At 63.6% G+C, this 53017-nt stretch carries 64 protein-coding genes and 1 pseudogene (1 of these 65 cut by a window edge); 29 read left to right on the plus strand and 36 right to left on the minus strand.

The window, feature by feature from the left end:
- Positions 1-82: 82 nt before the first annotated feature.
- Positions 83-934, minus strand: a complete 852-nt coding sequence (locus RFM52_RS29285; protein WP_320298296.1) for a hypothetical protein — start codon at positions 932-934, stop codon at positions 83-85.
- Here RFM52_RS29285 and RFM52_RS29290 point away from each other — a divergent pair.
- The 3 genes from RFM52_RS29290 (at position 924) to groL (ending at position 4053) form a co-directional block, all read left to right on the plus strand.
- Positions 924-1808 carry a class I SAM-dependent methyltransferase gene (locus RFM52_RS29290; RefSeq protein WP_320327892.1) on the plus strand — a complete coding sequence of 295 codons (885 nt, stop codon included), beginning with the start codon at positions 924-926 and terminating at the stop codon, positions 1806-1808. The two genes, RFM52_RS29285 and RFM52_RS29290, sit on opposite strands and share 11 nt — an antisense overlap.
- Positions 1809-2037: 229 nt before the next feature.
- Positions 2038-2334 (plus strand): co-chaperone GroES, encoded by a 297-nt coding sequence (groES, locus tag RFM52_RS29295; RefSeq protein WP_073987612.1) that lies wholly within the window; start codon positions 2038-2040, stop codon positions 2332-2334.
- 63 nt (positions 2335-2397) lie between these two features.
- Positions 2398-4053, plus strand: a complete 1656-nt coding sequence (gene groL, locus RFM52_RS29300; protein WP_320298298.1) for a chaperonin GroEL — start codon at positions 2398-2400, stop codon at positions 4051-4053.
- 73 nt (positions 4054-4126) lie between these two features.
- Here groL and RFM52_RS29305 read toward each other — a convergent pair whose 3' ends face one another.
- Positions 4127-4735 (minus strand): TetR/AcrR family transcriptional regulator, encoded by a 609-nt coding sequence (locus tag RFM52_RS29305; RefSeq protein ID WP_320298299.1) that lies wholly within the window; start codon positions 4733-4735, stop codon positions 4127-4129.
- A gap of 113 nt (positions 4736-4848) precedes the next feature.
- Between RFM52_RS29305 and RFM52_RS29310 the strand changes: the two genes are divergently transcribed.
- The 3 genes from RFM52_RS29310 to RFM52_RS29320 are packed head-to-tail and all read left to right on the plus strand — an operon-like array spanning position 4849 to position 6738.
- Positions 4849-5859 (plus strand): zinc-dependent alcohol dehydrogenase family protein, encoded by a 1011-nt coding sequence (locus tag RFM52_RS29310; protein WP_320298300.1) that lies wholly within the window; start codon positions 4849-4851, stop codon positions 5857-5859.
- Positions 5860-5897: 38 nt separating this feature from the next.
- Positions 5898-6332: an OsmC family protein gene (locus tag RFM52_RS29315; RefSeq protein WP_320298301.1), complete on the plus strand. Its 435-nt coding sequence runs from the start codon at positions 5898-5900 to the stop codon at positions 6330-6332.
- A gap of 19 nt (positions 6333-6351) precedes the next feature.
- On the plus strand, positions 6352-6738 hold the full coding sequence (locus RFM52_RS29320) for a nuclear transport factor 2 family protein (protein ID WP_320298302.1): 387 nt from the start codon (positions 6352-6354) through the stop codon (positions 6736-6738).
- Between the two features lie 66 nt (positions 6739-6804).
- Here RFM52_RS29320 and RFM52_RS29325 read toward each other — a convergent pair.
- The 6 genes and pseudogenes from RFM52_RS29325 to RFM52_RS29350 form a co-directional block, all read right to left on the minus strand.
- Positions 6805-7026, minus strand: a pseudogene (locus RFM52_RS29325) (LysE family transporter); the annotation flags it as partial.
- Positions 7027-7284: 258 nt separating this feature from the next.
- The gene (locus RFM52_RS29330) at positions 7285-7638 is read right to left on the minus strand and encodes a YkgJ family cysteine cluster protein (RefSeq protein ID WP_320298446.1); all 354 of its coding nucleotides are present in this window, start codon (positions 7636-7638) and stop codon (positions 7285-7287) included.
- A gap of 53 nt (positions 7639-7691) precedes the next feature.
- Complete coding sequence (locus tag RFM52_RS29335) at positions 7692-7844, minus strand: hypothetical protein (RefSeq protein ID WP_320298303.1); 153 nt, start codon at positions 7842-7844, stop codon at positions 7692-7694.
- Between the two features lie 3 nt (positions 7845-7847).
- Positions 7848-8255: a hypothetical protein gene (locus RFM52_RS29340; protein WP_320298304.1), complete on the minus strand. Its 408-nt coding sequence runs from the start codon at positions 8253-8255 to the stop codon at positions 7848-7850.
- 234 nt (positions 8256-8489) lie between these two features.
- Positions 8490-8819 carry a YciI family protein gene (locus tag RFM52_RS29345; RefSeq protein WP_320298305.1) on the minus strand — a complete coding sequence of 110 codons (330 nt, stop codon included), beginning with the start codon at positions 8817-8819 and terminating at the stop codon, positions 8490-8492.
- A gap of 53 nt (positions 8820-8872) precedes the next feature.
- Positions 8873-9526: a glutathione S-transferase family protein gene (locus RFM52_RS29350; RefSeq protein ID WP_320298306.1), complete on the minus strand. Its 654-nt coding sequence runs from the start codon at positions 9524-9526 to the stop codon at positions 8873-8875.
- Positions 9527-9693: 167 nt separating this feature from the next.
- Here RFM52_RS29350 and RFM52_RS29355 point away from each other — a divergent pair, with 167 nt between their 5' ends.
- Complete coding sequence (locus RFM52_RS29355) at positions 9694-9873, plus strand: CsbD family protein (protein WP_320298307.1); 180 nt, start codon at positions 9694-9696, stop codon at positions 9871-9873.
- A gap of 48 nt (positions 9874-9921) precedes the next feature.
- Here RFM52_RS29355 and RFM52_RS29360 read toward each other — a convergent pair whose 3' ends face one another.
- Positions 9922-11052 (minus strand): metallophosphoesterase, encoded by a 1131-nt coding sequence (locus tag RFM52_RS29360; protein ID WP_430699302.1) that lies wholly within the window; start codon positions 11050-11052, stop codon positions 9922-9924.
- Between the two features lie 158 nt (positions 11053-11210).
- Here RFM52_RS29360 and RFM52_RS29365 point away from each other — a divergent pair, with 158 nt between their 5' ends.
- Positions 11211-11798, plus strand: a complete 588-nt coding sequence (locus RFM52_RS29365) for a hypothetical protein (RefSeq protein WP_320298309.1) — start codon at positions 11211-11213, stop codon at positions 11796-11798.
- A gap of 46 nt (positions 11799-11844) precedes the next feature.
- On the opposite strand, the gene RFM52_RS29370 is transcribed toward RFM52_RS29365, so the two are convergent.
- Positions 11845-12480, minus strand: a complete 636-nt coding sequence (locus RFM52_RS29370) for a TetR/AcrR family transcriptional regulator (RefSeq protein WP_320298310.1) — start codon at positions 12478-12480, stop codon at positions 11845-11847.
- Between the two features lie 235 nt (positions 12481-12715).
- Here RFM52_RS29370 and RFM52_RS29375 point away from each other — a divergent pair, with 235 nt between their 5' ends.
- Positions 12716-13474, plus strand: coding sequence for an NIPSNAP family protein (locus RFM52_RS29375; protein ID WP_320298311.1), 759 nt, complete (start codon positions 12716-12718; stop codon positions 13472-13474).
- Here RFM52_RS29375 and RFM52_RS29380 read toward each other — a convergent pair whose 3' ends face one another.
- A complete protein-coding gene (locus RFM52_RS29380) occupies positions 13475-14305 on the minus strand; it encodes an alpha/beta fold hydrolase (RefSeq protein WP_320298312.1) in 831 nt (276 codons plus the stop codon). It lies immediately after the preceding gene.
- 2 nt (positions 14306-14307) lie between these two features.
- Positions 14308-15246 carry a choline ABC transporter substrate-binding protein gene (gene choX / locus RFM52_RS29385; RefSeq protein ID WP_320298313.1) on the minus strand — a complete coding sequence of 313 codons (939 nt, stop codon included), beginning with the start codon at positions 15244-15246 and terminating at the stop codon, positions 14308-14310.
- A gap of 81 nt (positions 15247-15327) precedes the next feature.
- Between choX and betI the strand changes: the two genes are divergently transcribed.
- The 4 genes from betI (at position 15328) to RFM52_RS29405 (ending at position 18771) form a co-directional block, all read left to right on the plus strand.
- The gene (gene betI / locus RFM52_RS29390) at positions 15328-15978 is read left to right on the plus strand and encodes a choline-binding transcriptional repressor BetI (protein WP_320298314.1); all 651 of its coding nucleotides are present in this window, start codon (positions 15328-15330) and stop codon (positions 15976-15978) included.
- Between the two features lie 211 nt (positions 15979-16189).
- Positions 16190-17587: a class II fumarate hydratase gene (fumC, locus tag RFM52_RS29395; RefSeq protein WP_320298315.1), complete on the plus strand. Its 1398-nt coding sequence runs from the start codon at positions 16190-16192 to the stop codon at positions 17585-17587.
- A gap of 211 nt (positions 17588-17798) precedes the next feature.
- Entirely contained in the window at positions 17799-18221 is a 423-nt protein-coding gene (locus tag RFM52_RS29400) for a DoxX family protein (protein ID WP_320298316.1), read from the plus strand.
- Positions 18222-18354: 133 nt separating this feature from the next.
- Positions 18355-18771: a DoxX family protein gene (locus RFM52_RS29405; protein ID WP_320298317.1), complete on the plus strand. Its 417-nt coding sequence runs from the start codon at positions 18355-18357 to the stop codon at positions 18769-18771.
- 12 nt (positions 18772-18783) lie between these two features.
- Here RFM52_RS29405 and ppx read toward each other — a convergent pair whose 3' ends face one another.
- Both ppx and RFM52_RS29415 read right to left on the minus strand, forming a co-directional pair.
- Positions 18784-20319: an exopolyphosphatase gene (ppx, locus tag RFM52_RS29410; protein WP_320298318.1), complete on the minus strand. Its 1536-nt coding sequence runs from the start codon at positions 20317-20319 to the stop codon at positions 18784-18786.
- On the minus strand, positions 20316-22511 hold the full coding sequence (locus RFM52_RS29415) for an RNA degradosome polyphosphate kinase (RefSeq protein ID WP_320298319.1): 2196 nt from the start codon (positions 22509-22511) through the stop codon (positions 20316-20318). Before RFM52_RS29415 ends, ppx begins: the two co-directional genes overlap by 4 nt.
- A gap of 252 nt (positions 22512-22763) precedes the next feature.
- On the opposite strand from RFM52_RS29415, the gene RFM52_RS29420 reads away from it, so the two are divergent.
- Positions 22764-23009 (plus strand): zinc-finger domain-containing protein, encoded by a 246-nt coding sequence (locus tag RFM52_RS29420; protein WP_320298320.1) that lies wholly within the window; start codon positions 22764-22766, stop codon positions 23007-23009.
- A 16-nt stretch (positions 23010-23025) separates the two neighbouring features.
- Positions 23026-24261, plus strand: a complete 1236-nt coding sequence (locus RFM52_RS29425) for an FAD-dependent monooxygenase (protein ID WP_320298321.1) — start codon at positions 23026-23028, stop codon at positions 24259-24261.
- Positions 24262-24492: 231 nt separating this feature from the next.
- Here RFM52_RS29425 and RFM52_RS29430 read toward each other — a convergent pair whose 3' ends face one another.
- The 5 genes from RFM52_RS29430 to RFM52_RS29450 form a co-directional block, all read right to left on the minus strand.
- A complete protein-coding gene (locus RFM52_RS29430) occupies positions 24493-25158 on the minus strand; it encodes a TIGR02117 family protein (RefSeq protein ID WP_320298322.1) in 666 nt (221 codons plus the stop codon).
- 197 nt (positions 25159-25355) lie between these two features.
- A complete protein-coding gene (locus RFM52_RS29435) occupies positions 25356-26159 on the minus strand; it encodes an amino acid ABC transporter ATP-binding protein (RefSeq protein ID WP_052457670.1) in 804 nt (267 codons plus the stop codon).
- Between the two features lie 15 nt (positions 26160-26174).
- Positions 26175-27332: an amino acid ABC transporter permease gene (locus RFM52_RS29440; RefSeq protein WP_320298323.1), complete on the minus strand. Its 1158-nt coding sequence runs from the start codon at positions 27330-27332 to the stop codon at positions 26175-26177.
- A gap of 4 nt (positions 27333-27336) precedes the next feature.
- Entirely contained in the window at positions 27337-28524 is a 1188-nt protein-coding gene (locus RFM52_RS29445; RefSeq protein ID WP_320298324.1) for an amino acid ABC transporter permease, read from the minus strand.
- Between the two features lie 62 nt (positions 28525-28586).
- Positions 28587-29615, minus strand: coding sequence for an amino acid ABC transporter substrate-binding protein (locus RFM52_RS29450; RefSeq protein ID WP_320298325.1), 1029 nt, complete (start codon positions 29613-29615; stop codon positions 28587-28589).
- A 467-nt stretch (positions 29616-30082) separates the two neighbouring features.
- Between RFM52_RS29450 and RFM52_RS29455 the strand changes: the two genes are divergently transcribed.
- From RFM52_RS29455 to RFM52_RS29475, 5 genes are all read left to right on the plus strand, one after another.
- On the plus strand, positions 30083-31252 hold the full coding sequence (locus RFM52_RS29455) for a cystathionine beta-lyase (protein ID WP_320298326.1): 1170 nt from the start codon (positions 30083-30085) through the stop codon (positions 31250-31252).
- A gap of 142 nt (positions 31253-31394) precedes the next feature.
- The gene (locus RFM52_RS29460; protein ID WP_320298327.1) at positions 31395-32087 is read left to right on the plus strand and encodes an RNA polymerase sigma factor; all 693 of its coding nucleotides are present in this window, start codon (positions 31395-31397) and stop codon (positions 32085-32087) included.
- A gap of 92 nt (positions 32088-32179) precedes the next feature.
- Positions 32180-32704 carry a DUF4142 domain-containing protein gene (locus RFM52_RS29465; RefSeq protein ID WP_320298328.1) on the plus strand — a complete coding sequence of 175 codons (525 nt, stop codon included), beginning with the start codon at positions 32180-32182 and terminating at the stop codon, positions 32702-32704.
- A complete protein-coding gene (locus RFM52_RS29470; RefSeq protein WP_320298329.1) occupies positions 32701-33009 on the plus strand; it encodes a cupredoxin domain-containing protein in 309 nt (102 codons plus the stop codon). The genes RFM52_RS29465 and RFM52_RS29470 overlap by 4 nt, the downstream gene beginning before the upstream one ends.
- Before the next feature lie 336 nt (positions 33010-33345).
- Positions 33346-34425, plus strand: a complete 1080-nt coding sequence (locus tag RFM52_RS29475; RefSeq protein WP_320298330.1) for an HPP family protein — start codon at positions 33346-33348, stop codon at positions 34423-34425.
- On the opposite strand, the gene RFM52_RS29480 is transcribed toward RFM52_RS29475, so the two are convergent.
- Positions 34409-35308 (minus strand): crotonase/enoyl-CoA hydratase family protein, encoded by a 900-nt coding sequence (locus RFM52_RS29480; RefSeq protein ID WP_320298331.1) that lies wholly within the window; start codon positions 35306-35308, stop codon positions 34409-34411. The two genes, RFM52_RS29475 and RFM52_RS29480, sit on opposite strands and share 17 nt — an antisense overlap.
- Positions 35309-35390: 82 nt before the next feature.
- Between RFM52_RS29480 and RFM52_RS29485 the strand changes: the two genes are divergently transcribed.
- Positions 35391-35975: a TetR/AcrR family transcriptional regulator gene (locus RFM52_RS29485; protein WP_320298447.1), complete on the plus strand. Its 585-nt coding sequence runs from the start codon at positions 35391-35393 to the stop codon at positions 35973-35975.
- Between the two features lie 55 nt (positions 35976-36030).
- On the opposite strand, the gene RFM52_RS29490 is transcribed toward RFM52_RS29485, so the two are convergent.
- Complete coding sequence (locus RFM52_RS29490; RefSeq protein WP_320298332.1) at positions 36031-37254, minus strand: anion transporter; 1224 nt, start codon at positions 37252-37254, stop codon at positions 36031-36033.
- Between the two features lie 645 nt (positions 37255-37899).
- Between RFM52_RS29490 and RFM52_RS29495 the strand changes: the two genes are divergently transcribed.
- Entirely contained in the window at positions 37900-39753 is a 1854-nt protein-coding gene (locus RFM52_RS29495; RefSeq protein ID WP_320298333.1) for a CHASE3 domain-containing protein, read from the plus strand.
- Positions 39754-39775: 22 nt separating this feature from the next.
- Here the strand turns inward: RFM52_RS29495 and RFM52_RS29500 are convergent, their stop codons facing one another.
- Positions 39776-39940, minus strand: coding sequence for a DUF3309 family protein (locus tag RFM52_RS29500; RefSeq protein ID WP_320298334.1), 165 nt, complete (start codon positions 39938-39940; stop codon positions 39776-39778).
- Between the two features lie 460 nt (positions 39941-40400).
- On the opposite strand from RFM52_RS29500, the gene RFM52_RS29505 reads away from it, so the two are divergent.
- The gene (locus RFM52_RS29505; RefSeq protein ID WP_320298335.1) at positions 40401-40841 is read left to right on the plus strand and encodes a GFA family protein; all 441 of its coding nucleotides are present in this window, start codon (positions 40401-40403) and stop codon (positions 40839-40841) included.
- A 523-nt stretch (positions 40842-41364) separates the two neighbouring features.
- On the plus strand, positions 41365-41934 hold the full coding sequence (locus tag RFM52_RS29510) for a hypothetical protein (RefSeq protein ID WP_320327893.1): 570 nt from the start codon (positions 41365-41367) through the stop codon (positions 41932-41934).
- 26 nt (positions 41935-41960) lie between these two features.
- On the opposite strand, the gene RFM52_RS29515 is transcribed toward RFM52_RS29510, so the two are convergent.
- A complete protein-coding gene (locus RFM52_RS29515; protein WP_320298337.1) occupies positions 41961-42227 on the minus strand; it encodes a hypothetical protein in 267 nt (88 codons plus the stop codon).
- 186 nt (positions 42228-42413) lie between these two features.
- Here RFM52_RS29515 and RFM52_RS29520 point away from each other — a divergent pair, with 186 nt between their 5' ends.
- Positions 42414-42590 (plus strand): hypothetical protein, encoded by a 177-nt coding sequence (locus tag RFM52_RS29520; RefSeq protein ID WP_167498612.1) that lies wholly within the window; start codon positions 42414-42416, stop codon positions 42588-42590.
- 111 nt (positions 42591-42701) lie between these two features.
- Here RFM52_RS29520 and msrA read toward each other — a convergent pair whose 3' ends face one another.
- The 13 genes from msrA to RFM52_RS29585 form a co-directional block, all read right to left on the minus strand.
- Positions 42702-43223 carry a peptide-methionine (S)-S-oxide reductase MsrA gene (gene msrA / locus RFM52_RS29525; protein ID WP_320298338.1) on the minus strand — a complete coding sequence of 174 codons (522 nt, stop codon included), beginning with the start codon at positions 43221-43223 and terminating at the stop codon, positions 42702-42704.
- A gap of 161 nt (positions 43224-43384) precedes the next feature.
- Positions 43385-43708 (minus strand): hypothetical protein, encoded by a 324-nt coding sequence (locus tag RFM52_RS29530; protein ID WP_320298339.1) that lies wholly within the window; start codon positions 43706-43708, stop codon positions 43385-43387.
- Positions 43708-43902 (minus strand): hypothetical protein, encoded by a 195-nt coding sequence (locus tag RFM52_RS29535; RefSeq protein WP_320298340.1) that lies wholly within the window; start codon positions 43900-43902, stop codon positions 43708-43710. The genes RFM52_RS29530 and RFM52_RS29535 overlap by 1 nt, the downstream gene beginning before the upstream one ends.
- Positions 43887-44126 carry an ABC transporter permease gene (locus tag RFM52_RS29540; protein WP_320298341.1) on the minus strand — a complete coding sequence of 80 codons (240 nt, stop codon included), beginning with the start codon at positions 44124-44126 and terminating at the stop codon, positions 43887-43889. The genes RFM52_RS29535 and RFM52_RS29540 overlap by 16 nt, the downstream gene beginning before the upstream one ends.
- Positions 44127-44234: 108 nt before the next feature.
- On the minus strand, positions 44235-44438 hold the full coding sequence (locus RFM52_RS29545) for a Pam3-gp28 family putative phage holin (RefSeq protein WP_320298342.1): 204 nt from the start codon (positions 44436-44438) through the stop codon (positions 44235-44237).
- The gene (locus RFM52_RS29550; RefSeq protein WP_320298343.1) at positions 44435-45187 is read right to left on the minus strand and encodes a glycoside hydrolase family 108 protein; all 753 of its coding nucleotides are present in this window, start codon (positions 45185-45187) and stop codon (positions 44435-44437) included. The genes RFM52_RS29545 and RFM52_RS29550 overlap by 4 nt, the downstream gene beginning before the upstream one ends.
- Positions 45188-45650: 463 nt before the next feature.
- Positions 45651-46214 carry a GNAT family N-acetyltransferase gene (locus RFM52_RS29555; RefSeq protein ID WP_320298344.1) on the minus strand — a complete coding sequence of 188 codons (564 nt, stop codon included), beginning with the start codon at positions 46212-46214 and terminating at the stop codon, positions 45651-45653.
- Positions 46215-46331: 117 nt separating this feature from the next.
- Positions 46332-47159, minus strand: a complete 828-nt coding sequence (locus RFM52_RS29560) for a hypothetical protein (RefSeq protein ID WP_320298345.1) — start codon at positions 47157-47159, stop codon at positions 46332-46334.
- The gene (locus tag RFM52_RS29565) at positions 47156-48754 is read right to left on the minus strand and encodes a phage terminase large subunit family protein (protein ID WP_320298346.1); all 1599 of its coding nucleotides are present in this window, start codon (positions 48752-48754) and stop codon (positions 47156-47158) included. Before RFM52_RS29565 ends, RFM52_RS29560 begins: the two co-directional genes overlap by 4 nt.
- 191 nt (positions 48755-48945) lie before the next feature.
- Positions 48946-49299: a hypothetical protein gene (locus tag RFM52_RS29570; protein ID WP_320298347.1), complete on the minus strand. Its 354-nt coding sequence runs from the start codon at positions 49297-49299 to the stop codon at positions 48946-48948.
- A 207-nt stretch (positions 49300-49506) separates the two neighbouring features.
- Positions 49507-50136 carry a terminase large subunit domain-containing protein gene (locus RFM52_RS29575; protein WP_320298348.1) on the minus strand — a complete coding sequence of 210 codons (630 nt, stop codon included), beginning with the start codon at positions 50134-50136 and terminating at the stop codon, positions 49507-49509.
- Positions 50137-50194: 58 nt separating this feature from the next.
- On the minus strand, positions 50195-50599 hold the full coding sequence (locus RFM52_RS29580; RefSeq protein WP_320298349.1) for a hypothetical protein: 405 nt from the start codon (positions 50597-50599) through the stop codon (positions 50195-50197).
- Positions 50592-50957, minus strand: coding sequence for a hypothetical protein (locus RFM52_RS29585; protein ID WP_320298350.1), 366 nt, complete (start codon positions 50955-50957; stop codon positions 50592-50594). Before RFM52_RS29585 ends, RFM52_RS29580 begins: the two co-directional genes overlap by 8 nt.
- Before the next feature lie 356 nt (positions 50958-51313).
- On the opposite strand from RFM52_RS29585, the gene RFM52_RS29590 reads away from it, so the two are divergent.
- The 4 genes from RFM52_RS29590 to RFM52_RS29605 all read left to right on the plus strand — a co-directional run.
- Entirely contained in the window at positions 51314-51634 is a 321-nt protein-coding gene (locus RFM52_RS29590) for a hypothetical protein (protein ID WP_320298351.1), read from the plus strand.
- A gap of 145 nt (positions 51635-51779) precedes the next feature.
- Positions 51780-52310, plus strand: a complete 531-nt coding sequence (locus tag RFM52_RS29595) for a hypothetical protein (RefSeq protein WP_320298352.1) — start codon at positions 51780-51782, stop codon at positions 52308-52310.
- Between the two features lie 235 nt (positions 52311-52545).
- Positions 52546-52815: a hypothetical protein gene (locus RFM52_RS29600; RefSeq protein WP_140640957.1), complete on the plus strand. Its 270-nt coding sequence runs from the start codon at positions 52546-52548 to the stop codon at positions 52813-52815.
- A gap of 77 nt (positions 52816-52892) precedes the next feature.
- Positions 52893-53017: the start of a hypothetical protein gene (locus tag RFM52_RS29605; RefSeq protein WP_140651970.1), read on the plus strand. 181 nt of this gene lie beyond the right edge of the window; only the first 125 of its 306 coding nucleotides appear in the window; the start codon lies at positions 52893-52895; the stop codon falls past the right edge of the window.

Below are 53017 nucleotides of genomic sequence, written 5' to 3' on the forward strand. Positions count from 1 at the left end.
AGAATTCACGCGACCTGCTTTAAGTTTTTGATTTTAAGCATGTCTTTGTCCCGAAACCGGGCCCACTTTCGAGAGACATGCTTTAGGCGTGTTGGCGGATCAGCCCCTCGAACCCGTCGGCAAGATTGGCATTGCCGGCGGCGAGGAAGGCGGACAGGTTGCGGACGCGGCCGGGCGTCTTGTTGGCGTCAAGCAGAAAGGCCTTGCCTTCATGCATGACGAAATCGAATTTGCCGTAGTCGAAGCCGAGCTCGCGCCGCAGCGCACGAAGCTCGTCGGGAACCGGAACCGGCTCTCGTCGGATCGTATCTTCGCCTTTGACCAGGTTTTGCGGCGACACATGCCGGGTACAACGCTCGCGTTCTCCGCAGAACAGCCAGAAGCGGGCGCCGAAGCCGTCCGGCTCGAGCTCGGGAACGAACTTTTCCACCACGAGGTCCTTGCGATCGAACACCGCCGGCGGAACATCCGCAAGCGAGCTGTGGATGCTGTAGCGATCAAGCAGCTTGGCATCGGGAAATGGCTCCGGCCTGCCGGCGCGCCGCGATCTCCGGTTGAGCGTCTGTTCTCGCGTACCCAGATTGTTGAGGCTGCTCTTGACGATGACAGGGCCTCGCCAGCCGTGGTCCCTATCGATCACCGCGCCGCTGACGCGTCGCTTCGAGATGTCGGCGGCGGCGATGTTGAGGCAGAAGGGAAAGGTGCGCGCGTATTCGACATATTCAGGTGGCGTAACAGTCGCGTCGACATGCAGTACCGCGATATCGGCCTCCGGCTTGGCCGAAGTGCCCGTAAGAACGCGCACGGAATGCCCCCGGCGCTTCAACTCCTCCAGCAGATCGAAGAGCATGTACGGGCTGTCGCGGCGCAGCAACGGCCCGCGACGTCGTTCAAACCCGTCAAACTCATGCGTGATCACCGCGATGCGCGCCATGCCCGCCCCCTTGGCTTATCAAGCGTCGTCGATTATTCGGTCGAATACAACGCGTTGCCGGGGTGGGATTTGCATGACGGAGCATTGGAATGCAATTCGCAAACATTGGCAGCTGCTCGGCTCACCTCTGCGGCCGCCGGCGGAGGTGGTCGAAACCTACGACCGTGAGCTCGAGCTCGCCCGGTCGCATGTCGTGATGTTCGGCGTGACGCCCGAGCTCGCCGGGCTTGGCGCCAGGATGACGGCGGTCGACGAGTCCGCCGACATGATCGCCGGCATCTGGCCAGGCGATACCGATACGCGCAAGGCGGTGCAAGGCGATTGGTTCGACCTGCCATTTCCCGGCGCAAGCGTCGATGCGCTGATCGGCGATGGATGTCTCTCGGTCATCGGCGCCGCCGAGTTCAGGCGTGCACTGTTTGCGTCGATCGCGCGTGCGCTGAAAGACGACGGGCGCGCCGGCATCAGGCTTTATGTTTCCCCCGAAACCCCTGACGACCCGAAGGATGTCCGCGCCCTGGCGCTGAGCGGCGGCGTCGCGACCTTCCACGAGCTCAAATGGCGCGTGGCGATGACCGCAATCGGCGCCGCGCCCGACTACATCATGCCGGTGAGGAGAATCCTCGAACAATTCGACAGGATGTTTCCTGACCGTGAGGAGCTCTCGGCTCGAACCGGCTGGGAACTGCCCGTCATCGGAACCATCGACGTCTACCGGAACTCGCCGGCCATCTACAGTTTCGCGCCGGTGGCGGCTCTTGTCCAAGAGGCCGAGGCGTATTTCAGCGATGTCGGCATTGCCTCGACCGGCACATACGGGCTCGCCGAACGCTGCCCGTTGCTGGCGCTGCGGTCGCCGAAGCGCCGGGACTAACGGATGAGATTGCTCGTCGGCGCCTCGCGACACCCGTCGCTTTTCGGGCTGGCGTTCCACGCGAGAAAAATTTCGCGCCGCTTGCCTCTTGCGCGCGCCTTGACTCCGGCAAGACGCCAGCCTATCTCAGCGCCACGTTAGCACTCGCCTTTAGTGAGTGCTAACCGATGTCCGGCGGCCTCGCCGGATGGAGGAACAGTTCTCACCGTTCTCATTCGAGGAAGAAAACATGGCAAAGTCCAAGTTCCGCCCGCTTCATGACCGCGTGGTCGTTCGCCGGGTTGAATCCGAATCCAAGACCGCCGGCGGGATCATCATCCCGGATACGGCGAAGGAGAAGCCGCAGGAAGGCGAGATCATCGCCGTCGGCTCCGGCGCTCGCGACGAAAACGGCAAGCTCGTGCCGCTGGACGTCAAGGCCGGCGACCGCATCCTGTTCGGCAAGTGGTCGGGCACTGAAGTCAAGCTCAATGGCGAAGACCTTCTGATCATGAAGGAATCCGACATCATGGGCATCATCGGCTGATCATCGGCCTCTCCATCAACTGAATTTTCGGGCTCTTCCCGAGTCCCTGTCAGGAGCTAAACAATGGCTGCAAAAGACGTAAAATTCTCCCGCGATGCTCGTGAGCGCATGCTGCGCGGCGTCAACATCCTCGCCGACGCGGTGAAGGTCACGCTCGGCCCCAAGGGCCGCAACGTCGTCATCGACAAGTCGTTCGGCGCCCCGCGCATCACCAAGGACGGCGTCACCGTCGCCAAGGAAATCGAGCTTGAGGACAAGTTCGAGAACATGGGCGCGCAGATGGTCCGCGAAGTCGCTTCGAAGACCAACGACATCGCCGGCGACGGCACGACCACCGCGACCGTACTCGCCCAGGCGATCGTGCAGGAAGGCAACAAGGCCGTTGCCGCCGGCATGAACCCGATGGACCTCAAGCGCGGCATCGATCTCGCCGTCGCCGAAGTCGTCGTCGCTCTCGGCAAGGCTGCCAAGAAGATCAAGACCTCCGAGGAAGTCGCCCAGGTCGGCACGATCTCGGCCAATGGCGACGAGTCGGTCGGCAAGATGATCGCGGAAGCGATGCAGAAGGTCGGCAACGAGGGCGTCATCACCGTCGAGGAAGCCAAGACCGCCGAGACCGAGCTGGAAGTCGTCGAAGGCATGCAGTTCGACCGCGGCTACCTCTCGCCCTACTTCGTCACCAACGCCGACAAGATGGTCGCCGATCTGGAAGACGCCTACATCCTGCTGCACGAGAAGAAGCTCTCCAACCTGCAGGCCATGCTGCCGGTCCTGGAAGCCGTCGTTCAGACCTCGAAGCCGCTCCTCATCATCTCGGAAGACGTCGAAGGCGAGGCTCTGGCCACGCTGGTCGTCAACAAGCTGCGCGGTGGCCTGAAGATCGCCGCCGTCAAGGCTCCGGGCTTCGGTGACCGCCGCAAGGCCATGCTGGAAGACATCGCCATCCTCACCGGTGGCCAGGTCATCTCGGAAGACCTCGGCATCAAGCTCGAGAATGTCGGCCTCAACATGCTCGGCCGCGCCAAGAAGGTGTCGATCTCCAAGGAGAACACCACCATCGTCGACGGCGCCGGCAAGAAGGCCGAGATCCAGGGCCGCGTCGCCCAGATCAAGCAGCAGATCGAGGAGACCACCTCGGACTACGACAAGGAGAAGCTGCAGGAACGTCTGGCGAAGCTCGCCGGCGGCGTTGCCGTGATCCGCGTCGGCGGTGCGACCGAAGTGGAAGTCAAGGAAAAGAAGGACCGCGTTGACGACGCCCTGAACGCGACCCGCGCGGCCGTGGAAGAAGGCATCGTCGCCGGCGGTGGCGTTGCCCTGCTGCGCGCTTCGGCCAACGTCAAGGCCACCGGCGCCAACTCCGACCAGGCTGCCGGCATCAACATCGTGCGTCGTGCGCTGCAGTCCCCGGCCCGCCAGATCGCGGCGAACGCCGGTGCGGAAGCCTCGATCGTTGCCGGCAAGATCCTCGAGAACAAGGGCGCGACCTTCGGCTTCAACGCCCAGACCGGCGAGTATGGCGACATGATCGCCATGGGCATCGTCGACCCGGTCAAGGTCGTGCGCACGGCTCTCCAGGACGCGGCCTCTGTCGCCGGCCTGCTGGTCACCACCGAAGCCATGATCGCCGAAGCTCCGAAGAAGGAGTCGGCTGGCGGCGGCATGCCTGGCGGCATGGGCGGCGGCGGCATGGGCGGCATGGGCGGCATGGATTTCTAATCCAAGCTACCAAGCTGATACGGAAAGGGCGCCGAGAGGCGCCCTTTTTGTTTGCGTCTGGAGATCCGAGTCCTCAGGCGACGCTCTCCGCCTGCTGCGCCACTTTGCCAGCAAGCACCGCCTGCTCGACCAGCGCCGCGACCTCGTCGGCCACCGCCTGCAGCGGCGCGCGGTCGCGGGTGGCGCGGGCGATCACCATCAGGCCTTCCAGCGAAGATTCGACCAGCAGCGCCAGCGCCTGCGCGCGCCGCTCCGGCACCCCTGCCCTGACGAATGCCTGGCGCAGCAGGCCGATCCATTGCTCGAAAGCCGAGCGGCAGATTTCAACCAAGTCCGGAACATCATTCGGTGCGTCGAGCACGACCGGCGCAACCGGACAGCCGAGCGAGAATTCGTTGTCCTCCAGCATGCGGGCCACCGACTGGTAGATGTGGTGCACGGCAACGGCGGGATCGCTTTCCTCCAAAAGCGCCGCGCCCAGCCGCTCCGTCACGTCGGCGACGCTGGCGCGCGTCACCTCGACGACCAGCTGGTCCTTGCCACCCGGAAAATGGAAATAGAGCGAGCCACGGGGTGCTGCGCTGGCGCTCAAGATGTCGTTCAGCGACGTGCCGTGATAGCCACGCTGCCGGATGAGCCGCGCCGTCGCCTCGATCATGCGGGTGCGTGTGTCCGTCGCCACGTCGACCTCTCGAATGTCAACCTCTGTCAGGAATGCACATTATAGGGCTTGCCCCCAATATGACAATCGGTCTACATAATATGTAAATCGGTCTACATATTTCGGAGGCAACAATGCAAACCTATCGGCTCGTGGAGCGAGGCGGCACCGACAAACTGGTGCTGCGCGAGGAGGCGGTGCCGCGGCCAGGTCCGCGTCAGATCGTTATGCGGGTGCACGCCACGTCGCTGAACCGGCGCGACACGATGATCCTCAACGGCAGCTATCCGCTGACGCCACGCGACGGCGTCGTGCCGCTGAGCGACGGCGCCGGTGAGGTGGTGGCGGTTGGCGATGCCGTAACGCGCTTTGCCGTCGGCGACCGTGTGACCGGCAGCTATTTCGCGCGCTGGATCGACGGCCGCATGCATCCGGGCATCGTCGACCAGCTCGGCTGCACGCTGGACGGCATGCTTTGCGAATATGCGCTGCTTGACGAGCAATGGGCCGTGCGGTTGCCCGACCATCTCTCCTGGCGAGAGGCGGCGACCTTCACCTGCGCCGGGCTGACCGCCTGGAGCGCACTGACGGGCGCCGAAATTCCAAAGCCGGGACAATGGGTTCTCGTCATCGGCTCAGGCGGTGTCGCGCTGTTTGCGCTGCAGTTCGCCAAGCTCATGGGTTGTCGCGTCGCCGCCGTCACCTCGCGCGCCGAGAAGGCCGACAGGCTGCGCGCGGTCGGCGCAGATCTGGTCTTCGCGGCAGCCGAAACGCCAGAATGGGGCGTGAAGCTGCGCGAGGCGACCGGCGGCATCGACCTGGTCGTCGAGACCGGCGGACCGGCGACCTTTCAGCAATCGCTGATCGCCAGCGCGCTTTACGGGCGCATCGTGCTGCTCACCGTACAGGATCAGGAGGGCAAATCGGTCGAAATCCCGGGTGCCGTCTACCAGCGCAGCCTCGTCACAATCGGCCGACTGTTCGTCGGCAGCCGCAACGGGCTGGAAGCAATGCTTGCGGCCGTCGCCACGCACCGGCTGAAGCCGGTCATCGACAAGGTCTTCCCGTTCACGGAGGCGCGCGAGGCCTACCGTCATTTCCAGCAGGGCGACGTCTTCGGCAAGGTCGTCATCGACGGTGCGTAACCGCCACACCTTCCCGCAAAACAGAGAGGAGATCAGCCATGACAGTTCGTGAAGCCTCGGCCGAATGGCAGGGGACGCTCAAGCAAGGATCCGGCCGGCTGCGGCTGGGCAGCGGCGTGTTCGAAGGCGCCTACTCGTTCCCGTCCCGCTTCGAGAACGGCCCGGGCACCAATCCGGAAGAACTGATCGCGGCCGCCCATGCCGGCTGCTTCTCGATGGCGCTGACCGCCATACTCGGCGGCGAGGGCCACACGGCGAATAGCATCCACACCGTCGCGAAGGTGCATCTCGGCGTCACCACGGCCGGACCGACGATCACCCGCATCGAGCTCGAAACCGAGGCGAGCGTCCCCGGCATCTTGGCCGAGGACTTCGAACGGCTGGCGCAAAAGGCCAAGGCGGCCTGTCTCGTCTCAAGGGCACTGGCGGGCGTCGCCTCAATCACGCTCAAGGCGAGCCTCACAGCCCAGTGAAACGACAGGAGAATATCCAATGACCCAGGAATCGATCATCGACATCGCCATGGCCAAGCGCTCCGCCGAAACGGCGGAAATCATGCGGCGCTACAACGACGTCTTCCAGCATCACGACCCGTCCGCACTGGACGACCTCGTGGCGGAAGGCTGCGTGATCGAAAACACCACGCCGGCGCCGGACGGCGCCCGCCGCAAAGGCAAAGCGGCCTGCGTTGAATTGTGGTCGGCGATCGCCACCGGACCCGGCACACGCTTCGACATCGAAGAAACATATGTGGCCGGCGACCGCGCCACGATCCGCTGGCGCTTCTGGATGGCCGACGGCAGGTCGCTGCGCGGCGTCAACCTGATGCGCGTCGCCGATGGGCGGATCGTCGAGGCGATGGGTTATGTAAAGGGATAGGGGCTATGCGAAAGGATAGGGCCTGACGCGGAAGCCGCGCTCAGGCCCAGCCCGGAATCCCCCCGCCAGATATTTCAGCGTCTCGAAGGCGGCGGCGCTGGTGTGCAGCACGCCGGCGAGGCCGGTGACGGCGGCCGCCATATGCGGGATGATGCCCAGCGTGCAGGCGAAAGCGGCGACAATCGAGGCGCGCGCGCCACGCGAGAGGCCGGCGCTCAGCGTGTAGAGGACGCCGGTGCCGGGCGAAGCGACGATGATCAGCGACGTCAACAGGAATTCAATGCTCATGGATTTCCTCCGCAGCCCTGCCCGGCGGGAAGGTACCGGGGCGGCGGCAAGCGGGGGAGTGCGTGATTTCCCCTTGTGGGGGAGATGGCCGGCAGGCCAGAGGGGAGCGCGAAGGAACGCCAACCTCTCAGGTGTTCAAATCGAAAGCTATTCCTGAGTGCGAGAGAAATTCGGCTGAGACGTCGGCGGGACAGCACCCCCCCTCTGCCCTGCCGGGCTTTCGTCGTTCGCAAAGCCAAGCAATTGGCTTCGCGTCCGCTACGCGGACCACTCCTCAACCCCCACAAGGGGGGAGATTGGCAGTTCCAGCTCGTGCGCTGCCCTTGCCGTCAGGCACTCGGGGTCGCCCGGCATGCAGGCGCGGCAGACATGTGGGCGTGCGTCGTAGATGCCGCAAGCAGTCGCTTTGCCGACTTCGCCGCGAAGCGCGGCGCAGCGGCCATTTTCGAAGCGAATGCCGGACAGGTCGGCGGCGACCAGCGCTTCGGGGATACGCTCGAGCTCGTCGTCGTCCTCGGTCGAAAAGCGCGGCCAATCCGCCGCATAAGCACAACAAGCGCCGCAGCTCTGGCAATCGAAGACGGCAACCGAGTCGACATCTTGAGCGGCCAGGTCAAGCAGCGCGGGGCCGGAGGCGGTGCGACCGAGGTCTTGCGGCAAGGCTGCTACTTCTTCCTGGTCTTGCGCGCCGGTGCCTCGGCCGGCGTCTTGAACAGATCGGTCGCAACCTCGGCAGGCGCCTTCTGCGGAGGCTTGGGCGGTTTCGCGGCAGCGGGCGACCCTGCGGGCTGGTCCTTGGGGGCGAATTTTATGGCCATGTATCAGTCCTCGTTGGAAAAGCGCGATGATGGCGCTTTCGGGTTACGCAGGCGGCCGATCAGCGCCGAGACCGCCGTGATGTTCATTTCTTCCGGCGACCACATCCCGGCCGCCTCTATGTGATGCGTTCCAAGCTCACGATGCGTGCTGCCGCTATAGGCCGCGTCCTGACGGGTGGTCCGTTGAAGCGTCTTGGGATCCTCGCGGACATATTCGATCAGATAGTTCGGACATTCGGCGCGACTGAGCACGGCGATCCGCACCTGCGCATTGCCAAAGGCGCGCTTGCATCGCTCAAGCCTTTCAAGCACGCGCCTGACATATTCGACCGGCTTGTCCAAGCCATCGACAAGATCGGCGATGGTGGCATTGCTGGCTATCTGGATTGGAGGCACACGTTTGGTGGCCATCGGCATTCTCCCTGCTTGCGCCGGTCTTCAGCCATGATCGAGCACAAAGCAATACGGCAATTCATCGAACTGCCGATCCTACCAACATAATTGACGTCGGATTTTTTTCATCTTGCAAGGAACCCTTTCGCCGGCTGCCGGTTTACCCCTGTCGTCAGCAATTCATGAGCAATCGAGAAAGGTTGACGGCAAAAGACGCCTCCCGCGCCATAAAAAGCGCGAGAGGCGTTTTTCTTACATGATCACGCTGATCATCGGCAGCACCTCATAGCGGAAGCCGCGGCCCCAGCTCGACACGGGATCGCCATCGGTCACGACCCTCGCCTCGGCTTCGCTGCCGGCACGCAGGATCAACAACCCCCAGGGACCGGCAGGATCGGCGACTGGGCCTGCCATGATCATGATGCCTTCGCGAAGCTTCTCGCGCAAATAGTCGGCATGCCGGCCCATCAGCGCCCTTTCCTCCTCGGTCATGGTGAAGGCGAAATCGGGCCGGGGTGGGATCAGCCGGCAATGGAAGATCTTTAACGCCCTGGCTTCACGCGGTGCTTCACTGCTAGCCATCAGTTCCTCCCTTAGGGCGGATATCCACGGCGCCGTCGCGCTATTTCGATGGCTTATTCGTCCGGCCCAGGTTCCGGCCAGGGCTCCTTGGCGGCTTCCGCATACCACTGCTGCATCGCGTTCATCGCCAACACCGCGTCGACATAGGCGCGCGTGACGGGCGCCAGCTCGCCGCCATAGGTGTCGAAGCGCGTGACCACAGGCGCATACATGGCATCGGCCGCGGTGAAATGACCGAACAGGAACGGGCCGCCTTCACCATATTGCTCGCGGCACTGACGCCAGATCGCTTCGATCCGAGCCCGCTGCGCCTCGCCCTCGGCGTCGAGCGGCTTGTGGGATTTCGGCCGGCGCAGGTTCATCGGCCAGCCATAGCGCACTTCGCGGAAGCCGGAATGCATCTCGGTCGCCACCGAGCGCGCCAGCGCGCGGGCGCCGAGGTCGTCCGGCCACAGCTTCTTTTCCGGATAGAGGTCGGCCAGATATTCAAGGATCGCCAAGGTTTCCCAGACGATCCTACCATTATGGTTCAACACCGGCACCAAGCCGGTCGGCGACACCTTGGCGAGATCGGCGGCGGTCTCAGGCGTGCGCAGGCGAACGAAGCCTTCCTCGAAGGGGATTTCCAGGTGGCGCATCGCCACCCAGGGCCGCAACGACCAGGAGGAAAAGCACTTGTTGCCGATGTAGAGCGTGAATTCTGCCAAGACGGACTCCCCCATGCGCGGTTGCTGGCCAACCTAGCCGCTTCACCTTCGAGCCGATAGTCCTTGTCGCGTCGCCGGTTTGCGCGGAACCAAAAGTCTCTCCGTCCGTTTGGCTGCCGGATGCGGCTCCCGTATCCAGCTTCCATACAGACCCAGGAGATGCGCGCATGGTGAACAGGGATCAGGTTGCCGGTCTTGCCAAGCAAATGAAGGGTTCGGTCAAGCAGGCGGCCGGCAAGGCCACCGGCAACCGGCGGACAGAGGTCGAAGGCGTTGCCGACAAGATCGCCGGCAAGGTGCAGAAGGCCTATGGCGACGCGAAGGACAAGGTCAAGAAGGCGTTCTGACCCTCACGCCGTTGCCTTGATGATCGACGCCGCCGCGAGGCGGCCTTTTCATGTCTGGAATTGCTTGGCGAAGGCGTTGGTGAAGACGATGTCGCCATGGTCGCCGGCCGCTTCGCCCAGCACCACATCCATGTTGTCGGCAGTCACCCGCGCCAGCGCGAAGCCGCCCATATAGGCCGCCTTCGGCTTGACGATATCGAGCCCGTCGCGCTGGTAGATCATCGGCACTTCGTGCTGGTGGCCGTGGAAGATGGCGATGACATTGTAGCCCTCGATCGCTGCCAGCAGCGCCTGGCGATCGGCCTCGCCCCACCAGTGCGGGCGGCCGGCGCCATCCTCATCATAGGTGCGTTTCACCGGGTCCCAGCGCTCGGTCGAGAAAGTGTCCCAGCCATAGTGCTGGAACAGGACGACCGGACGACCGTCGCCGGCATAGGTGGCGAGGTCCTGCTTCAACCAGGGCAGGCTGCTCGGCGCGCCATGGCCGGTGTCGCCGGCGAAGCGATGCGTCTGGATAAGATGCAGCCCGCCCCAATCCCAGGAATAGCAATCGGTATCGACGTCATATTCGGTCGCCGGCACCGGCGGCTTGAAGAACACGCCGGGGCGATGGTTGACCTCGACATAGTCGCGCAATTCGCGGCGATACCAGTCGACATGCGGTGGCGAGCCGTTCTGGTCGAGATCGTGATTGCCGAGCCCGACATAGACCGGGATGTGGACGCGGTCCGGCCCGACGCCTTCCTGATAACGCTGGGAGAACTGCAGAAGCTGTGTCCCTTCGCTTGGTTCGGTGACCTGGCCGCCGCCATCGTCGGTGATGTCGCCGCCGGTGACGAGTCCGAGCGGCGTGCCGATGCGGGTGCCAGCCGAATGCAGGCCGGTGGCAAGACCGTCGATCTCGGCCGGCCACCGCTTGTCCGCAATCGCGTTCAAGGCCGCGACATTGCGCAGAAGCGCTGCATCGGTCTTGCCCTCCTGCAGGCAGTTGGGACTGAGCCCGCTCGCCATGCGGCAGGCATGGATATCGGCGATGAAGAGGAAGGTGGCGTCAATCGGCTGGATGCGACGGCCTGTCTGACCGAAGGCGACGCGCGGAAGGGCGCAGGCGGCAGCGAGGCCTCCCATCCGAGCGATGAAGGTGCGGCGCGAAACGGTTGCGGGCGAAGAGCGATTCATCGTCATCCGATTAAGCATCCTCGAACCGCCTCGTCCAGTTCAATGCCCGGCCGGCCGGCGCCCTGGAGAGTTTCATTCCAAGGCATGAATAGCTCATGGGTCGACAGCGCGGCGGGGCTCTGTCATTGCTTCGGAACATGCATCCAGGGGAGGAAGGCATGAAAACCGTTACAACCGGCATGGCGTTCGCCATGCTCGCCGGCGCCGCGCAGGCTGCGGACTGCGTAGACGCCAAATCCGCCAAAGCCGGCTTCGTGCTGGAAAAGGCGGGCATAAGCAGCGAGTTCCGGCCGGCGCCCGGCGGCATGGTCGCGGTCGCCAACAAGTACGAGTCGGACTCGCCGCAGACGCAGTATTTCTATGCCGGGCTGATCGAGGTGTTTCGCGACAGCGAGACCGGGCGGCTGTCGATGATCCCGCTTGGCGACTTGAAGAAGCTGTTCCCGCTGAAGGCGGGCGCCAAGAGCAAGACCGAATTCGTGCGGTTGTCTTCGAAAAAGGCGCCGAAGGGCACCGAAACGCTGGCTTTGACCGTCAAGGGCAAGGACAGCTACAAGCTCGGCGACTGCAAATACAACGTGCTGGTGGTCGGCGAAACGATCACCGGCGATACGGGCAACGTGATCGATACCTTCACCGCGCTCTATTCGCCGGACCTGCAGGCGGTGCTGGCGCGGCGATACGACGAGGGGACCAGCGCGCAGAGCGAAGTGGGGTTCGAGACGATCAAGCCGCTGAAGGAGTGAATCTGGTCAGTTGGACACGTCGGCGGGACAGCAAACTTTTCTGTGCTTATCGCAGCAACACCCTGCGGCGTCGCCTTGCTGCCGGTCCACCCGAAGATAGCTCTTCCAACCCCCTCAAGCACTCCCGCAATACCCCAGCATCCTGCGAAGTCTTGGCCATAGACATGGCGCCGGAATAAGCAGCCACGGCGAGCGCGGCGAAGCGGTCGGGATCGGTGCCGCCCTCCCCCCCGTCCAACTGGTCGGCCCGGATCTTATCGGCGATAGCCTGCCGCCAGCCGGCGAAGATTCTTGCGAGCGCCGAGCGGAAGTCATCGTCGGCCAGCGACAATTCATGCGCGAGGTTGTTGAGCGGGCAGCCGCGCACATAGCCTTGCTGTTCAAGCTCCGCAGCCACCGCCTCGAACACGGCCCGCACGCCTTGGCGGGCCGTGGGCGCCGCCAGCACCGGGTCGATCCAGGTTTCCTGGACCGCGGCCGCCACCCGTTCCTCGATCACCGCGAGCGCCAGCGCCTTCTTGGTCGGGAAATGGTGGTGCAGCGCACCGCCGGTGACACCGGCAGCCGCCATTAGGTCGCCGAGGCTCGAGGCGTGGTAACCGCGCGCCTGGAAGGAACCTTCCGCCACGTCGAGCACGCGGCGGCGCATGCCATCCGGGTCGTTGGTGCGTTTTTTACGCATCGCCGCCTCCACCTTCTCCCCTTGTGGGAGAAGGTGTCGCCGAAGGCGACGGATGAGGGGTGCTCCAGCTTGGCAATGACGGCATTCCGTCCAACACCCCTCATCCGTCCCGGCGCTGCGCGCCGATCCACCTTCTCCCGCAAGGGGAGAAGGGGAAGAAAATAGCAGATTGACAAAACCGGGCAACCGGTCTGTTTATCAAACAGGATGACCACCCTGTTTTGAGATTCTGGCCATGAACCGACCTTCCCGCCTTGCCTCACCCATCGTCGAGCTTCGGCAATACACGCTGAAGCCCGGGCGGCGCGAAACGCTGATCGCGCTGTTCGATCGCGAGTTCGTCGAAACGCAGGAAGCGACCGGCACGACCGTCATCGGCCAGTTTCGGGATATCGACCGCCCCGACATGTTCGTCTGGCTGCGCGGCTTCGAGGACATGGAGGCGAGAAAGGACGCGCTGAGCGCCTTCTACGGCGGACCGGTCTGGGCCACGCACCGGGATGCCGCCAATGCGACGATGATCGATTCCGACGACGTGCTGTTGCTCAAGCCGGCCTGGCGGGGTGCGGAATTCGACCTGTCGGGATTATTCCGGCCGACAACCGCCGAGGCCGGAACTATGAACGATCGGAGCCGCTTGCCCGGCTTTGTTGAGATTTCGATTCACCATTTAAGACCAAGCGCCGAGGCCGGCTTCGCCCAGCGCTTCGAGGCGGAGGCGGTCCCGCTGCTCGCGGCAAACGGCGCCCGACTGCTCGGCGCCTTCGTCAGCGAGCACGCTGAAAATACGTTTCCGCGATTGCCGGTACGTGCCGGCGAAAATGTCCTCATCATCGTCACCGGCTTCGACGATGTCGATGCCCATGCCGGCCATCAAGCCGCCCTCGCCGCTTCGCCGGCATGGCGGGCGATCCGCGAAACCATGCAGGCCTTTTCCTCAAAGCCGGACGAGACGTTGCGGCTGACGCCTACCGCCCGATCGCTATTGCGATAGTCATGCGGCTGGCAACATGCCCGCTATTGCCTCGGCGACAAAGGCCGGGTCTTCCCAATGCGGGTTGTGACCGCAATCCTGCGCCCACACCGTACGCGATCCGGCGATCGTCTCTGCCATTGACTGCTGGTGCGCAGCGCCGAAAAGCGGATCGCACCCGCCGGCGATGATCAGCGTCGGGACCTGCACGGCCCGCGCCGCGGCGGTCAGATCGGTGCGGCGGACTTCCTCGAGAATGGCGCGCCAGTGCGCCGCCGGGATCGCCGAGGCGTCCTTCGCCAGACCGGCGAGAAAAGCCCGCGGCACACCCGGCTGGCAGGCATGCCACCAGTCGTAGAACGGATCCGACGGCGAGATCGGATCGCGCAAAGCCGCGACGCCGTCGATCAACTGGTGATTTGATCCGAAATCGGGCTTCAGCGCGCTGGCCATGATCACCAGCCCGCGGATCAGCTCCGGATACCGAGCGGCCAGCGCGATCGACACCATGCCACCCAGCGAATGGCCTACGACGACGGGTCGGTCCAGCCGCAGGCGCCGGATCAAGCCGGCGGTGTCGTCGACGAAATCGGCGACGCCGCAGCCCTCGCCCGCCTGCGAACCTCCATGGCCACGCAAGTCCGGCATGATCAGCCGGCGCCCGGAGAGATGCGGCGCCAGCAGCGAAAAACTGCGGCTGGTGTCGGTGAAGCCATGCACCAAGAGCAGCGGCGGCTCCGTGCCGGCGACCTCGACATAGGCAAGGTCGAGACCGCCGACATCGAGGATCTCCTTGCGGCCGGCCCAAGCGTCCTGCTCGGCCTCCTGATCCGCCAGCTCAAAAGCTGTCAATCTCAAAGCCCGAGCTTTTCCTTGACCGCGGCAAGGCCGGGCTTGCCATCAAAGGTGGTGACGCCGGCAAGCCAGGCATCGAGGCGATCCTTGTGCGCGGTGATCGACTTCAGCGCCCCGTCCTCCGGCTTCATGCCGTCATTGATGAGGTAGCCCATACCGACATTTTCCATGTCGATGTCGAAGGCGATGTTCTTCAGGAACCGCGCGACGTTCGGGCATTCCTGCAGAAAACCCTTGCGCACCTGCGTCGTCACGGTGGCGGCGCCGAAGTTCGGACCGAAGAACTTGTCGCCGCCGGTCAGGTACTTAAAGTCGTACATCGTGTTCATCGGATGCGGCGCCCAACCCTGGAAGACGATGAACTGCTTTTCCTTGATCTCGTAGCCAACCTCCGAGAGCATGCCGGCTTCGCTCGACTCCACCACCTGCCAGCCGTTGAGGCCGAACTTGGGATCGGCAATGGCGTCCATCATCAGCTGATTGGAGCCGGGCTCGATGCCGTACATCTTCTTGCCGAACTTGTCGGCGAATTTGTGCAGGTCGGACAGGTCCTTGACGCCGGCGTCCCAGACATAGGTCGGCACGGCGAACGTGTATTTGGCGCCGACCAGATTGACCCGCACATTCTCGATCGAGCCGTCCTTCTTGTAGGGCTCGTAATAAGTGACCATCGCCGGATCCCAATAGCCGAGGAACAGGTCGAGGTCTTTGTTCTTCATGCCTTCGTAGATGACGTTGATGCCGAGCACCTCGCTTTGCGGCTCGTAGCCGAGCGCCTGGAGCAGCACCTTGGCCACGCCCGTGGTGAAGGCAAGATCGTTCCAGCCGGGCTCGGCCATGCGGACCGCTCTGCAGCTCTCGGCCTCGGCGGCCCAGGCCGCCGGGGAAGCCAGCATCAGGGCCGCGAGACAGACGCCATTCGCAAGCATGCGCAACATTCGGGTTCTCCTCATTGTCGAAATTGACCTCTTGGTCGACTTATTGTCCCATTGGTCAATTGTTGATCTGAGCGGACGAAAATGTCAACATGGATTCGCCATGCATGGATCGGTCGGGTGAAACTCACGCGCCTCAGCGACATACGCCGCAAGGAGTTGCGGCAGGCGGCGTTCGCCGTTCTGGAGCGCGAAGGCATCGCCGGCGCGACGCTGGAAAAGGTCGCGGCCCAGGCTGGCGCCTCGAAAGGCATCGTGCTGCATTATTTCCGCAACAAGCAGGAGCTGTTCGAGCACGCCATGCGCGAGGCGAACGCCGTGCTCTGCCACGCCGTGGTCGCCCGGCTTGAGCGGGCGCGGACGCCGATGGAACGGCTGGACGCAGTGATCGAGGGCAATTTCGAGGAGCACCTGTTCCTGCCGCCGCTCTGCCATGCGTGGCTGTCGCTCTGCGCCGAGGTGCCGCGCGACGAGAAGCTGGCGCGCATCCAGAAGGTCATACACGCGCGCATGCGCTCGAACCTTTTGTCCGGCCTGCGCGGCCTCACTTCGCCCGAACTGGCCGACGAGATCGTGCTTGGCGTCACGGCGCTGATTGACGGGCTGTGGCTCAGGCTCGGCCTGCAGCCGGGCAGCGTCACGCGCGAGCAGGCGGTGCGCCAGGTCAAGGATTTCGTCGCGGGGCGACTGGCCCTTCGCCTGCCCACGCCCGTCGGCCTGGCCTCGGCCGGATAAGAGGGGGCTCCAGGGAAAGCCAACGTCTCACTCCGCTGGAACACCCCTCATCCGTCTCGGCGCGGCGCGCCGATCCACCTTCTCCCGCGAGGGGAGAACGAGGAGGGCGCAGCTTCAACCGATTTGCATCTTCCCTGCCCGCAATCTCCGCTTGATGCCGTTTGTGCAACGCGATACGCCCTTGCCCAAATCGACAGACCGGAGAGTGGCCGTGAGCGCTGAAAAGACCAGAACCGAAACCGATACGTTCGGCCCCATCGAGGTCGCGGCGGATCGCTATTGGGGCGCGCAGGCGCAGCGTTCTCTGGGCAATTTCAAGATCGGTTGGGAAAAGCAGCCGGCTTCGATCGTCCGCGCCTTGGGCATCGTCAAGCGCGCCGCGGCCGAGGTCAACATGGAGATGAAGCGGCTCGATCCCGCCGTCGGCAAGGCGATCGTCGAGGCGGCGCAGGAGGTCATCGACGGCAAGCTCGACGCGCATTTCCCGCTGGTTGTCTGGCAGACAGGCTCCGGCACGCAGTCCAACATGAACGCCAACGAAGTGATCTCCAACCGGGCGATCGAGATGCTCGGCGGCGTGATGGGCTCGAAGAAGCCGGTGCACCCCAACGACCACGTCAACATGAGCCAGTCGTCCAACGACACTTATCCGACGGCCATGCATGTCGCCTGCGCCGAGCGGGTCGTGCACCATCTGATCCCGGCGCTGCACCATCTGCACAAGGCGCTCGACGCCAAGGCGCGCGCCTTCAACCACATCATCAAGATCGGCCGCACGCACACGCAGGACGCCACGCCGCTGACCCTTGGCCAGGAATTTTCCGGCTATGCCGCGCAGGTCGCCTCGTCGATCAAGCGCATCGAGCTCACGCTGCCCGGCCTGCAGGAACTGGCGCAAGGCGGCACCGCCGTCGGCACCGGCCTCAACGCGCCGGTCGGTTTCGCCGAAAAAGTGGCGGATCGCATCGCTTCGATCACCGGCATCGCCTTCGTGACCGCGCCGAACAAGTTCGAGGCATTGGCGGCACACGATTCCATGGTGTTCTCGCATGGCGCGATCAACGCGGCGGCCGCGGCGCTTTTCAAGATCGCCAACGACATCCGCCTGCTCGGTTCCGGCCCGCGCTCGGGCCTCGGCGAGCTGTCGCTGCCGGAGAACGAGCCGGGCTCCTCGATCATGCCGGGCAAGGTCAACCCGACCCAGTGCGAGGCGCTGACGCAGGTTTGCGTGCAGGTGTTCGGCAACAACGCAGCACTCGCCTTCGCCGGCAGTCAGGGCCATTTCGAGCTCAATGTCTACAACCCGCTGATGGCCTACAACTTCCTGCAGTCGGTGCAGCTGCTCGCCGACGCGTCCGTCTCCTTCACCGACAATTGCGTGGTCGGCATCGAGGCGCGCGAGGACAACATCAAGGCCGCGCTGGAGCGCTCGCTGATGCTGGTGACGGCGCTCGCCCCCACCATCGGCTACGACAACGCCGCCAAGATAGCCAAGACCGCGCACAAGAACGGCACGACCTTGCGCGAAGAAGCCTTGGCCACCGGGCTGGTCAGCGAAGCCGATTATGATCGGCTGGTACGGCCGGAGGACATGACGCATCCGGGCTGAGGGCGGCTTCCTCATTCCGGGCGAGACCGATGCGGTATTTTGCGGTGGGAAAATTTGCTCCCGTCACCGACTTCCACGGCATGAATTTCACGCCGGCCGCAGAATCATAGGATGCACGTCCTGTGAACAATGTGTTGCCGCATAGGCGGCTTTGGTGAACAGTCTCCATCGTTTATCTGACGGGCCATTCAACCCCGTTCGGAGAACCTCCATGTCCATCAACTCTTCCGTCGCCGGCAACGGCACCGCATCCAACAGCTCCACCACGATCCTGCTCGGCCGCATCCTGCTTGCCGTCATCTTCCTGCTTTCCGGCTTCGGCAAGCTCACCGCCATTTCCGGCACCGCCGGCTATTTCGGTGCCCTCGGCCTGCCGGTCCCGACCGTGACGGCCGTTGTCGTCGGCCTGATCGAGTTGCTCGGCGGCCTTGCCATCCTCGTCGGATTCCAGACCCGGATCGCCGCCTGGGTGCTCGCCATCTTCACGATCGCCACCGGGCTGGTCGCGCATACCGGCTGGGCCGACCAGATGCAGATGATCCAGTTCCTCAAGAACCTCGCCATCACCGGCGGCTTCATCCTGCTCGCCTCCTCCGGCGCCGGCGCCTATTCGATCGACGCCAAGCGCGCCTGAGCTCGAACAGTTCCCTTCCTCCCAAGCCCTGTCGAGCGGCGCGGAATTTTCCGCGCCGCTTTTTCGTTGCTGGACTAGACTTAATGCTCCGGTCCGGCATTGCCGGACCGTGCCGACAAGGAAGGTGGTGGTCATGGCCCGCAACGCACTGCTTCTCATCGCGCGACTGCTGCTCGCCGCCCTGTTCGTGCCGTCGGGGCTTCAAGCACTCAGCGACATCGCCGCTACGAGCAGCTATTTCGCCGGCCTCGGCCTGCCCTTGCCCACATTGGCCGCCTGGGGGACCGGCCTGTTCGAAGTGACCGCCGGATCGCTGATCCTGATCGGCTTCCAGACGCCGATCGTTGCGTTGCTGCTTGCCGCTTTCTGCATCGCCGCCGGCTTCATCGGCCATTACCACCAAGGCGACGATCCGATGTTGTCCTTCCTGCATCAACAGATGCTGATGAAGGACATCGCCATTGCCGGCGGTTTCCTGGCGCATGCCATGGCCGGCGCTGGCGCCTGGTCGCTGGACGGTCGCGGCTTCGGGATCGCGGCGCCGAAGTGAGCTAAGCCGGCCCTATTTGACCGAAATGCTCGGCCCGCCTTCCACCGCCAGCACAAGGCGGCGGTTGGTGATGCGCGCAAGCTGCGCCAGACGGCCAGCCGGCCGTTCGCCATAAAGATCGGCGAGCGAGGCCGGCAGCACCAGGGCGAGCGCGCCGTTGCCGCGGCTTTCCCATTTCAGCCTCGGCATCACGCCGGGCATCGCTGCGGTGAGCAGATAGACCACGCGCATCATCGCCGCCAGCAAGCGGGCGCGCTCCAACAGCCTGGGCGGCGCCAGCGCCTTGATCTCGGGCGCGATGCCGTCGTTGAAGATGCCGTCGTGGCGATAGGCGTTGGCCAGAGCCAGATAGGCGCGGCCCGGATGGTCGACGCCGATGAAAGAGGCATGCGCGATGATGTTGAGCGACTGCCTGCCGCGATATTCAGGATGCGCGCGCCAGCCGATGTCGGCGAGCAGGCAGGCGGCATGGCGGTAGCGCGCCTCGTCCTCCGTCTCGTCGATGCCGAAGGCCTTGAACGCCTTGCCGGTCCATTCGACCAGGTCATGCGCGTGGTGCACCGAGCGCGAGCGCAAAAGCGCCAGTTCCTCGGCGGCCGAGATCAGCGGATCGGATTTCTGCTCCTCGGCGTCGAGCAGCGAATAGAGGAAGCCCTCGCGCACGCCCTGCGCCGAAACCACGATCTTAGAAGGCTGCATCGCCGTCATGATCTCCTGCAGCACGACGGCGCCGTAGGGCAAGAGCGAGCGGCGGTTCTTGGAGACACCCTCGATGCCCCTCACCTTCTCGACCTCGCCCTTGGCGACCTGTTTCAGGAAAGCCTGCGCGCTGTCGGCCGATATCTCGTAGTGATGCATGACGCCGAGCGGATAGTTGGTCATCTCCATATGCAGCCTGGCGAGGTTTCGCCAGGTGCCGCCGACGGCGTAGAAGACCCTGCCCTGCCCGCCTTTGAGCAGCTTTGCCCGCGCCAGCTCCTGGCGGGCGATCTTCTGGGCCTGGACGAGCGAGTTCTTGGCCATGTCCTGCAGGCGCAGGCCGCCAAGCGGCAGCGTGATGCCCTGGCCGATCGTCTCGCGGTTGATGTCGATCAGCTCGAGGCTGCCGCCGCCGAGGTCGCCGGCGATGCCGTTGGCGGGATGGAAGCCGGACATGACGCCGAGCGCAGAATAATAAGCCTCCTGGCGGCCGGTGAGTACGCGGATCTCGGTCCTCAGCACGTCCTCGGCGCGGTGGATGAAATCGGGACCGTTGCCGGCCTCGCGCGCGGCGGCGGTGGCCAGCACATACATATGCTCGGCGCCGGCTTGATCCGAAAGCGCGCGAAAACGACGGAATTCCTCCATCGAGCGCGTCACCGCCTCGGGATCGAGCTTACCCGTCGAAACGATGCCGCGGCCGAGGCCGGCCAGCATCTTTTCGTTGAACAGAAGCGTGGGCGAGCGGGCCAGCCCCTCATAGACGACAAGGCGGATCGAGTTCGATCCGATGTCGATGATCGACAGCGGCCGCCGGTCCTGAAGCCGGCCCTGGGAAACTGCGATCACGCGGCGCCGTTCTTCTTGCGGCGCTTGAACTGGGCAATGCGCTTGGGCGCATGCGATTTCAGCGCGTCACCCCGTCCCGACAGGCTCGGATTGGTCATGAAATATTCCTGCGCGTTGAACGGTTCCTCGCCTTCCTCCAGCACAACGCGCCGGGAGGTGCCGTCAGCCAATACGTCGAAACTTTGCTGGTTGTCCATGATGTTGCCCAGCATGATCTGGCCGAGCACCTGTTCATGCACAGTTGGATTGGTGATGGGCACCAGGGTCTCGACGCGGCGGTCGAGATTGCGCGGCATCATGTCGGCCGACGAGATGTAGACGATCGCCTCGTCCGACGGCAGGCCGTGGCCGTTGCCGAAGCAGAAGATGCGGCTGTGCTCGAGGAAACGGCCGACGATCGATTTCACCCTTATGTTCTCCGACAGACCGGGCACCTGAGGCCGCAGGCAGCAGATGCCGCGCACGACGAGGTCGATCTCGACGCCGGCGCGGCTGGCGTCGTAAAGCGCATCGATGATGGTCGGATCGACCAGCGCGTTCATCTTCATCCAGATGCGCGATGGCCGGCCCTCACGGGCATGGAGGATCTCGTCCGAGATGTGTTTCAGGATGCGCTTGCGCAGCGTGAAGGGCGATACGGCAAGGCGCATCTCCTCGGCCGGCTCGGCATAGCCGGTGATGAAATTGAAGAGCTGCGCGACATCGCGCGCGATCGTCGGGTCGGTGGTGAAGAAGGACAGGTCGGTGTAGATGCGCGCGGTGACCGGGTGGTAGTTGCCGGTGCCGAGATGCACGTAATTGCGCAGCTTGCCGTCCTCGCGGCGCACCACCAGCGACATCTTGGCGTGGGTCTTCAATTCCAGGAAGCCGAACACGACCTGCACGCCGGCGCGTTCGAGGTCGCGCGCCCAGCGGATGTTGGCCTCCTCGTCGAAGCGCGCCTTGAGCTCGACCAGCGCCGTGACCGACTTGCCGGCCTCTGCAGCGTCGATCAGCGCGCGCACGATCGGGCTGTCGTTCGAGGTGCGGTAGAGCGTCTGCTTGATCGCCACCACTTCCGGGTCGGCAGCGGCCTGACGCAGGAACTGCACCACCACGTCGAAGGACTCGTAGGGGTGATGGACGACGATGTCCTTCTCGCGAATGGCGGCGAAGCAGTCGCCGCCATGCTCGCGGATGCGCTCGGGAAAGCGCGGATTGTAGGGCGTGAATTTGAGATCATCGCGCGGAATGGCGACGATCTCGGAGATCTGGTTGAGTGCCAGCGGACCAGTGAGCACGCTGATGCGGCTCGACGAGACGCCGAGCTCGCCGGCGACGAAGTCGCGCAATTGAGCCGGCATCAGCGTGTCGAATTCGATGCGGATCACCGAGCCGCGACGCCGCCGCTTCAGCGCCGTTTCGAACAGGCGCACCAGGTCTTCCGACTCTTCCTCGACCTCGATGTCGCTGTCGCGGATGATGCGGAACGTGCCCGAGCCCTTGACCTCGTAGCCGGGGAAAAGCTTGCCGATATAGATGCCGACCACTTCCTCCAGCGGAATGAAGCGGACATGGTTCTTGCGGTCGGGCAGGCGGATGAAACGCTTGAGCGCCACCGGCAGGCGCAGCAGTGCGCTCATCTCTTCGCCATTCTTGCGATGACGCAGTTGCAGGGCGATGGAAAAGCCGAGATTGGGAATGAAGGGAAACGGATGCGCCGGGTCGATCGACAGCGGCGTCAGCACCGGGAAAACCTGTTCCTGGAAATGCTCCTCCAGCCAGGCCTTCTCGTCCTTGGTCAGCGCATCGCGGGTGATGCTTTCGATGCCTTCCTTGTTGAGCAGGACCATCAGTGCCGAGAGGCTCTTCTGCTGGTCCTCCTGCAGGCGCTCGACCTCGCGCAGCAATTGCTCGAGCTGCTGCTCGGGCGTGCGGCCGTCCGGGCTTTTCAGCGCGATGCCCTCGCGCACCTGGCCGGCGAGGCCGGCGACGCGGACCATGAAGAATTCATCGAGATTGGCGGCCGAGATCGACAGGAAGCGGACGCGCTCGAGCAGCGGATGATGCTCGTTCAGCGATTCCTCCAGCACGCGGCGGTTGAACTGCAGCCAGGAGAATTCGCGGTTGACGAAACGGTCGGGATTGCCGCCGTCCGGGCTTGCCGCCACGACGGTGATGAACTCGCTCTGCACAGGCTTCAGTTCGTTCATGGTTTCCCGCTCTTGCCCGCTACCGTCCCCAGGGAGCGCCGCATATTGCCGTTCGGCGACGCTCTAACATGTTTTTGTGACGCATGATCGTCACGGAATCGATCCGTGCGCGGAGCCATGCGCTTAACCGGCTCAACTTATCCTCTGCCAGCCTTTTGCGACAGTTTGATTTCATCGATCTTGCAAACTGGCCTGTTATGCTCCAGATGCAGACGGGTCACACCCACTGGCCGAACCCAATTGGAGACGACGATGGCAGGCGGTAGCATTCCCCATTTCCAGAACGACGCGGGCCATCCGGTCATCGAGATCGGCGTCAGGGAATTCATGTGCACCGGCGCCAACCCGCCTTTCGACCATCCGCATGTGTTCCTCGACATGGGCGACGACAATGAAAAGGTCTGCCCCTACTGCTCGACGCTCTACCGCTATTCGCCGGCGCTGAAGGCGACGGAAACGCAGCCGGCCGGCTGCCTCTATGTCGACCAGGCCGCCTGACCCTTTTTCCTCGATCATGGCTGAAACACGGTCCCAGCAAATCGTCATCGCCGGGGCTGGCATCGCCGGATTGACGGCGGCGCTCGCTTTTGCCGAGCGCGGTTTCCCGGTAAAGCTGTTCGAGCAGGCAAAGCAGCTCGAAGCCGCCGGCGCCGGGCTCCAGCTTTCCCCCAACGCGACCCGCATCCTGCGCCAGCTCGGCGTGCTCGATCGCCTGCTGGCCGACGCGATCCGGCCTGAAGCGGTGGTGCTGAAGGACGCGAGAAGCCTGCGCGAGCTGGCCCGCGTGCCGCTTGGACAAGCCGGAGAAAAACGCTGGCGCGCGCCCTATCTGGTGGCGCATCGCGCCGACCTGCAGGCAGCGCTGATGGCGGCAGTGGCGGACCGGCCCGATATCGAGCTTGCCATCGGCGCGCGCGTGACCGACATCGCGGCCGACGCGCCGGGTATCAGCGTGACAGTCGAGACGGATGGCAAATCTGCACAGGTCGCTGGCAGCCTGCTGGTCGGAGCCGACGGCGTCTGGTCCACGGTTCGCGCACAGCTTGCCGGCGGGGAATCCGGTTTCGCGAAAAGCCGCTTCTCGGGCCGACTGGCATGGCGCGCCACAGTGGCGACCGAAAGCCCCGCAGGGCAGGCTTTTGCCGAGATCGGCGCGGCGGGATGCGTCACCACCTTCCTGCATCCCGGCTTCCATATGGTCGCCTATCCGGTGAGTAAGGGCAGCGCCATCAATCTCGCCGCCTTCACCAAGGGCGAGCGGATCGCGGAAGGCTGGTCAGGCCATGCCGACCCGGCCATCCTCTCCAGTGCCATGCGCGGCACCGCGGCGAAGCTCGCAAGGCTCGTCGCGCTGGCGGGGCCATGGACGGCGTTTCCGATGCACACGGTCCGGCAACAGCGCTGGGCGGTCCCGCAAGGCATCGCGCTGATCGGCGACGCCGCGCATGCCATGACGCCGTTCGCGGCGCAGGGCGCGGCGATGGGGATCGAGGATGCCGCGATGCTGGCCAATCTGGTCGCCGATTTTCCGGACGATCCGAAGCAGAGCCTGACTATCTGGGAGAATCTGAGACGGCCGCGCGTCGAAAAGGTGCTGAAGCGCGGCACGCTCAATCGCCTGGCCTGGCATGCCAGGGGACCGGTGGCGATTGCCCGCAACCTGGTGCTGGCGACGCGGCCGGCGGAGAAACTCGCGGCCGATCTGGACTGGCTGTATGGCTGGGAGGAGCGGAAGGTTGTGAGGCGGTAGTGGATGCCTAACGGGCGAAAAGTTGGATAGGCTGGCGGGACAGCGCCCCCCTCTGTCCTGCCGGACATCTCCCCCGCAAGGGGGGGAGATTGGCAGCTCACGCGCCTCGTTCATCCTGCGACGTTGGCGATTGGCGAAAGCCGCAGCTACAGCTGATCTCCCCCTTGCGGGGGAGATGGCCGGCAGGCCAGAGGGGGGTGTGACGGAACTCGGCGCTCGCTTGGACGAGTGCTAATTGTACATCCTCAGCGACCACCCCAACGACATCGGCAGCGGGTTCCACCATCCCGTGCGAAGGCCTGCAATACGCAGTCCTGCTGCCGTCCAGGTGTTGCAGCCGACCAGAGCGTTGAAATGGCCGTTGGCTTCGTAGAAACGGTCATAGGTTGAATAGCCCGCATTCTCGATCACCACTGGTCCCTCAGGCCCTTGCTGGAAACTCGCGGCGATGTAGTCGAGCAACGTCGAAAAGTGCTGCTCGTCGATGTCGAAACCTGCAACATCCGGGTGTGGTTCCTTGATCGCGCCGGCAAGATCGACATGCATCACCGAAGCGTCGAGCGTCAGCGCCTTCAACACCGGCCCGGCCTTCAGTTGCGACCAGGTCGGCGTCTCCAGATAGAACGCGCGACCGCCCCAGCCGAAGACGATGTAGCGCTCCTCCGGCGCGCCCATCGGCAGACCGGCATCGGCCAGGAAGGCAAAGCGCCGGCGCACGCCATCGTCGAGGGGCACGGCGATGTCGGTGTGGATCGGGTTCTTCAGCACCAATATGTGGCGCGTCCCCTCGCCGCCGGCGGCGGCTGGCCAGAGCGGGCGCGGCACCAGCGTGCCGAGCGCGGCGGCAAGCACCACCGCACCCACCAGCATCGCCAAGTATCGCAGGATTCTTCCCATCGGGCGCGGCGGTTCTGTCCGGGACGTCGTCATACTCGGGCTTGACCCGAGTATCCATGCCGTGACCTCTGCCGAGGGGTGCAGCGGTGCGGAATTCTGAAACGTGGCAACGCCTCGGTGTCACGGCATGGATTCTAGGGTCTGCGCCGCGTCGCTCGCTCCTTGCTCCGCCCTAGAATGACGAAGCAGAGGCCCGCTCAGTGCAGGATCTGCGACAGGAACAGTTTCGTACGCTCATGGCGCGGATGGTCGAAGAACTCGGCCGGCGTGTTCTGCTCGACGATCTGGCCCTGATCCATGAAGATCACGCGATTGGCGACCTTGCGGGCAAAGCCCATCTCGTGGGTGACGCAGAGCATGGTCATGCCCTCTTCCGCCAGCCCCACCATCGTCTCCAGCACTTCCTTGATCATCTCCGGATCGAGCGCCGAGGTCGGCTCGTCGAAGAGCATGATGCGCGGGTTCATGCACAGCGAGCGCGCGATCGCCACGCGCTGCTGCTGACCGCCGGAGAGCTGGCCCGGATATTTGTTGGCCTGTTCCGGAATCTTGACGCGCTTGAGGAAATGCATGGCGATCTCCTCGGCCTGCTTCTTCGGCATCTTGCGCACCCAGATCGGCGCCAGCGTGCAGTTCTCCAGGATGGTCAGATGCGGGAACAGGTTGAAGTGCTGGAACACCATGCCGACCTCGCGGCGCACCTCGTCGATCTTCTTCAGATCGTTGGTGAGCTCCTTGCCGTCGACGATGATCTTGCCCTTCTGATGCTCTTCCAGCCGGTTGATACAGCGGATCATGGTCGATTTGCCCGATCCCGAAGGTCCGCAAATGACGATGCGCTCGCCGCGCATCACCTTGAGGTTGATGTCCTTCAGCACGTGGAATTCGCCATACCATTTGTGCATGCCAACGATATCGATGGCGACATCGGTGGTCGAGACATGCATCTTTCCGGCATTGACCTTGAGGTCTTCCGCGCTGACGGCGTTTTCGGTGGCCATGGCCAATTCCCCTTTTTATCTTTTGTAGCCGGTGTCGAGCCGGCGTTCGGTGTACATTGAATAGCGCGACATGCCGAAGCACAACAGCCAGAAAACGAAGGCGGCAAAGATCAGGCCCGACTTCGGGGTCTGTGGCGTCGCCCAATTGGGGTCGGCGAAGTTCTGCTTGACCACGCCGAGCAGGTCGAACATCGAGATGATCAGAACCAGGCTCGTGTCCTTGAGCATGCCGATGAAGGTGTTGACGATGCCGGGGATGACCAGTTTCAGGGCCTGCGGCAGCACGATCAGGCCCATCTTCTGCCAGTAGCCGAGGCCGAGCGAGTCGGCGCCTTCATACTGGCCCTTCGGGATCGCCTGCAGGCCGCCGCGGATCACTTCCGCCATGTAGGCGGCGGCAAACAGCGACACGCCGATCAGGGCCCTCAGGTATTTGTCGAAGCTGACGCCTTCCGGCAGGAACAGAGGCAGCATGACGCTGGCGAAGAACAGCACCGTGATCAGCGGAATGCCGCGCACCGTCTCGATGAAGACGATACAAAGCCATTTGATGATCGGCATCTTCGAACGCCGGCCGAGCGCCAGCAAGATGCCCATCGGCAGCGACACGGCAATGCCGACGAAGGACAGGCTGAGCGTGACCAGCAGCCCGCCCCAGCGCGGGGTCTCGACATGCGGCAGGCCGAACACGCCGCCGACCAGCAGGAAGAAGGCGACGACCGGCAGCGCCACGAAGAGCAGAAGCGCGTTCAACCCCTTGCGCGGAACGCGGGGGATCAGCATCGGCACCAGCAGCGCCACGAACAGGATGGCGACCAGAATCGGCCGCCAGCGCTCCTCGATCGGATAGGTGCCAAACATGAACTGGCCGAACTTGGCGTTGACGAAAGCCCAGCAGGCGCCGGTCCAACCGTCGGGCTGGATGCCGCCTTGCGAAGCGGTCGTGCATACCGTGCGGTCCGGCCCGGTCCACTGGGCATTGAGGAAGGCCCAGTTGATGACCTGCGGCAGGATCCACAGCACGATGGCGATACCGAGGATTGTGAGGACGGTGTCGCCGACCGAACCGATCAGGTTCTTGCGCACCCAGGCATAGGCGCCGCGTTCGGTAGGCGGTGCCGGCTGGGCAAGCGCCATCTCGGTGCGCACCCAGGACATGTCGTGTTCCTGCATGGCCCTACCTCTCCACCAGCGCCATTCTGGCGTTGACGATATTCATGACAAAGGACGTCACGAGGCTCAGCACCAGATAGGCGATCATCATGATGAACACGCCCTCCACCGCCTGGCCCGTCTGGTTGAGCACCGTGCCGGCAGTCGCGGTAAGGTCCGGATAGCCGATGGCGATCGCCAGCGAGGAGTTCTTGGTCAGGTTGAGATACTGGCTGGTGAGCGGCGGGATGACGATGCGCATCGCCTGCGGAATGACCACCAGCCGCAAGATCGGACCGGAGCGGAGGCCGAGCGCACCCGCCGCTTCGCTCTGCCCCTTGCTGACCCCCCTGATACCGGCGCGCACGATCTCGGCGATGAAGGCCGCCGTGTAGAAGGAGAGTGCCAGCAAGAGCGACAGGAATTCCGGCTTGACCCAGAAGCCACCGGTCAGGTTGAAGGTCGACTGCTTCGGAAAATCGAAGGTGAGCGGCATGCCGCCGAGCAGGAAGGCCAGCACCGGCAGGCCGACGACAAGCGCGAGCGACGTCCAGAAGACCGGGAACTGCTGGCCGGTCGCCTTCTGTCGCTGTCGCGCCCTGTGGGCGACGAACCAGGCCATTGCAATGGCCAGCAGCAATGCGACACCCATCAGCCAGGAGCCGTCCCCCCAAACGGCGCGCGGAAAATAGAAACCGCGCTGGTTGAGGAAGGAGCCGAAAGGCAGGTGGATGCTCTCGCGCGGCGGCGGCAGCACGGCGAGCACGCCTGAATACCAGAAGAAGATGACCAGCAGCGGCGGGATGTTGCGGAAGATCTCGACATAGACCGTGCAGATCTTGCGGATCAGCCAGTTCTGCGACAAGCGGCCAATGCCGATGGTGAAGCCCACGATCGTGGCAAGCACGATGCCGGCGACGGCAACGATGATCGTGTTGAGCAAACCGACGACCAGCGCGCGGAAATAGGTCGAGTCGGACGTGTAAGCGATCGGCGTGTCGGAGATGTCGAAGCCGGCCCTGCTCCTGAGGAAACCGAAGCCTGAAGCGATGTGCAGGCGCTGGAGGTTCTCGATGACGTTGTGGACGATCCACCAGATCGAGCCGAACAGCAGGATCACGACCAGCGTCTGAAAGAACAGGCTGCGTATTCTCGGGTCATTGATGAAGGAGCCGCGGCTCGGCTCCTCGCGAAGGATTTCCTGCGAAGCCATGGACCGTCCCCTGGAAAGAGAAACCGGGAGGCAGACAACCTGCCTCCCGGATCACGTTTCAATCAGCGGATCGGCGGACCGTATTGCAGGCCGCCCTTGGTCCACAGCGCGTTGATGCCCCGCGCGATCTTGAGCGGGCTGCCCGATCCGACATTGCGCTCGAACATTTCGCCGTAGTTGCCGACAGCCTTGACGATGTTGACGACAAAGTCGTTGGAAAGGCCGAGATCGGCGCCGTACTTGCCGTCGGGCTCAGTGCCGAGGAGGCGCTGGATGTTCGGGTCGGTCGACGTCTTCATCTCGTCGACATTGGCCTGCGTGATGCCGGCTTCCTCGGCGTTGAGCAGCGCGAAATACGTCCACCGCGCAATATGCGCCCACTGGTCGTCGCCCTGGCGCACGGCCGGGCCGAGCGGCTCCTTGGAGATGATCTCGGGCAGCACGACATGGTCGGCCGGCGAAGACAGCGTTAGACGGATGCCATAGAGACCGGACTGGTCGGTGGTGTAGGCATCGCAGCGGCCGGCGTCATAGGCGGCGTTGACCTCTTCCAGCTTCTCGAACACGACGGGGTTGTACTCCATCTTGTTCTTCTTGAAGTAGTCGGCGAGGTTGAGCTCTGTGGTAGTGCCGCTCTGCACGCAGACGGCGGCGCCCGAAAGCTGCAGCGCGGAGTTCACGCCGGGCAGCTTCTTGGCGTTGATCATGAAGCCCTGGCCGTCATAGTAGGTGATGCCGACAAAATCGAGGCCGAGCGCGCTGTCGCGGTTGCTGGTCCAGGTGGTGTTGCGCGACAGGATGTCGATCTCGCCCGACTGCAGGGCGGTGAACCGCTCCTTGGCGCTGAGCGGCGTGAACTTGACCTTGGTGGCGTCGCCGAAGACGGCGGCCGCAACGGCGCGACAGAAATCCGCGTCGATGCCTTTCCAGTCACCCTTGTCGTCCGGCGCCGAAAAGCCGGCGAGACCGGTCGAGACGCCGCACTGGAGAAAGCCCTTCTGCTTCACGGTATCGAGCGTGCCGGCCGAAGCGGCGGACGCCATGAACCCGAGCGCGGCGGCGCCAAGAATGCCGATTGCAATGTGTTTCATGACCCACAGACCCTTTTCTGTTACAGGCGCCCCTAATCGCCAGGCGACGCTTGATCTTTTTTCGTTTGTGAATGCAGCTCCCACTTCAAGGCCCACTCCCGGACCCGCATCGGTTGCCGATGCGCTGCCTCCCATTCACGAAGCGCATCGAAGGCGATTATTCCTGTGAGGTCAAGGGAAATGACCGATTCCAGAGAGGTTTGAAAAGCAATTGCCGCAAATGCCCAAATTGCGGACAAGAGCACATGAAACCGGCAGGCCATGCGAACAAATCAGCCAAGCCGCGCCGTCGCGAATGCATGACCCAGCGGCAGAATCCGCTGCGGCAATAGCGATGCTTTACTGGGCCTGCGCGGCTTTGGATTGGCCTAGCGGAAGACCGGCTTTGGCGGACTCGGCGCGGTTGCGCGGGCTTTGCCGTCGCTTTATGGCTGGGTCTCCTGACATCATTCGACAGGCGACGAACCATGGTTAAAGACGGCATCGAAATGGGCATCAACACGAGGCTTGCCCATTCCGGCAACAATCCGCGCGACTATTTCGGCTTCGTCAACCCGCCGGTCGTGCACGCCTCGACCGTGCTCTATCCCGACGCCGCCTCGATGGCCGGGCGCAGCCAGAAATACACTTACGGCACGCGCGGCACGCCGACGATGGATGCGCTGGCGCTCGCGGTCGATGCGCTGGAGGGTTCGGCCGGCACGATCGCGGTGCCTTCCGGACTGGCGGCGGTGACGATACCGTTGCTCACCTTCCTTGCCGCGGGCGATCACCTGTTGATCGTCGACAGCGTCTACCACCCGACGCGCCACTTCGCCGATACGATGCTGAAGCGGCTCGGCGTCGAGGTCGAGTATTACGAGCCGCGCATCGGCGCCGGCGTCGCTTTGCTGATCAAGCCCAACACCAAGGTGGTGTTCACCGAATCGCCGGGATCGAACACCTATGAGGTGCAGGACATCCCGGCAATCGCGCAGGCGGCACATGCGGCGAACGCCATCGTGATGATGGACAACACCTGGGCGACGCCGCTCTATTTCAAGCCGCTCGACCATGGTGTCGACATCTCGATACATGCGGCGACGAAATATCCAGCCGGCCATTCCGACGTGCTGCTGGGCACGGTGTCGGCCAACGAGGCCTATTGGAAGCAGCTCTACGAAGGCTTCTGCACGCTCGGCTGCTGTTCCGGTCCCGACGACGTCTACCAGGTGCTGCGCGGCTTGCGCACGATGGGGGTGCGGCTCGAGCATCACCGCAAGAGCGCGCTCGACATCGCGCGCTGGCTGGAGGAGCAGCCAGGCGTCGCGCAGGTGCTGCATCCGGCGCTGGAAAGCCATCCCGACCATGCGCTCTGGAAGCGCGATTTCTGCGGCTCCAGCGGTGTCTTCTCGATCGCGCTGAATGGCGGCGGACAGAAGGCCCAGCACGCCTTCCTCGACGCGCTCAAGATCTTTGGCCTTGGCTATTCCTGGGGCGGCTATGAGAGCCTCGCCGTTCCGGTCTTCCTCGGCGACCGCACGCTTGCCAAGGGTTCGTATGCAGGCCCCCTGATCCGCCTGCAGATCGGGCTTGAGGATGTCGAAGACCTCAAGGCCGACATTCTGCGTGGACTCACGGCGGCCGCCGCCGAGTGACTGGCCGACCGGCGGAGGAATCCACCACGGCAGACAGGCCTCTGTCGAAGCGCTAACATAACCCGCGCAACCAACTTGGGAACCTTTTGTCGGCAGGCGCATCCAATCGCGGATTGCAACAGCTGTCGGGAGATCGGGCGCGATGAAAAAGCCCGCTATCGAAACCGCCGAGATCGGCGCGGCCGAAGCCGGCGACATGGCATTGATGCGCCGGGCGCTTGCGCGCGATCCGAATGCGTTCCGTGCCATCATCAAGACGCACAACCAGCGGCTCTATCGCATCGCGCGCGGCGTGGTGCGCAACGACACCGAGGCCGAGGACATCGTGCAGGAGGCCTATATGCGCGCCTTCGCCAATCTCGGCGCCTTCCGCGGCGAGGCTTCGCTTTCCACCTGGCTGTCGCGCATCGTCATCAACGAGGCGCTCGGCCGGCTGCGCAAGCGCAAGCGCGTCGTGGCGATGCCCGAGAACCCGGAGGCTGAGATCATTCGGTTTCCCCTGAGCGACTGGAATACAGGTGACGATCCGGAGCGGACGATGGCGCAGCGGCAGATTCTGGCACTTGTCGAACGGGCGACCGACAGCCTTCCAGACGTCTATCGCACGGTTTTCGTCGCCCGTGTCATCGAGGGCCTCAGCATCGAGGAAACCGCCGACCTTCTGGGCGTGCGGGCCGAGACGGTGAAGACGAGACTGCACCGGGCGCGGGCGCTGGTGCGAAGGGCGCTGGACGACGAGATCGGCCCGGTGCTGCTCGACGCCTTCCCCTTCGCCGGCCGGCGCTGCGAGCGGCTGACCCAGGCGGTGATGAAAAGGCTTGGTTTCGAGGGCTAACTTTTCCCGGGAACGTTTCGCCGCTTCGGGCATCCAATCAGCGTCAACCTCAGATGAAGCCCGAAGCCAATGCGCCGGGCGAAGGAGATGCCATGTTTATGCGACAGACCGCCGCCCTCGCCGCCCTTTTCTTCGTGAGCACCGCGCCGCTGGCGCTAGCCGCCGACAAGCCCACCGACCCGCAGATCGCCCACATCGCCTACACGGCCGACACGATCGACATCGAGGCGGCCAAGCTGGCGATCAAGAAATCCAAGAACAAGGAGGTCGTCGACTTCGCCAAGGACATGGAGCGCGATCATGAGGCGGTGAACAAACAGGCGCTCGACCTGGTGAAGAAGCTGAAGGTCACGCCCGAGGACAACGACACCAGCAAGGCGCTGGCCAAGGCCGCCAAGGAGGAGCGCGCCAAGCTGGCGAAGCTCGAGGGCGCAGCCTTCGACAAGGCCTATATCGAGAACGAAGTGGCCTATCACAAGCAGGTCAATGGGGCGCTCGAAACGCTGCTCATCCCTTCAGCCAGCAATGCCGAGCTGAAGAGCCTGCTGGAGACCGGGCTCAATATCTTCCAAGGGCATGAGCAGCATGCCGAACATGTCGCCGGCATGCTGAAATGAGGCCGCTGCTTCTTGCGCCGGCCCTGGCGCTGGCGCTCGGCGCATCGCCGGCGTTCCCGGCGACCATCGAGGTGACCATCGACAAACTGGTCTTCTCGCCCGCAAACATTCAGGCCAAGGTCGGCGATACGATCGTGTGGACGAACAAGGACATTCTCGCCCACACCGCCACGGTCAAAGGCGGCTGGGATGTGATGATCCCGGCAAAGTCGAAGGGCCAGGTCACGCTGAAGGCAGCGGGAGCGATCGACTATTTCTGCCGCTTCCATCCGAACATGAAGGGCCATATCGGGGTGGCCCCTTGATCGGTCGGTTCCCTTGACCAGCCATCCCGGAGGGCGAGGCGCGCAGCGCCTCGCTTGACCTTGCAGCAATCATCCACATGCGGGTTGCCGCACGCCGGACACACGCTCCTCCCCGGAACCAAGACATTCGGCAATTGCCGAACCGAATCCGCAAACCGTCGCAAAGGCTTGGCGCGATTGAGAAAGCGGAGGCCGCTGGCGGCATGTCCTGCGCAGCGTGCGGCGCAATAATATTCTCTCAAGCTGCGAATATACGGATTGGTTTGGCTTCCAAATCCGTGGTTTCAGCGGCATTGCGAGCAGCGCAATTCCACCCCATTCGATCCAGGGCCTGCCATGGCGTTCCGCCTCTTTGTTCCGATCCTAGCCGGCGCCACGCTGCGCGAACGGCTGATCGCCTGCATCGGCGCCGTGATCGGCATCGCGCTGACCGGTGTGATCAGCGGGCTGGCGATGGGCAAAGGCGCGGATGTCGCGATGCTGGTGGCGCCGATGGGCGCTTCGGCGGTGCTGCTCTTTGCCGTTCCCTCGAGCCCGCTGGCGCAGCCCTGGTCGATCATCGGCGGCAACACGATCTCGGCGCTGGTCGGCGTGACGGTGGCACATTTCGTGCACGACACGGTGATCGCCTCCGGCCTTGCGGTGGCGCTGGCGATCGCCGCCATGTCGTTCACGCGTTCACTGCATCCGCCGGGCGGCGCAGCAGCGCTTACCGGCGTGCTCGGCGGACCGGCCGTTGCCGCCGCAGGCTTCCTGTTTCCCTTCTTACCCGTGGCGCTGAACTCGACCATCCTGGTTGCGCTCGGCTTCCTTTTCCACAAGCTGTCGCGGCGCAAATATCCCCATGTGCACGTGCCTACCGCCAGCGGCCACGGCACCGCGGACCGGCCTCCGGCCGAGCGTGTCGGCTTCCGGCCCGAGGATGTCGATGCGGCACTCTCCGCGCTCGACGAGACCTTCGATATCGACCGCGACGACCTGGAGCGCCTGCTGCGCCAGGTCGAGCTGCAGGCGATGGTGCGTTCGCAGCGCACGTTGCTTTGCAAAGACATCATGTCCCGCGATGTGATCTCCGTGGCGGAAACGGCCTCCGCCGATGACGCGCGAAAACAACTGATCGACCACAACATCCGCACCTTGCCGGTGGTCGACACGGACGGCAGGCTCACCGGCGCGGTCGGCCTGCGCGAGCTGACAAGAGCCACCGACACGGTGAAAGGGGTGATGTCGAAGGCCGGCACCGCCGCACCCGACACGCCGGCGATGAGCCTGCTGCCTGTTCTGACCGACGGCCGCAGCCATGCCGTGGTGATCGTCGATAGCGACCGGCATATACTCGGGCTGATCACCCAGACCGACATGCTGGCTGCGGCAGCACGCGCACAGGCGCCGGCGCACCTCAAAGCGGTGGCATAGAGCTGGGCCGATCACTCGGCATGTCCCCGCTCGCCGTTCGATCGAGCCGCCGCGCCTGTCGTCTTGCCTCGGCCGGCCGGGTAATATGCGTCCATGTGCCGTCATAGGTCGGCTTGCGTCGCTCCACCCAGGCATTCAGGCCTTCGCGCAGATCGGCCGTGGGAGCCATGCGCGCGAACTGCTCGGCCTCGACCAGCAGGCCTTCGGCGATGCTCTGATTGAGGCCGCGTGCGACAGCGGCAAGGATGCTCGCTACCGCCGTCTGCGAGTGGCTGACGATACGCTGCGCGAGATCGAGCGCGGCCGGTGTCAGCTGACCGTGCGGCACCACCTGGTTGACGAGGCCTAGCTCCAATGCCCGCGCGGGCGAGAACGCATCCCCGGTAAGCAGCAGTTCAAGCGCGCGCTTGCGGCCGGCCAGCCTCGGCAGGCGCTGCGTGCCACCAAAGGTCGGCGGCATGGCGAGTTTTATCTCGGGCTTGGCGAACAAGGCTCGGTCGCTGGCTATGGCGAGTGGCACGGCCTCGATGATCTCGCAGCCGCCGCCGAAAGCCAGGCCGTTGACGGCGGCAATGACCGGCTTGCGGAATGCTTCCAGCCGCGCCGTCAGGCGCTGGCCGCGCGTCACGAAATCGCGCAGCGCGACATCGGCGCCTTCGGCCACGCTCAATGAGAATTCGTGGATATCAGCGCCAGCGGAGAAGGCGTGCTCCCCTGCCCCGGTAAGGATGACGGCGCGCACGCCATCGTCCGTTTCGATCTGATCGAGACGCGAAAGCAGCCGGTCGATCAGCGCGTAATTCAGCGCGTTCAGCTTGTCGGGGCGGTTGAGAGTGAGGATGGCGACACGGTCGCGCGTCTCGCTCAGCACAAGTTCGGTCATGACTTTTCCTTTCCGGCAGTTCGGCGGGATAAGGAGCAGGCTTTCGATTGCTTGTATATTCACTAGTCGGTATACTTACATGATGAGCGAAGAAGCCAATCCTACCCGAAAACGCCTCGTCGACGCGGCTACCAAGCTGTTCTATGCCGAAGGCATCGGCCGCGTCAGCGTCGACGCGGTGGCCGAGAAAGCCGGGCTTACCAAGCGCACGCTCTACTACCATTTCAAGAGCAAAGACGATCTGATCGCTGCCTATCTGGACGGCCGCGACCAGCCCAATCTCGAGCAGATGGCCGGCTGGTTCAACGCTGCGGCGGGCGGCGCGGACAAAAAGGTGGAAGCAATCTTCACCAACCTGGCGCGGGTGGCCCGCCACCCCAAATGGAAGGGCTGCGGCTTCCTGCGCACGGCGGCCGAGCTGGCAGCGACGCCCGGACATCCGGCTGTGAAGGCTGGGGCACGACACAAGACCAATTTCGAAAAATGGCTGGCAAGCGCGCTTTCAAGCCACGATGTCGACGAGGCGAAAATGCTGGCGCGCGAGATCGTGCTTTTGATGGACGGCGCCTTTTCCAGCATGCTGATCCATCACAATCCCGACTATGTCGCTGCTGCCGGTCATGCGGCCGCGACGCTGATACGGGCAAGGATGACAGGCAAAAGCTAAGCCGGACCGGTAGCGCTCCCTGCGCTCCGGACGAGGCGGTCGAAAGGCCAGCGTCTCATAACCAGGCCAGCCAGGCTGTGCCCACAGCAAGCGTCACCAGCGTCAGCGGCAGGCCGACCTTGAAAAAGGCGGAAAAGGAAAGCTCCTTGCCGGCCGCCTTTGCCTGCTCGGCGACGATCAGATTGGCGACCGAGCCGAGCAGCGTGAAGTTGCCGGCAAGCGTCGAGCTCATCGCCACGACCAGCCAGGCGCGCTCCGGGTTTTCCAACCCGGGAATGAAGGGGCGAAGCGCCAGCACCGCCGGCACATTGCTCATGATGTTGGAAAGCACCGCGGTGAAGCCGGAAAGCCGCCAGACATCGTCGAGGCCGATGTTCTTGGCCCAGGCGATCATATCGGGCGTGAGTAGCGTGCGCTCGGCGCCCGCCACCACCACGAACAGGCCGGCGAACATGAAGAGCAGCGGCCCGTCGATCTCGCGGTAGATGCGCCGCGGCTTGATTGCCCGGGTGACCAGCAGGAAGGCGCCGGCAATCAGCGCTGCCTTGGCGACAGGAACGCCTGCAAAGAAGGCGATCGCCAGCAAGACGCAGACGATAGTGGCCTTGAGCACCTGCCCTGGCAGCATGCGGCCGCGATAGACTTCCGGGCTGAGTTCGGCAGGGCGGGAAAATTCTGCGCGGTAGACGATGCGCACGATGACGATGACGCACAGCAGGCCGAACAGAGCCACCGGCGCGAGCGCCAGCGTGAAGGCCGGATAGGAAATGCCGGACAGCGCGCCGATCACCATATTCTGCGGGTTGCCGGTAATGGTGGCGACGCTGCCGCAATTCGAGGCGGCGCAGGTGGCGATGAGGTAAGGCACCGGGTTGCGGTTGATGACCCGTGTGACGTGGACGACGATCGGCGCCATCACCAGGCAGATCGCGTCGTTGACCAGGAAGGCCGAGAGCACGCCGGTCAACAGCGTCACCATCACCAAAAGCATGAAAGGCGCATGGGCATGCTCGATGGCAAAGCCGCCGAGCGCCCGAAACGCTCCCGAGACCTTCAGATGCGCCACGACGATCATCATGCCGAGCAACAAAGTGATGGTGTCGAAATTGATGGCTTTATAGGCATCCTCGATGCCGATCGCGCCGATGGCGATCATCGCGGCGCCACCCAGCAGCGCGATGCCGGCTCGGTCGAGGCGCAGGCCAGGAATGCGGCCGACGGCGACGCCGGCATAGGTGGCGACCAGGATGAAAAGCGCGCCCGCGCTGGTCCATGTCATTGCAAGAGATTCCCGTTGCCTGCCCTGCCCGCCAGAATCTGTCGACGCTCGGGCGGCACCACATTTAACAAGGGCAGCGCAAAGGGAAAGCACGCAAGCGCGTGAAAGCCTTATGTCGCCTTCATGGCTTTCACATTCATAAACCCTAATGTAAAGAATAGTGAATTAACATATGTGACCGATAATCCAGGCGTTGGGGACTAAACGGATGAACACGGTCGTTGAAGCGGAACATCGCGTCCCGTCATGGGAGGAATTGATGCGTCCGCAGGAATGCTCCCGTTGTCATGGGGCCAAAAGAGTTTTCGTTTGCGCCCGCTGGCTGAGCTCGAACGGCCATTGCTGCCCGGGAGGCACGCATCGGCTGAGTTGCCCGGGACACAGCATCGCCTGCCTCGAATGCAGCGGGCGCGAGAACTAGCAGGATCCAATGGATCTGCCGCCGGCCGGCCGCAAACGCCGAAGCGCCATCCCGTACCCTGGCATCTGCCGAGGCCGTGATCATCAAAGTTTGACATAGCCAGGCCTGCCTCGCCTGCCGCAATCGTTGCCTTACGAACCGACTATTGCCTTGCGCTTTGCCGCCGCCTACCACTTGGCGAATTTCACGGTTTCCTTAGGCCTGACAAAGCAATGATTGTCCGATTGCGACGTGCCCTGCGATGGCAAGCGCTTCCGCTCCTTGCTGGCTTCGCCGTTGTCGCGCTGATCATCGCCGTGCGCGCCATTCTGGCCGAAACGCAGATCGCAGACCGCGACGCCAGCCTAGAAGCGATCGAAGCCCAGCAGTTGCTCTCGAGCCTGCAATCGCTCGCCCAGGACGCCGAGACCGGCCAGCGCGGCTATCTGCTGACGGGCGAAAAGAACTACCTGCTGCCATATCAGCATGCGGTCGAAGCGCTGCCGGCGCTGCTCAAACGCATCGACGAGATGTTTCCGGCAGGCAGCGACAGGGCGCAGCTGGTCGTCGGCATCAAGGATGCGCTCGCACGCAAACAGGCCGAGCTCGCGGAGACGATCAGGCTCTACGACACGGGCAACTCGGCGAAAGCGCTGGACATCGTGCGCGGCGGCAGGGGCAAGCTGGACATGGACCAGATCCGCGCCAATATCGACGCGATCCGGCGCATCGACGGCGCGAGCCTTGCTTCCCGCGCGGAGCGCATGGAGCAAATCGAAGGCTGGTTGCGCGCCGGCTCGTTCGCCGCGCTGCTGGGCATCTTCCTGCTCGCCATCTACACGATCCGCCAATCCAGTCGTCGCTTCCAGGAAGTGGCAACGGCGCAGGACGCTTTGAGCGCCAAGAACGCGGCGCTGCTCAGCGAGATCGAGACGCGTGAAAAGGCGGAGTCGCAGCTTCGCCAGGTGCAGAAGATGGAGGCGGTTGGCCAGCTCACAGGCGGCATCGCGCATGATTTCAACAATATGCTGGCCGTCATCACCAGCGCCATGAACCTCGCGCAGCGCAAGCTCGCCCGCGGCGAGCATGACGTGCAGAGCTTTGTCGAGGCGGCGGCCGACGCCGCGGCCCGCGCCGCCAATCTCACGGCCAGGCTGCTTGCCTTTTCCAGGCAGCAGCCACTGGCGCCGCAGATCGTCGACGCCAATCGCCTTGTCACCGGCATGTCGGACCTTTTGCGCCGTACGCTCGGCCATACGGTCGAGATCGAGACGGTGCTGGCGGGCGGACTCTGGAAAACGCATGCCGACCCGAGCCAGGTCGAGAACGCGATCATCAACCTGGCGGTCAACGCGCGCGACGCCATGGACGACAAGGGCAAGCTCACCATCGAAACGGCCAATTGCTTTCTCGACGAAGCCTATGCGGCGGCGCATCCGGAGGTGAAGGCAGGCCAGTATGTGATGATCGCGGTGACCGACACAGGAGCCGGCATGTCGCCCGACATAATAGCGAAGGCTTTCGAGCCGTTCTTCACCACCAAGCCCGTGGCCAAAGGCACGGGGCTCGGACTCAGCCAGGTGTTCGGCTTCGTCAAGCAATCAGGCGGCCACGTCAAAATCTATTCGGAACCCGGCGAAGGCACGACGATCAAGATCTATCTTCCGCGTTTCACCGGTCCGGAAGAGGCGGCAGCGCCACCAAAAGCAATTGGTAGGAGCGATGTCCCGGCCACCGAAACCGTCCTGCTCGTCGAGGATGACGCCCGCGTGCGCGCTTCGACAGCCGCCGCGCTACTGGAGCTCGGCTACACCGTCGTCGAGGCCGCCAGCGGCGAGGAGGCGCTGCGCAAGCTGGGCGAGAATGCGGCCATCGGACTGATGCTGACAGACATCGTCATGCCGGGCATGAACGGGCGCCAGCTTGCCGAACAGGCACGCGGCCATTCCCACTCGCTGAAAGTGGTGTTCATGACCGGCTTCACCCGCAACGCGGTCGTGCATAATGGCGTGCTCGACCACGATGTGCACTTCATCGCCAAGCCGTTCACGCTGGAACAACTGGCGGCGAAGCTGAGGGATGCGCTGGCGACACCCTGAGGCTTGTTTGCGCCGTGGGCTGTCAGATGCGGCCGAGCAGCACCAGGATGATCACGATAACCAGAACAAGTCCGAGGCCGCCGCCGCCGTAATAACCGGTTCCGTAGAAAGGTCCGCCGCCAAGGCCGCTGAAGCCGCCAAGCAAGGCGAGAATAAGAATGATGATGATAATCGTGCCGAGGCCCATGGTCTCTTCCTCTCTCTCTCTCTGACAGTGCGATCCCGCGCATTGTTATTGAGAAAGTGAACTCGCAAGCCGCGCGCATGTTCCGCCGACGTCGAAGCCGACTTCTGTTCTCGGACGCCACGATCAGCGGGGCGCGGTCCGCTTGCAACCATTTCGCAGCTGGCAAAAGCGATCATACCGTGGTCTTGACCACGGGTTTGGACACCTATGACCGGTTCGTCCGGCAATTCGGCAATGAATGCGACTGGCCGGAAGGGCCTGTCTCGACGACGGTTCCGACCAGGGACGGCGAGTGCCGCGTCTCTCGGGTGCGAGGAGCCGATCAACTTTCCCGACTGAACGATGCTTCTTCCGCGCCGGCGCGGAACCATTGCAACCTCTTGCGGGTTTTAGCACCAGCAGCGGACTTGCCGGGCGCGAGAGAAACGCGGCTCTGTGCATGACCGCAGGAGGAACGGCAATGCCTGAAATCGCGCGCAGCGGCAGTTGCCTGTGTGGCGGCGTCCAGTTTCGGGTCACTGGCGAACCGCTCCGGGTCGGCCTCTGCCACTGCAAGGACTGCCGCAAGACAAGCGGATCGGCCTTCCACGCCTATGCCGTATGGCCGCTCCGAGCGTTCGAAGCCACCGGCATCACCAGCAGCTACGGCACCCGCAGCTTTTGCCCCACCTGCGGAAGCCGCGTCCCGTTCGTCGGCGATGACGAGGCCGAGGTCACGATCGGCAGCCTGGACGTTGCGCCAACCGAAGGGCTGGTGCCGAGCTACGAGCTCTGGATCGGACGCCGCGAGCCCTGGTTGCAAGCCCTCCCCGCGGCGCGCCAGTTCGAGCATGACCGGATCGCCGATGATTCGCCCGCGGGCGCTGAAGCCAACCTGGAGCCACAGCAAATGTCCGCCTAGGATGAGATCTTGGCGGACTTTAGTCGGAACGATAACGACCTTCAGTCCAACGGTGCCTCCGGCGCGTCCGGAAAAACGCCCGGCCGTGGACTGATATGCGCGGACTTTTCTCGAAGTTTCGCATTTTTCAACCACCGGTCGGTTTGCCGGCCAATCAGCTGACGTTAGCATTTTGCGATGCGCATGAGGCCGTTAAGCCGGCCCGGTTCCAGACAGCAGCACGCAAAGATTTTTATTCGTTTTACAAAATATAAGAATTTTCAGCCATGCTTCTTGCGGAAATACAACCTCCGGGATTGTTTGCCTGCTTGTCCGCTTCGCTTACCATGTGAAATACCAAGCTGCGGTTGCAATACCAAAGTAAAAATTCTTTCGGCTCAAGAAATTTTTTCTTAGGCCTCCTTCTGGTTATATCAAATATGACATTCCGAAATGCCATCGGCAGCAAGCCTTATGACTTCCGGCCTTGTACAAAAGGCCATCTTTGTTTCTTTCTTTTTTTGCTACATAGTGCTGTCGAATCTTGAAGCCGGACGGGGCGGTTTTCATGACGTCGGCACCTGAACACGGCCGCAACATGCATATGCGGTATCCACCGATCGACGGGTTCTGGACCTGGGACATCAAGCGCGACCGCGTCTATGGCGATGCCAATCTTTCAGATTATTTTGGTCTGACACTCGACGAGTTCTCCCATGGCGCTTCGCTTGAACGATGCATGCAAAGCATCGACCAGGACGACCGCTCAAGGGTTCGGTTGGCTATCCGCAAGGCCGTGGAGCGCAAGTCCGGGTTCAGGGAGGTCTACAGGGTCCATTCCGAAAAGATGGGGTTGCGCAAGATCCTGGCCGTCGGCCAATGCTACGTCGACGGAGTGGGCGAGGCAGCGCTTTATCCTGGCTGGTTCGTCGACCTGACGAATGGCGCCGTGTGCGAGGAGCAGGCTCTGCGCGAGATCCAAAACCATGTCGGGCAGGCCAAGGACATAGCGCGATCGATCGGACACGACATGCTGTCCTATCTTCTGGACAACATCGAAGAAGAGGTGGAGCAACGGCTTGGCGCAGGGCTGGGGAGGCGAAGATCGTCCTGAAGCAGCTTTCGCCGATCGTTCCCGGGTTAGCTTCTAGGCCGCTTGCCGCGCCTGCCAACTTCAGCCGCGACCATGCGCGCGAAATGCGACTGGGGCGATCGGCGCTCGATGAGCTTGGCCCGATCCAGGGCCGCATCGCCGTAAAATTCGATCAGCACGCCGGCGGCCTTGGCGGCGTCGGCTCTCAACCGGCCGAAATCGGCTTGCCCGGTCTCGTTCGAGGGCTCGCTCCTGGCAATCACATCGAGCATGGCTTGCAACTTGTCAGGAGTGCTGCCCTCGTCTTCGTGCATGGTCGCCATCCGATTGGGCGCGTAAAATATCGACATTTCCGCGCGATGTCCAACAGGTTCGCTGATCGAGCGTCAGTGCAACCGGGTACAGCTTCACCGCGAGCAAAGCGACAATCTTCGTACAAGCATAGTGAGCCAAACTTACCGCACCGACATTTGGGGGCACCCATGGACCAGCCTAGCAAAATGGAAAACCTGCAGTTCGCGCAGGGGATCTTGCGAGAACTTCGCCAGAAGGCGGAGGCAGATGGCGAGAAGCTTCTGACCTACCTGATCGATATGGCTTATCTCGAAGCCAGCGACCGCATCCGCGCCCACTGGATCGGCAGCCACGAACACGAGGGCCGCCGGGCCAAGGGCTGAGGCCTACCCTTCCGGGACGACCGGCCGGAACGCAAAAAAGCCCGCCATGCCTTCCGGCATGGCGGGCGGATCAAAGCGCTTGAAAGCTATGTCAAACAGCCCGGTCGCTGTTTATGACGCGGCCGCATGCTGGCGGACCGGAAGCTTCCAGCCCGGCCGCGCGAAATGGCAGGTGTAGCCATTGGGATATCGCTCGAGATAGTCCTGATGCTCGGGTTCCGCTTCCCAGAAAGGCCCGACCGGGGCGAGCTCGGTGACGACCTTGCCGGGCCACAGGCCCGACGCTTCGACGTCTGCTATCGTGTCCTCGGCGATCTGCTTCTGTTCATCGCTGGTGTAGAAAATCGCCGAGCGGTAGCTCGCGCCGATATCGTTGCCCTGGCGGTTCCTTGTCGTCGGATCGTGGATCTGGAAGAAGAATTCGAGCAGCGTGCGGAAGCTGGTCTTGGCCGGATCGAAGTTGATCTCGATCGCCTCGGCATGGGTGCCGTGGTTGCGGTAGGTGGCGTTGGGGACATCGCCGCCGCTATAGCCCACTCGCGTCGAGATCACGCCGGGCAGGCGCCGGATCAGATCCTGCATGCCCCAGAAACAGCCGCCGGCAAGGACCGCGCGTTCGGTGGAAGAAACCATGTCACACCTCCTTTGGATTTGCACCATAGATAGGCGTTGCGGCCGGATTCTTCCAGCGGCTCGAGCGGGCTAACGGCTGACGCAGGCACCCAAGTATCCGGCGTGGACCATCTGCCCGTCAATGTTTCGAATATGCCTGCGCGGCTTCGACCCCGCCGCGCTCAATCCTCCCGCGCCTGTTTGAACCGCCGCACCACCACCTCGAAGACGATGTCCGAGATCCACATGGCACAGACGCCGATGAGGAAGGCGGCGGCAAGCGTGGTGGTGTCGTCGGCTGTATCCGGCATCGGCAGGCCGCTTGCCCGAACCCAGGCGACGACAGGCAATGTCAGATAGGCGGCGGCCAAGGCGCCGCAGATGGGCGAGGCGACCATTTCGCGCAGCTTGTAGCGATGGCGCGACAGAGCCCGCAACACGCCGCCGGCGAGCCCCGCCGCCACGACCTGGCCCTTGATGCCCAGAAGATCGAAGATGTCATGCATCACGGCCTCCAGCCGCAGAGCTTTTCGCCCTTGCGGTTGTGGGCAAGCAGCGCCCTCGCCTCCTGGCCGGACAGGCCGTCGACGGCGCTCGCGGAGAGGCGCATTGGCGAAGCCACGGCGCAGAATCCGCCCTTGGCCGTCGTGCAGCCGGCAAGCGCGGCGACGATAGCGGCGACGATCAATCCCTTGCCCATGACTTCAGCTCCTTCCTGACCGCTGCAACCGGCAAGGCGCCGATGTCGTTGTCGACCTGGTCGGCGACATTGCGGGCCAAGGCCTCCGCCCCAGCCTGCTTGCTACGCTCGGCCCGCGCGCCGGCGAGGCGCTGGTGGAAGCCCCAGCCGAGCGCGCCGACGAGGCCGGCGCCGATAGCCAGGATTGTCGGATTGGTGAGAAGCCATGCCAGCAGCGCGCTCATAGCAGCGCCCCGATGAGAAGACCGGCGACAAAGCAGGCGGCGCCGACGACCACATACGGCCTGATGGCTTCGATATAGGCGGTGAGCAGTTCTTTGAGATTCTCCATGTCAGTGCTCCCAGCCGAACCGGCGCGCGAGCAGGTGCCACCACTCGGCCGTGGCGGCGATGGCGAGACCGAGACCGGTCTCCAAGGTCATCTGGATGTCGGGGTCGGCGGAAAACGCCGAGGCGTCGTCGGCACCCAGAAGGCCACGAGCGACAAGCACGCCCGCGCAATAGCGCAGGGCGATGCGGATGATAACGGCAATCATTGGCAGAACACTCCGAAGAGATTGCAGGGAAGATGCGTGGCCCAGGCGGCCAGTGAACCGAGCGCCAGCGCGATCAGCGCAAGGATGCCGGTTGCTTTGGTGGGCGATGCGGATTTGGGTGGCGTGGCGGGCGCCCCACCGCTGGCATGCGGCCCAGCGTCCCAGGGCGGCGCGGTTGGCGCGGCACCGTCGGCGGATGCAGGCGCCGTCGGCGCGGATACCGTCGTCGTCAGCGGCGCGGCCGACATCAGCAGCGCCTGCCGGCGCACCGAGGAGACACGCGCGCTCCAGCCTCGGCCGAAGATTGGCCAGGTCGGCAGCTTTTCGAGGAAGGCGAGCCGCGCGTCACACAGGGCATCGATGACGACACCGGCGGGTTTTGCCCCTGCCGCGGCGAGCGTGGCCGGGCCTATGCGGCCGTCCTGGACAACGCCCAGCACGGCTTGCAGATATTTCGCCGCCCTGCCCGGCCCCGAGTTCACGGCGAAGTCGAAGACCGCATAGTCGACGCCGGCGGGAAGGTCGGCGCCGGCGACGGCATCCCAGTAGAAACGGCGATAAACCGTCGCGACCTGCGCGTCGCTGATAGCGCGAAGGTCGGCCTTGGTGGCATTGGCTTTCACGTAGCGGCGGAAATTGGCCAGCGTGACGCCCCTCATGGTGGCGCCGCCCGGATCGGCGGGGTTGTCCGACCAGCCGCCTTCGGATTTCAGGACGAGCGAAAGGGCACGCGCGAAGTTGCGGTCCATGGTGGTTCCTCAGTGGGAAAGATTTCGCCGGCAAACAGTGCCAGCGGAGCAATCGGAGTTTTAGAAAAACGCCCGCCGGGGTTGGTTGTCCTCGGTAGCGGCGTTGCCGGGCCACGCGAGGGGTTGGGCAAGATGAGTTCGGTATTAGCCGAAATTAGCGGGTGCCCGTGCTGCGGCGGCACCGGCACGATGTTCAAGTGTCCGGGATGGCAAAGCTCGAACGGCCATTGCTGCCCGGCAGGAACACTGTGTGGCGTGCGAGGGCACGGGTGGGATGCGAGCGGCTGAGAGGTCGGTGGTGGAGTGGATGGTGTGAGGATATTGCGAGGCCGAGTGTCGCCCAGTTTACATTGTCATCGTTCACATAGCTGATGGCAAGCTGCCTGCAACCAAGGGCCTCCACAGTCGTTCGTCGACTACCCGACCTAACTATCTACCGTTCGGGTCCGCCGAAGAAACCAATTCATAGTTTGGGTTTTCGGGGTTGCCGACGGAGCATGCCAATGATGGCGAACACAGCCCGTTCGAGCACGCGGCCAGGTAACCAAAGTTCTCTGCCAGCTATACGCTTGTGCATGCGAATAGCCGCAATTCCATCCGCATAATAGTTCGGCTTCCGTCCGATCCGACGGAACCCGGCCCTCTGGTAAAAGCCGATAGCCCGATGATTGTCAGCACGCACCTCGAGGCGTAACAACCGATACCCTCTGCGAGCAGCCTCTCCCTCTGCCGCGTTCAGAAGGGCCGTGCCGAGGCCTTTTCCTCCCATCTTCGGCAAGACCGCGATGGTACGAAGGTTTGCCGATGGCTTTCTCTGACGAAACTGAATGAGGCAGAAGGCCACAATTCTGTTGTCCATCTCTGCGACCAAAACATCGCCGTTTTGCATAGAGACAATGTGCTCCAGCCTTTCACGTCCCAGCCAATCGGTTTTGAAGGCTGTCGCCTCAATATTCGCGACGGGCCCAGCGTCGCCCGCCTGCGCAGCGCGGATGTTCACAGCGTCAAGCCTCACAACACCATCCATCACTTTCCGTTTCAATATCGTGAAATTGACGTTGGCGCAGACATATGTACATAGGCGACCGTCAAGTTCCTCCGTGCCTTCGGTCTGTTTTGCCTGGTACGGCTCGAACAGCCGCGTCTAGACAGTTGGCCAGCGGCGCTGAAATGAGGACCGCAACGCGTCGAACTCGGCCTGCGACAACATCTTGTCAAACATTAGGAACCCATGTATCTGCCGCCCGCTGCCGAGGAAGGAACTGCCGTCTGATGTCATCCCAAGTTTTACTTGAGTACTGGCTGCAGATGTTGAGGGAGTAAAGGATGGAGAAGTGAAGTTTTGGAACTGATACGTGCCGTTAACATATCCAACGAAGTCCCTATTTGTGTCTGAGTTATATTTCATCCCTACCGCTGTCATTAGCATTGTATTGGCTAGCATGGGACTTCCTGTAGTTATCAGCGCTGTTCCAAGCGCGTTGCTGCCATTTCCTAATCGAAAATTAGGCTGGTTACTGCTTATGAAGGTGGAGACGCCGATATCGTTGTTGGCACTGAGCGCCCTCGTTCTCGTCACAAAGCCTGCACCATAGGATGAGGTGAACAGTTCCATCGTGATCGCGGTCCAGTTCCATCCGGACTTGTGCAGGCTGTCGAAGAAGCTGTCGTTAGCGCCAGCTTTCTGAAAGCCATCGCCGCCATCCGACGAGAAGTATTCTCTGGCGCTCTCCCTGCCACTGACCCCGTTAAATGTAGGATCGTCCGTGGATATGGAGTTGCTGGACCCGAGGGTGAAATCTCGCCCATTTCCGCTCACGTCAAAGAGCGTCTGCCCATTTCCTGTCCAACTGTTCTTGTCGCCAGGGTCTAAGCACAGGGCAAGAGAGGCTAGCAGGCCGGCGTCCTTAACCATTTCTTTGATGGTGCGCTTGGGTCTGTAGATGCGTTGCGGGTTGAGGAATGGTATCACTGCAGTGCCTCGATACTAGCCGATACGATGCCATTCAGCTTTGTGATATAGAGGTTGAACTTGGCTCCATTCGCCGTCGTCAGCGCATTGCCCCCAGGCGTCATAGCGAAGCCGGTGAAGGCGACTGCGCCGGCCGAGACGTTGTTAACGACCTGTACGATCATCGTATAGTCGCCGGCCTGCGTAGGCGCTGCCAAAATGAAGGCTCCGCCATTGGTAATATATCGTAGGTTTCCACCAAGTGGGGATGGCGTATAGGTACCCGTGGATTTGGTGCCATCATTTACCGCCGTCGAGGTAAATCCCGCGGTGATGCCGAGATTATCTACCGCCTTCTGCATCATCGCAGCAGCAATCTCCGAAAGCGTGTCGAACGCCGCTGAAACTCCTCCCAGCACTACATCGATCGCTGCCTTCACGAACCCCGTCGTAGCAATCTGGGTCGTATTGGTTCCAGGCGCAGCGGTCGGCGCTGCCGGCGTACCAGTGAACGTCGGACTGGTCTTCGGTGCGAATGTCCCATCCACATACGCTGTCGTCGCTATCTGGGTGGAATTGGTGCCGGCGGCCGCCGTTGGCGCCGTCGGTGTCCCGGTCAAAGCTGGACTGGCCTTCGGCGCCAGGCTCGCCACCGCCACGCCGCTGTCCTTCATCACCTTCCCGGTCGTGCCGTTGAACGTGGCGACGTTGTCGGCTGCGGCTGAGGCCGGCCCTGCGACCAGGCTTCCCACCGCGACGCCGCTGTCCTTGCCGGCCTTGCCTGTCGTGCCGGCGAAGGTCACGATGTTGTCTGTCGCCGAACTGGCCGGGCCGGTGAAGTCGCCGCTGCCCAGCCCATCCGCGCCTTTGTCGCCGGCACGGGCGAAGATCAGCCAGATGCCGTCGGCGGTCGTGGGCAAGGTGCCGGCGCCGCTCACGTAGGCAAGCGTCAGTTTTCGATAGCGTGTCGCGGCCATCAAATCGTCGCGCAGCTTCACCACCTGGCCGTCCTTGCGGTGGTAGAGGCGGAACTCCTCGAACCAGGCGGCTAAGGTCGAAAACACCTTCAAGCGGCCGGTCTGCATGCGGTCGAGCATATCCATCAGGCCGGCCTCGACCGAGACTGAGCCATCGGCGAAGCGGGCGTGGCCGGTCAGCATGTTCAGCCCATGCGCGGCATATTGCTTGGCCAGCGCCACGCCGGCGCCTTCCAGCGTCTCGCGGCGGCCGTCGCGCGGCCAGGCGAAGGGCAGCCACTCGCCCCAGGCCTTCAGCGCCAGCGCCTGCATGGCCGGCGTCTGCTGGGAGGCGCGGTGCGCCTTGGCGACGTAGACGACATCGGCCTCGGTGTCCCAGGCAAGCTCGACAGCGGCCGACGGATGGTCCCAGCCGAAATCGAGCGCGCCGATGCGCGGCCACCAGCGCGGCAGTCTGAACGGCTCGCAGGCGATCGTCTCCTCCGCCACCGGAAAGATGCGGCCGGAGCCCAGCACCGGAATGCCCCGCGCGCGGGCTTCGCGCTCGTGCTCGGGATAGGCCGCGATGATCTCGGCACGCTGCTCGGGCGTGTAATGCCCGGCATCGTCGATGGTCATGAAGGTGACGTGTCGGGACATGGCAAGCTCCAGTTCCTCGCCCGCGAGAGCGGGGAGAGGTGGCGCGGCGAAGCCGCGACGGAGAGGGGACGGCGCCGGCTTTGATGGGAGAGCTGGTGGCTGTTCGCCGAGCCTGTCGCTTTAGGAAAGCCCCTCTCCGGCCGCTGCGCGGCCACCTCTCCCCCCGCTTCGCGCGGGGCGAGGAAACAAGCTCAGCCCTTATAGCCCTCGTTGACGCAGTCGTTCTTCCAGGCCCAGTCGAAATCGGCCTGCGACATGGACGAGCCAAGGCCCGGCTCGACGTAAGGGCCGGCACCGTCGATATAGACGATGAAGCGCACTTCCTTGGTGAAGATGCCGACCTTGCTTATGACGACGCCGCAGGTCTGGCCACTCACGCTGTCGCCGGTGAGATCGACGTGAGAGAAAGTCGCCGCGGGATTATTGATCAGGCCGCGCATCCTGGCTTCGGCCGCAGCGATGGCATCGGCGCGCCAGTCGCCGCTGGAGCCGGAGCAGGCCGAAAGCAGCGTACAGAGAAGAAGCAGGTTGGGTATCGGTCGCATGTCGGCTCCGGATCGCGGTCGGAAGCTACTCGACCTTCGGTTGCAACCAAAGCGGCATCGCAGATCATGGTTTCGGCGCGGTTTCGCGAAGCTCGGATTCCTCGCCCCACGCAAGTGGGGGAGAGGTGGCGCGGCGAAGCCGCGACGGAGTGGGGGCAGCGCTGGCTTTTGACGCAAGAGCGGAAGCTGTTCGCAGAGCTTGTCGCCCTACGAAGACCCCCTCTCCGGCCGCTGCGCGGCCACCTCTCCCCCGCCTTGCGGGGGCGAGGAACCCAAACCCTGAACCGCCTCCGCCGTCAAAAACCTGAGCACCACGTCGCTCATGCCGAGCAGCGGCGTGAAGGTGACGATCGTGATGCCATCCGTGGCGTTGGTGCGCGTCAGCCCCTCGGAATAGATGTCGAGCGGCGGTTCCTCGTCGAACCAGACGCCGTGCAGCGTCTCGCCCTGCCACTTCTCGCGGCCCTTTTCGTAGGACTTGAAGGAGAGCACGCTTTCGCCGGCCTGAACGTCGCCGCCACCGCCCCAGCGCACGACGACGCTGTCCAGCGCTCCCGGCGCGCCGCGGCCCATCACCGTGTCGGCGATGGCATCGGCCGGGATCATGCCGGTGCCCCATTCGCTTTGCTGTTGCGGCGGGCCGACCAACACGCGCTGCGGGTTGTCGCGCGTGCCCTCACCGGTGACGCCGGCGGCCCAGAGCCGCACCGGCCGGTCGAACACTTTGCCCACCCACCAGTTTGGATAGCGGCCGGTCAGGTGCATGGCCCATTCGGCGCCCCCTGCCCTGGTCTTGCCGAGCTGGTTGCCGGCCATGAACAGGCGCTCGCGGTTCATTGCGCCTGCCGCGTGAAAATCAGCCTGGCGGTCGTAGGGCGCGTAGGCTGCAAGGAGGTCACGGCGACGGCGCCGGTCCAACTCCTCCAGTAGCGCCAGATACGTCTGCATCGCTGTCGAGGAACGGCCTGAGGTTCGCTTCGAGGTCGTGGATGCGCTTGCGGATCTCCTCATCGTTCAATTGCTCGAGATTGTTCTTGTCAGCATCGAGATCCCGCGGAAAATCCTTGGGCAGCATTGTCAGCACGACCTTCAGGTACTGCTCCGGTTTTTCGGCCCGCACCGCGGCGATGACGCCGGCGCCGTGGGCGCGGAAGTCGGCGCGCAGCGCGGCGGCGAAATCGTCGACCAGCGTCTTTCGCGGGCGCTTCGGGCGGATGGGCGGAGCGGCCCCGGCTTGAGGCGTTTTTGGCTTTCGGCTTGCCCGTTTCTCGCCGCTGCGGCGCCTGCTGTCGTCAGCCATGAGTGGCCGCCTGCGATGGCACGGCTTTCGCCGCCTTTGGCTTGCGGACCTTGCGCGCCGGTTTTCTGCGCGGCTTTGCGCCGGCCTGCTTGGTGGGCCGGGCTTCAGTAGCCGCCTCCGCCGCCTTCAGCTTCGCCGTGACCGTGCGGACCGCGGACGGGCCAAGGCCCTGGCGCGGAAAACCGAAGCCAGCAACCGCATCGACCGTGCCGCCGCGCACCATGCCAATGCGCACGCCCGGCGCGACCTGTTCGACCCGGCCTGATCTCTGCGGCAGGCTTGCGCCTTCGAATTCGCCGATGGCGCTGACGATTTCGGCGCCGTCATCGGCGGTGATGATGGTGGCGTAGCGTGGCATCCGGGCCTCGGGCAAATGTTGGAAGCGTCGCATTCCGTCGCGCTCAGCTCTCGAAAGAATGGATGGCGCCGAAAAACAAAACCCGCCGGGCGGCGGGTCGTTGGCGCAAATCAGCACCATGGACAAAATAGTAGCATAGCTGCCCTCACAGGGCAATGGCCTCTAGGTACATTTTCCTATTTTCCGGAAACCTGCCCTGCCAACCAACATCGGCGAAACACCCGCGCGCTACAGCCGCAGATTGAACCATCAGCCGAACGCCGAACGAAATTTTGTCGGAACCAACCCTGGTCCGATGGGTTCCACCTTTAGTCGCAACGCGACAGACGACGGTTCTCGCAACAGAGGAGAAGATCATGCTTACGAGGATTCTTGCAGCTTCCGCCCTGACCATCGGCCTCGCCACGGCGGCGATGGCCCAGAGCACCGGCACAACCGGAAATGATGGCAGCGGCAGTGGCCAAACCATCACCGTCGACCCCAAGACGCCGGCCAATCCGTCGCCTGACCAGGCCGCACCCGATACCGGCACGACCGGCAGCGTCAGCGGCGGCGACATGAACTCGAACGCCGACAAGAACTGCTCGAACAGCCCGCAGGGCGCACAGGGCGATGCCAACAGTACGACCGCCGGCACGATGCAGCCCAACGTCAACGACAAGAATTGCGGCAAGTAGGCTTTGGGCGCATCACCACGCGCAATGGCCGCGGAACCAGTTCCGCGGCCATTGGTAAGCAGGCCAACACCCTCTACCCTTTGCAAGATTTCGGGCGGAACCATGCGGCTTGCCGGCCGTTTCAACGGCGAAAAGGAGAAAACCCATGGCAGACAACGAAAGCACGACCGGCGGCGCAGCGAACGGCAGCGGAACATCGACGACGAGCTCTGCCCGTCCACGCAGCGCGGCGTCGCGAAGCACTGGCGCGTCGCGCAGCGCCGCTTCGCGCGGCAGCACGCGCTCTTCCAAGGCATCCGAAGACGCCATGAAGAAGCAGATTGCCGAGCTGAAGCGCGAGGTGAGCCGGCTGAACCGCGCACTTTCCGAGCAGGCCGAGGAAGCCGCCGAGACCGCGCAAGGCTGGTATCGGAGCGCGGCCGACCGCGCGTCAAATCTCTACAGCGGCGCCTCCGACCGCGCTTCGAACCTCTACACCGGCGCCACCGACCGCGCGTCGCGCGCGGCAAGCCAATTGCGTACCCAGGCGCAAAGCGTTTCGGAAACGGTGCAGCAGAACCCCGGCACCTTCTCGACCGCGATGCTGATCGGCGGCCTGGTCGGGTTGCTGGCCGGCATGGCGATCAGCCGAAGCTCCGACCCCGAGCCGGACTGGCTGCGCCGCTGGCACCGATAAGATTACCTGCCCTGGCCGCATACAGCCAGGATGGTCAAGGGTAGTAGCGAAGGCTGCCTTGCGGCCGCGCGGAGGAAAGGCCGGGCCGTCGTGCCCGGCCTTTCTCTTCCCGATGTCAGGCTTTTTCCTTTCAAGGTTGTGCCGTCCCTGCCCCATTGCTGTGGCCGGTTGCCCCCGGGCTGGTCATTAGCCGGGGCTTATGGGATCATTCCCCAAAGGAATCGCGGAGAGCGGCATGGACAGACCTGCCATGGCATCCGTCTTTCGGATGCGGCATGTGCCTGCAAGCATTTCGGGTGTTCGCAGCCTTGGCCGGGGTCAGGCCGATCCGATCTTCCATTCGAGACCACTCGGCGAAGCGATCCGCTTCATCGCCCAGGCCGAGGGCCAGTACGACCTTAGCGCCGTCGCCGTCTTCTATGGCGACCGCCAGACGCCGCCGCTCGGCAACCGCGAGATCAGGCAGCTCTGGAGCGAATATGGCGAGCGGTGGATGGAGGCCTGATCCGCGTCGGCTTCCCCTCCCCGGATCGGAAACGCCCCTCATGCGTTCTTGAGGCGAGGTCAATGGGAGGAAGCACCATGAACGTCGCCAATCTCCAGCTCGAGGGCCTATTGATGGCCGTCGCCGCGATCAACCACGTGCTCGTCAAGAAAGGCGTGCTCAGCGTCGAGGAGATCGATATCGCGCTGCGCAAGGCCGAGGC

It is taken from the genome of Mesorhizobium humile (assembly GCF_033977215.1).
GTDB lineage: Bacteria > Pseudomonadota > Alphaproteobacteria > Rhizobiales > Rhizobiaceae > Mesorhizobium > Mesorhizobium humile.

What these genes read in the sequence shown, in the direction of transcription:
- RFM52_RS29425 (WP_320298321.1), top strand. Translation starts at nt 23,026, where the DNA reads ATGGCTGAAACACGGTCCCAGCAAATCGTCATCGCCGGGGCTGGCATC.
- RFM52_RS29355 (WP_320298307.1), top strand. Translation starts at nt 9,694, where the DNA reads ATGGTGAACAGGGATCAGGTTGCCGGTCTTGCCAAGCAAATGAAGGGT.
- RFM52_RS29405 (WP_320298317.1), top strand. Translation starts at nt 18,355, where the DNA reads ATGGCCCGCAACGCACTGCTTCTCATCGCGCGACTGCTGCTCGCCGCC.
- groES (WP_073987612.1), top strand. Translation starts at nt 2,038, where the DNA reads ATGGCAAAGTCCAAGTTCCGCCCGCTTCATGACCGCGTGGTCGTTCGC.
- RFM52_RS29360 (WP_430699302.1), bottom strand. Translation starts at nt 11,052, where the DNA reads ATGAATCGCTCTTCGCCCGCAACCGTTTCGCGCCGCACCTTCATCGCT.
- RFM52_RS29445 (WP_320298324.1), bottom strand. Translation starts at nt 28,524, where the DNA reads ATGGCTTCGCAGGAAATCCTTCGCGAGGAGCCGAGCCGCGGCTCCTTC.
- RFM52_RS29555 (WP_320298344.1), bottom strand. Translation starts at nt 46,214, where the DNA reads ATGGATGGTGTTGTGAGGCTTGACGCTGTGAACATCCGCGCTGCGCAG.
- RFM52_RS29580 (WP_320298349.1), bottom strand. Translation starts at nt 50,599, where the DNA reads ATGGCTGACGACAGCAGGCGCCGCAGCGGCGAGAAACGGGCAAGCCGA.
- RFM52_RS29290 (WP_320327892.1), top strand. Translation starts at nt 924, where the DNA reads ATGCGCGCCATGCCCGCCCCCTTGGCTTATCAAGCGTCGTCGATTATT.
- RFM52_RS29535 (WP_320298340.1), bottom strand. Translation starts at nt 43,902, where the DNA reads ATGGGCAAGGGATTGATCGTCGCCGCTATCGTCGCCGCGCTTGCCGGC.
- RFM52_RS29320 (WP_320298302.1), top strand. Translation starts at nt 6,352, where the DNA reads ATGACCCAGGAATCGATCATCGACATCGCCATGGCCAAGCGCTCCGCC.
- RFM52_RS29440 (WP_320298323.1), bottom strand. Translation starts at nt 27,332, where the DNA reads ATGCAGGAACACGACATGTCCTGGGTGCGCACCGAGATGGCGCTTGCC.
- RFM52_RS29570 (WP_320298347.1), bottom strand. Translation starts at nt 49,299, where the DNA reads ATGCGACCGATACCCAACCTGCTTCTTCTCTGTACGCTGCTTTCGGCC.
- RFM52_RS29480 (WP_320298331.1), bottom strand. Translation starts at nt 35,308, where the DNA reads ATGACCGAACTTGTGCTGAGCGAGACGCGCGACCGTGTCGCCATCCTC.
- RFM52_RS29530 (WP_320298339.1), bottom strand. Translation starts at nt 43,708, where the DNA reads ATGCATGACATCTTCGATCTTCTGGGCATCAAGGGCCAGGTCGTGGCG.
- RFM52_RS29590 (WP_320298351.1), top strand. Translation starts at nt 51,314, where the DNA reads ATGCTTACGAGGATTCTTGCAGCTTCCGCCCTGACCATCGGCCTCGCC.
- RFM52_RS29550 (WP_320298343.1), bottom strand. Translation starts at nt 45,187, where the DNA reads ATGGACCGCAACTTCGCGCGTGCCCTTTCGCTCGTCCTGAAATCCGAA.
- RFM52_RS29505 (WP_320298335.1), top strand. Translation starts at nt 40,401, where the DNA reads ATGCCTGAAATCGCGCGCAGCGGCAGTTGCCTGTGTGGCGGCGTCCAG.
- RFM52_RS29450 (WP_320298325.1), bottom strand. Translation starts at nt 29,615, where the DNA reads ATGAAACACATTGCAATCGGCATTCTTGGCGCCGCCGCGCTCGGGTTC.
- RFM52_RS29465 (WP_320298328.1), top strand. Translation starts at nt 32,180, where the DNA reads ATGTTTATGCGACAGACCGCCGCCCTCGCCGCCCTTTTCTTCGTGAGC.
- RFM52_RS29335 (WP_320298303.1), bottom strand. Translation starts at nt 7,844, where the DNA reads ATGGCCATAAAATTCGCCCCCAAGGACCAGCCCGCAGGGTCGCCCGCT.
- RFM52_RS29545 (WP_320298342.1), bottom strand. Translation starts at nt 44,438, where the DNA reads ATGATTGCCGTTATCATCCGCATCGCCCTGCGCTATTGCGCGGGCGTG.
- RFM52_RS29595 (WP_320298352.1), top strand. Translation starts at nt 51,780, where the DNA reads ATGGCAGACAACGAAAGCACGACCGGCGGCGCAGCGAACGGCAGCGGA.
- RFM52_RS29565 (WP_320298346.1), bottom strand. Translation starts at nt 48,754, where the DNA reads ATGTCCCGACACGTCACCTTCATGACCATCGACGATGCCGGGCATTAC.
- RFM52_RS29470 (WP_320298329.1), top strand. Translation starts at nt 32,701, where the DNA reads ATGAGGCCGCTGCTTCTTGCGCCGGCCCTGGCGCTGGCGCTCGGCGCA.
- RFM52_RS29600 (WP_140640957.1), top strand. Translation starts at nt 52,546, where the DNA reads ATGGACAGACCTGCCATGGCATCCGTCTTTCGGATGCGGCATGTGCCT.
- RFM52_RS29460 (WP_320298327.1), top strand. Translation starts at nt 31,395, where the DNA reads ATGAAAAAGCCCGCTATCGAAACCGCCGAGATCGGCGCGGCCGAAGCC.
- betI (WP_320298314.1), top strand. Translation starts at nt 15,328, where the DNA reads ATGTCAACATGGATTCGCCATGCATGGATCGGTCGGGTGAAACTCACG.
- RFM52_RS29540 (WP_320298341.1), bottom strand. Translation starts at nt 44,126, where the DNA reads ATGAGCGCGCTGCTGGCATGGCTTCTCACCAATCCGACAATCCTGGCT.
- choX (WP_320298313.1), bottom strand. Translation starts at nt 15,246, where the DNA reads ATGTTGCGCATGCTTGCGAATGGCGTCTGTCTCGCGGCCCTGATGCTG.
- RFM52_RS29585 (WP_320298350.1), bottom strand. Translation starts at nt 50,957, where the DNA reads ATGCCACGCTACGCCACCATCATCACCGCCGATGACGGCGCCGAAATC.
- RFM52_RS29430 (WP_320298322.1), bottom strand. Translation starts at nt 25,158, where the DNA reads ATGGGAAGAATCCTGCGATACTTGGCGATGCTGGTGGGTGCGGTGGTG.
- RFM52_RS29475 (WP_320298330.1), top strand. Translation starts at nt 33,346, where the DNA reads ATGGCGTTCCGCCTCTTTGTTCCGATCCTAGCCGGCGCCACGCTGCGC.
- RFM52_RS29375 (WP_320298311.1), top strand. Translation starts at nt 12,716, where the DNA reads ATGAACCGACCTTCCCGCCTTGCCTCACCCATCGTCGAGCTTCGGCAA.
- RFM52_RS29400 (WP_320298316.1), top strand. Translation starts at nt 17,799, where the DNA reads ATGTCCATCAACTCTTCCGTCGCCGGCAACGGCACCGCATCCAACAGC.
- RFM52_RS29420 (WP_320298320.1), top strand. Translation starts at nt 22,764, where the DNA reads ATGGCAGGCGGTAGCATTCCCCATTTCCAGAACGACGCGGGCCATCCG.
- RFM52_RS29370 (WP_320298310.1), bottom strand. Translation starts at nt 12,480, where the DNA reads ATGCGTAAAAAACGCACCAACGACCCGGATGGCATGCGCCGCCGCGTG.
- RFM52_RS29285 (WP_320298296.1), bottom strand. Translation starts at nt 934, where the DNA reads ATGGCGCGCATCGCGGTGATCACGCATGAGTTTGACGGGTTTGAACGA.
- RFM52_RS29340 (WP_320298304.1), bottom strand. Translation starts at nt 8,255, where the DNA reads ATGGCCACCAAACGTGTGCCTCCAATCCAGATAGCCAGCAATGCCACC.
- RFM52_RS29575 (WP_320298348.1), bottom strand. Translation starts at nt 50,136, where the DNA reads ATGAACCGCGAGCGCCTGTTCATGGCCGGCAACCAGCTCGGCAAGACC.
- RFM52_RS29315 (WP_320298301.1), top strand. Translation starts at nt 5,898, where the DNA reads ATGACAGTTCGTGAAGCCTCGGCCGAATGGCAGGGGACGCTCAAGCAA.
- RFM52_RS29500 (WP_320298334.1), bottom strand. Translation starts at nt 39,940, where the DNA reads ATGGGCCTCGGCACGATTATCATCATCATTCTTATTCTCGCCTTGCTT.
- RFM52_RS29310 (WP_320298300.1), top strand. Translation starts at nt 4,849, where the DNA reads ATGCAAACCTATCGGCTCGTGGAGCGAGGCGGCACCGACAAACTGGTG.
- RFM52_RS29520 (WP_167498612.1), top strand. Translation starts at nt 42,414, where the DNA reads ATGGAAAACCTGCAGTTCGCGCAGGGGATCTTGCGAGAACTTCGCCAG.
- RFM52_RS29515 (WP_320298337.1), bottom strand. Translation starts at nt 42,227, where the DNA reads ATGCACGAAGACGAGGGCAGCACTCCTGACAAGTTGCAAGCCATGCTC.
- RFM52_RS29365 (WP_320298309.1), top strand. Translation starts at nt 11,211, where the DNA reads ATGAAAACCGTTACAACCGGCATGGCGTTCGCCATGCTCGCCGGCGCC.
- groL (WP_320298298.1), top strand. Translation starts at nt 2,398, where the DNA reads ATGGCTGCAAAAGACGTAAAATTCTCCCGCGATGCTCGTGAGCGCATG.
- RFM52_RS29415 (WP_320298319.1), bottom strand. Translation starts at nt 22,511, where the DNA reads ATGAACGAACTGAAGCCTGTGCAGAGCGAGTTCATCACCGTCGTGGCG.
- RFM52_RS29345 (WP_320298305.1), bottom strand. Translation starts at nt 8,819, where the DNA reads ATGGCTAGCAGTGAAGCACCGCGTGAAGCCAGGGCGTTAAAGATCTTC.
- RFM52_RS29455 (WP_320298326.1), top strand. Translation starts at nt 30,083, where the DNA reads ATGGTTAAAGACGGCATCGAAATGGGCATCAACACGAGGCTTGCCCAT.
- RFM52_RS29485 (WP_320298447.1), top strand. Translation starts at nt 35,391, where the DNA reads ATGAGCGAAGAAGCCAATCCTACCCGAAAACGCCTCGTCGACGCGGCT.
- RFM52_RS29490 (WP_320298332.1), bottom strand. Translation starts at nt 37,254, where the DNA reads ATGACATGGACCAGCGCGGGCGCGCTTTTCATCCTGGTCGCCACCTAT.
- msrA (WP_320298338.1), bottom strand. Translation starts at nt 43,223, where the DNA reads ATGGTTTCTTCCACCGAACGCGCGGTCCTTGCCGGCGGCTGTTTCTGG.
- RFM52_RS29435 (WP_052457670.1), bottom strand. Translation starts at nt 26,159, where the DNA reads ATGGCCACCGAAAACGCCGTCAGCGCGGAAGACCTCAAGGTCAATGCC.